The 45313-nt window shown below is 67.8% G+C and carries 47 protein-coding genes; 29 read left to right on the forward strand and 18 right to left on the reverse strand.

The features are described from left to right. From VDQ18_RS08615 to VDQ18_RS08635, 5 genes are all read right to left on the reverse strand, one after another. The coding region (locus VDQ18_RS08615) for a holin-associated N-acetylmuramidase (RefSeq protein WP_323020542.1) at positions 1-607 on the reverse strand (607 nt) is incomplete at its 3' end. 77 nt (positions 608-684) lie between these two features. Then, complete coding sequence (gene ccmE / locus VDQ18_RS08620) at positions 685-1176, reverse strand: cytochrome c maturation protein CcmE (protein WP_323020582.1); 492 nt, start codon at positions 1174-1176, stop codon at positions 685-687. An 81-nt stretch (positions 1177-1257) separates the two neighbouring features. Next, entirely contained in the window at positions 1258-2070 is an 813-nt protein-coding gene (locus tag VDQ18_RS08625; RefSeq protein ID WP_323020543.1) for a glutamate racemase, read from the reverse strand. 8 nt (positions 2071-2078) lie between these two features. Further along, entirely contained in the window at positions 2079-3002 is a 924-nt protein-coding gene (locus VDQ18_RS08630) for a lysophospholipid acyltransferase family protein (RefSeq protein ID WP_323020544.1), read from the reverse strand. Positions 3003-3064: 62 nt separating this feature from the next. Further along, positions 3065-6478 (reverse strand): indolepyruvate ferredoxin oxidoreductase family protein, encoded by a 3414-nt coding sequence (locus VDQ18_RS08635; RefSeq protein ID WP_323020545.1) that lies wholly within the window; start codon positions 6476-6478, stop codon positions 3065-3067. A gap of 168 nt (positions 6479-6646) precedes the next feature. Here VDQ18_RS08635 and VDQ18_RS08640 point away from each other — a divergent pair, with 168 nt between their 5' ends. Beyond that, positions 6647-7552 (forward strand): LysR family transcriptional regulator, encoded by a 906-nt coding sequence (locus VDQ18_RS08640; RefSeq protein ID WP_323020583.1) that lies wholly within the window; start codon positions 6647-6649, stop codon positions 7550-7552. A 104-nt stretch (positions 7553-7656) separates the two neighbouring features. Here the strand turns inward: VDQ18_RS08640 and VDQ18_RS08645 are convergent, their stop codons facing one another. The 3 genes from VDQ18_RS08645 to VDQ18_RS08655 are packed head-to-tail and all read right to left on the reverse strand — an operon-like array spanning position 7657 to position 9703. Next, positions 7657-8970 carry an RNA polymerase sigma factor gene (locus tag VDQ18_RS08645; RefSeq protein ID WP_323020546.1) on the reverse strand — a complete coding sequence of 438 codons (1314 nt, stop codon included), beginning with the start codon at positions 8968-8970 and terminating at the stop codon, positions 7657-7659. 1 nt (position 8971) lies between these two features. Continuing rightward, positions 8972-9340: a YciI family protein gene (locus VDQ18_RS08650; protein WP_323020547.1), complete on the reverse strand. Its 369-nt coding sequence runs from the start codon at positions 9338-9340 to the stop codon at positions 8972-8974. Positions 9341-9361: 21 nt separating this feature from the next. Continuing rightward, the gene (locus tag VDQ18_RS08655; RefSeq protein ID WP_323020548.1) at positions 9362-9703 is read right to left on the reverse strand and encodes a YciI family protein; all 342 of its coding nucleotides are present in this window, start codon (positions 9701-9703) and stop codon (positions 9362-9364) included. Between the two features lie 223 nt (positions 9704-9926). Here VDQ18_RS08655 and purL point away from each other — a divergent pair, with 223 nt between their 5' ends. From purL to VDQ18_RS08685, 6 genes are all read left to right on the forward strand, one after another. Then, on the forward strand, positions 9927-12086 hold the full coding sequence (gene purL / locus VDQ18_RS08660) for a phosphoribosylformylglycinamidine synthase subunit PurL (protein WP_323020549.1): 2160 nt from the start codon (positions 9927-9929) through the stop codon (positions 12084-12086). A gap of 259 nt (positions 12087-12345) precedes the next feature. Further along, positions 12346-12804: a hypothetical protein gene (locus VDQ18_RS08665; protein ID WP_323020550.1), complete on the forward strand. Its 459-nt coding sequence runs from the start codon at positions 12346-12348 to the stop codon at positions 12802-12804. Between the two features lie 55 nt (positions 12805-12859). Beyond that, positions 12860-13102, forward strand: a complete 243-nt coding sequence (locus VDQ18_RS08670; protein ID WP_323020551.1) for a BolA/IbaG family iron-sulfur metabolism protein — start codon at positions 12860-12862, stop codon at positions 13100-13102. 187 nt (positions 13103-13289) lie between these two features. Next, positions 13290-13652, forward strand: coding sequence for a Grx4 family monothiol glutaredoxin (grxD, locus tag VDQ18_RS08675; RefSeq protein ID WP_323020552.1), 363 nt, complete (start codon positions 13290-13292; stop codon positions 13650-13652). 182 nt (positions 13653-13834) lie between these two features. After that, positions 13835-14491 (forward strand): hypothetical protein, encoded by a 657-nt coding sequence (locus VDQ18_RS08680; RefSeq protein ID WP_323020553.1) that lies wholly within the window; start codon positions 13835-13837, stop codon positions 14489-14491. A gap of 27 nt (positions 14492-14518) precedes the next feature. After that, the gene (locus VDQ18_RS08685) at positions 14519-15223 is read left to right on the forward strand and encodes a hypothetical protein (protein ID WP_323020554.1); all 705 of its coding nucleotides are present in this window, start codon (positions 14519-14521) and stop codon (positions 15221-15223) included. 4 nt (positions 15224-15227) lie between these two features. Here the strand turns inward: VDQ18_RS08685 and VDQ18_RS08690 are convergent, their stop codons facing one another. Together VDQ18_RS08690 and VDQ18_RS08695 are read right to left on the reverse strand one after the other, a co-directional pair. Next, positions 15228-15599 (reverse strand): cell division protein ZapA, encoded by a 372-nt coding sequence (locus VDQ18_RS08690; RefSeq protein ID WP_323020555.1) that lies wholly within the window; start codon positions 15597-15599, stop codon positions 15228-15230. A 13-nt stretch (positions 15600-15612) separates the two neighbouring features. Then, positions 15613-16143, reverse strand: a complete 531-nt coding sequence (locus VDQ18_RS08695; RefSeq protein ID WP_107750429.1) for a hypothetical protein — start codon at positions 16141-16143, stop codon at positions 15613-15615. A gap of 196 nt (positions 16144-16339) precedes the next feature. Between VDQ18_RS08695 and tkt the strand changes: the two genes are divergently transcribed. Beyond that, positions 16340-18352 (forward strand): transketolase, encoded by a 2013-nt coding sequence (tkt, locus tag VDQ18_RS08700; protein WP_323020556.1) that lies wholly within the window; start codon positions 16340-16342, stop codon positions 18350-18352. A 169-nt stretch (positions 18353-18521) separates the two neighbouring features. Continuing rightward, positions 18522-18977, forward strand: a complete 456-nt coding sequence (locus VDQ18_RS08705; RefSeq protein WP_323020557.1) for a GNAT family N-acetyltransferase — start codon at positions 18522-18524, stop codon at positions 18975-18977. Between the two features lie 47 nt (positions 18978-19024). Here VDQ18_RS08705 and VDQ18_RS08710 read toward each other — a convergent pair whose 3' ends face one another. Continuing rightward, positions 19025-20260, reverse strand: coding sequence for an aminopeptidase (locus tag VDQ18_RS08710; protein WP_323020558.1), 1236 nt, complete (start codon positions 20258-20260; stop codon positions 19025-19027). 104 nt (positions 20261-20364) lie between these two features. On the opposite strand from VDQ18_RS08710, the gene VDQ18_RS08715 reads away from it, so the two are divergent. Together VDQ18_RS08715 and VDQ18_RS08720 are read left to right on the forward strand one after the other, a co-directional pair. Next, a complete protein-coding gene (locus tag VDQ18_RS08715) occupies positions 20365-21246 on the forward strand; it encodes a TIGR01459 family HAD-type hydrolase (RefSeq protein WP_323020559.1) in 882 nt (293 codons plus the stop codon). 67 nt (positions 21247-21313) lie between these two features. Further along, entirely contained in the window at positions 21314-21880 is a 567-nt protein-coding gene (locus tag VDQ18_RS08720) for an NADPH-dependent FMN reductase (RefSeq protein WP_323020560.1), read from the forward strand. On the opposite strand, the gene VDQ18_RS08725 is transcribed toward VDQ18_RS08720, so the two are convergent. Beyond that, positions 21877-23073: an MFS transporter gene (locus VDQ18_RS08725; protein ID WP_323020561.1), complete on the reverse strand. Its 1197-nt coding sequence runs from the start codon at positions 23071-23073 to the stop codon at positions 21877-21879. The genes VDQ18_RS08720 and VDQ18_RS08725 overlap by 4 nt on opposite strands. A gap of 236 nt (positions 23074-23309) precedes the next feature. Between VDQ18_RS08725 and VDQ18_RS08730 the strand changes: the two genes are divergently transcribed. From VDQ18_RS08730 to VDQ18_RS08750, 5 genes are read left to right on the forward strand one after another with little or no spacing between them, the layout of a single operon-like run. Then, positions 23310-23768, forward strand: coding sequence for a MaoC family dehydratase (locus tag VDQ18_RS08730; protein ID WP_107750436.1), 459 nt, complete (start codon positions 23310-23312; stop codon positions 23766-23768). 36 nt (positions 23769-23804) lie between these two features. After that, on the forward strand, positions 23805-24731 hold the full coding sequence (locus tag VDQ18_RS08735; protein ID WP_323020562.1) for a bifunctional riboflavin kinase/FAD synthetase: 927 nt from the start codon (positions 23805-23807) through the stop codon (positions 24729-24731). Between the two features lie 50 nt (positions 24732-24781). Next, complete coding sequence (locus tag VDQ18_RS08740; protein ID WP_323020563.1) at positions 24782-25363, forward strand: GNAT family N-acetyltransferase; 582 nt, start codon at positions 24782-24784, stop codon at positions 25361-25363. A gap of 38 nt (positions 25364-25401) precedes the next feature. Then, complete coding sequence (locus VDQ18_RS08745) at positions 25402-25863, forward strand: YcgN family cysteine cluster protein (RefSeq protein ID WP_323020564.1); 462 nt, start codon at positions 25402-25404, stop codon at positions 25861-25863. After that, complete coding sequence (locus tag VDQ18_RS08750) at positions 25863-26915, forward strand: threonine aldolase family protein (protein WP_323020565.1); 1053 nt, start codon at positions 25863-25865, stop codon at positions 26913-26915. Before VDQ18_RS08745 ends, VDQ18_RS08750 begins: the two co-directional genes overlap by 1 nt. On the opposite strand, the gene VDQ18_RS08755 is transcribed toward VDQ18_RS08750, so the two are convergent. Continuing rightward, positions 26912-27196 (reverse strand): DUF1294 domain-containing protein, encoded by a 285-nt coding sequence (locus tag VDQ18_RS08755; RefSeq protein WP_323020566.1) that lies wholly within the window; start codon positions 27194-27196, stop codon positions 26912-26914. The two genes, VDQ18_RS08750 and VDQ18_RS08755, sit on opposite strands and share 4 nt — an antisense overlap. A 275-nt stretch (positions 27197-27471) precedes the next feature. Between VDQ18_RS08755 and gap (VDQ18_RS08760) the strand changes: the two genes are divergently transcribed. The 3 genes from gap (VDQ18_RS08760) to VDQ18_RS08770 all read left to right on the forward strand — a co-directional run bounded on the left by gap (VDQ18_RS08760) (position 27472) and on the right by VDQ18_RS08770 (position 32269). Then, positions 27472-28473, forward strand: coding sequence for a type I glyceraldehyde-3-phosphate dehydrogenase (gap, locus tag VDQ18_RS08760; protein WP_107750442.1), 1002 nt, complete (start codon positions 27472-27474; stop codon positions 28471-28473). Between the two features lie 205 nt (positions 28474-28678). Further along, the gene (gap, locus tag VDQ18_RS08765) at positions 28679-29683 is read left to right on the forward strand and encodes a type I glyceraldehyde-3-phosphate dehydrogenase (protein WP_323020567.1); all 1005 of its coding nucleotides are present in this window, start codon (positions 28679-28681) and stop codon (positions 29681-29683) included. Positions 29684-29764: 81 nt separating this feature from the next. Then, positions 29765-32269 carry a cation:proton antiporter gene (locus tag VDQ18_RS08770; protein WP_323020568.1) on the forward strand — a complete coding sequence of 835 codons (2505 nt, stop codon included), beginning with the start codon at positions 29765-29767 and terminating at the stop codon, positions 32267-32269. Here VDQ18_RS08770 and coaD read toward each other — a convergent pair. Both coaD and VDQ18_RS08780 read right to left on the reverse strand, forming a co-directional pair. Continuing rightward, on the reverse strand, positions 32266-32772 hold the full coding sequence (gene coaD / locus VDQ18_RS08775) for a pantetheine-phosphate adenylyltransferase (RefSeq protein WP_107750447.1): 507 nt from the start codon (positions 32770-32772) through the stop codon (positions 32266-32268). The genes VDQ18_RS08770 and coaD overlap by 4 nt on opposite strands. A 205-nt stretch (positions 32773-32977) precedes the next feature. Next, entirely contained in the window at positions 32978-33409 is a 432-nt protein-coding gene (locus tag VDQ18_RS08780; protein ID WP_323020569.1) for a CBS domain-containing protein, read from the reverse strand. A gap of 204 nt (positions 33410-33613) precedes the next feature. Here VDQ18_RS08780 and VDQ18_RS08785 point away from each other — a divergent pair, with 204 nt between their 5' ends. Beyond that, positions 33614-34249, forward strand: coding sequence for a hypothetical protein (locus VDQ18_RS08785; RefSeq protein ID WP_323020570.1), 636 nt, complete (start codon positions 33614-33616; stop codon positions 34247-34249). On the opposite strand, the gene VDQ18_RS08790 is transcribed toward VDQ18_RS08785, so the two are convergent. After that, positions 34231-35136: a LysR family transcriptional regulator gene (locus tag VDQ18_RS08790; protein WP_323020584.1), complete on the reverse strand. Its 906-nt coding sequence runs from the start codon at positions 35134-35136 to the stop codon at positions 34231-34233. The two genes, VDQ18_RS08785 and VDQ18_RS08790, sit on opposite strands and share 19 nt — an antisense overlap. A 94-nt stretch (positions 35137-35230) precedes the next feature. On the opposite strand from VDQ18_RS08790, the gene VDQ18_RS08795 reads away from it, so the two are divergent. The 9 genes from VDQ18_RS08795 (at position 35231) to VDQ18_RS08835 (ending at position 42627) form a co-directional block, all read left to right on the forward strand. Continuing rightward, positions 35231-36730, forward strand: coding sequence for a CoA-acylating methylmalonate-semialdehyde dehydrogenase (locus VDQ18_RS08795; protein WP_323020571.1), 1500 nt, complete (start codon positions 35231-35233; stop codon positions 36728-36730). 169 nt (positions 36731-36899) lie between these two features. Continuing rightward, positions 36900-37232, forward strand: coding sequence for a cupredoxin family copper-binding protein (locus tag VDQ18_RS08800; RefSeq protein ID WP_323020572.1), 333 nt, complete (start codon positions 36900-36902; stop codon positions 37230-37232). Positions 37233-37312: 80 nt separating this feature from the next. Then, the gene (locus VDQ18_RS08805) at positions 37313-37735 is read left to right on the forward strand and encodes a hypothetical protein (protein ID WP_323020573.1); all 423 of its coding nucleotides are present in this window, start codon (positions 37313-37315) and stop codon (positions 37733-37735) included. Between the two features lie 238 nt (positions 37736-37973). Further along, positions 37974-39119, forward strand: a complete 1146-nt coding sequence (locus VDQ18_RS08810; protein ID WP_323020574.1) for an acyl-CoA dehydrogenase family protein — start codon at positions 37974-37976, stop codon at positions 39117-39119. Further along, positions 39119-40141, forward strand: a complete 1023-nt coding sequence (locus VDQ18_RS08815) for an enoyl-CoA hydratase/isomerase family protein (RefSeq protein ID WP_323020575.1) — start codon at positions 39119-39121, stop codon at positions 40139-40141. Before VDQ18_RS08810 ends, VDQ18_RS08815 begins: the two co-directional genes overlap by 1 nt. A 24-nt stretch (positions 40142-40165) precedes the next feature. Next, positions 40166-40813, forward strand: a complete 648-nt coding sequence (locus VDQ18_RS08820) for a glutathione S-transferase family protein (RefSeq protein ID WP_323020576.1) — start codon at positions 40166-40168, stop codon at positions 40811-40813. Then, on the forward strand, positions 40810-41679 hold the full coding sequence (mmsB, locus tag VDQ18_RS08825) for a 3-hydroxyisobutyrate dehydrogenase (RefSeq protein WP_323020577.1): 870 nt from the start codon (positions 40810-40812) through the stop codon (positions 41677-41679). The genes VDQ18_RS08820 and mmsB overlap by 4 nt, the downstream gene beginning before the upstream one ends. Continuing rightward, complete coding sequence (locus tag VDQ18_RS08830; RefSeq protein WP_323020578.1) at positions 41679-42323, forward strand: Crp/Fnr family transcriptional regulator; 645 nt, start codon at positions 41679-41681, stop codon at positions 42321-42323. Before mmsB ends, VDQ18_RS08830 begins: the two co-directional genes overlap by 1 nt. Before the next feature lie 97 nt (positions 42324-42420). After that, positions 42421-42627 carry a DUF2892 domain-containing protein gene (locus VDQ18_RS08835; RefSeq protein WP_323020579.1) on the forward strand — a complete coding sequence of 69 codons (207 nt, stop codon included), beginning with the start codon at positions 42421-42423 and terminating at the stop codon, positions 42625-42627. 101 nt (positions 42628-42728) lie between these two features. Here VDQ18_RS08835 and VDQ18_RS08840 read toward each other — a convergent pair whose 3' ends face one another. Together VDQ18_RS08840 and VDQ18_RS08845 are read right to left on the reverse strand one after the other, a co-directional pair. Continuing rightward, positions 42729-44573 carry an ABC transporter ATP-binding protein/permease gene (locus VDQ18_RS08840; RefSeq protein WP_323020580.1) on the reverse strand — a complete coding sequence of 615 codons (1845 nt, stop codon included), beginning with the start codon at positions 44571-44573 and terminating at the stop codon, positions 42729-42731. 118 nt (positions 44574-44691) lie between these two features. Continuing rightward, positions 44692-45313, reverse strand: a 622-nt coding sequence (locus VDQ18_RS08845) for a LysM peptidoglycan-binding domain-containing protein (protein ID WP_323020581.1), incomplete at its 5' end; no start/stop codon positions are given.

The following is a 45313-nucleotide window of genomic DNA, read 5'->3' on the forward strand; positions in this document are numbered from 1 at the left end:
CCCATGCGGCGGTCCTTTCGCGGTGGTCGGCCTCGCTCAGATGGTAGCGGGGCGCGATGAATTCCTCGGCCCGGAGGATCCAGCCCCCTTTCCCGCCGTCCCGGCGCCTTGCGTATTTGCGCGAGGCCGGGCGGCTGTCGGCCAGGGCGTAGTAATAACTCCGCCTTGCGATGCCGTAAGCATCGGCGAGATGACCGGGCGCGGCCTGATAGGCGGCCTGCGCGGCGCGGATCGTCTGCGGCCCGATCACGCCGTCGGCCGTCAGGTCATGGCCCATCTCGCCCAGCAGCCGCTGCAGGATCCGCACCGCATTGCCGCCCGAGTTCACATACATGTCGAAGACCGAGGGTTGCAGCGCCTCGGGCAGCGCGGCGATGCCGGGGCGGCGGTAGTAATGCTCAAGGAAAATCGCCACCGCCTGCGGCCGGGTCAGCGCACTGACATCGGCCTCGCTTACCTGCCCGTCGCCGGTCAGGTCCAGCCCCAGCCGCCGCATCGTGCCGATGGTCACGCCGAAGTTGGTGGCCCCGCCCGGATCGTCCGGGTCGTTGACGAAGCCGCCCTCGCGGGCGACGATCTCTTCGGCAAGGCTTTGCACGTCGCGCATCGCGCCCTCCCATGCTGGAAAGCGGGCAGGATCGCGGGCCGGGGTTCAGATCCGGTAGCGGCGGCGTGCGTTGCGGCTCAGGTGCCCTGGGTCGGGTAGGTTTCGCCGTGGTATTCGCATTCCGGGCGGTTCGCCGCGGCATTGGGCGAGCCCTGGGCGCCGACCGCATCGGCCACTTCGCGCGGCATATAGGTCTCGTCATGCTTCGCCAGGATCTCGGTCGCGACGAAGACCCCGTCGACCAGCCGGCCGGTGGCGACCGTGCCCTCGTTCTCGCCGAAGAGGTCGGGCAGGATGCCGCGGTAGCTGACCGGCACGCTGGCGCAGAAATCGGTGACGGAGAAGGTGATCGATTCGCCCTGCCCGCGGCTGAGGGTGCCGACCTCGACCATGCCGCCCAGGCGGAAGACCTCGTTCGGCGCCGGAGGCTCGGCCATCACCTGGCTGGGCGAGCGGAAGAAGTTGATCCCGTCGCGCATCGCATAACCGATCAGCGCCGTGCTGAGCGTGAGCGCCACGGCGGCCACGGCGATGATCTGCACGCGGCGGGTCTTTTTCAGGCTCTTCATGCCGGCCATGGGAATCCTCCGGGGGTTCGCTGCCTCAGATAGGAAGGCGGGGCACGGCTGGCAACGGGACCCGTTGCCGCATCAGGCGGCCTTGAACGGGATCCGGCGGCGCAGGAATTGCGTGGCCTTGTGGCCGACCGCCACCGGATCGCCGGTGGTCAGGAACAGCGTTTCCTTGCCGGTGCCGATCAGGTCGGGGTGGCGTTCGAGGTAATGCTCCAGGCTCGCCGCGACCAGCTCGGGCTGGGAATAGACCTGCACGCCGGGGCCGAGCGCGGCGCGGAAAGCCTCCTCCATCAGCGGATAATGCGTGCAGCCGAGCACGGCGGCCTCGGGCTTCGGCATCCGGCGGTGCAGCGCCTCGACGTGGCTATGCACCAGCGCCTCGGCCAGGATCATGTCGCCCTGTTCGATAGCATCGACCACGCCGCCGCAGGGCTGAGCCTCGACATCGACGCCGATGGCGCGGAAGGCAAGTTCGCGCTGGAAGGCACGGCTGGCGACGGTGGCGGGGGTGGCAAACAGCGCGACATGCTTGATCGCCACCTCACGCGGCGGGGAATTGTCGCCCCATTGCCGTTCGGTCAGGGCCTCGATCAGCGGCACGAAGACGCCGAGCACGCGCTTGCCCGGCGGAATCCAGCTTTCCTGCATCCGCTTCAGCGCCGCGGCCGAGGCGGTGTTGCAGGCCAGGATCACCAGATCGCAGCCCTCGTCAAACAGGCGCTGCACGCCTTGCGTGGTCAGGCGATAGATATCATCGGCGTCGCGCGTGCCGTAGGGCGTGTTGGCGTTGTCGCCGAAATAGACGAAGGGCACCTCGGGCAGCCGTCGGACCAGCGCGTCCAGAACCGTGAGCCCGCCCAGCCCGGAATCGAACACGCCTACTGCCATTGCTGCCTCTATCGCCGATATTGCGCCTCGAATTCAAAGCCCAGGCGGGCCCAGTCCGAGGGGTTCGGCGACAAGTCATACGTGCTGCGGCGGAGGAAATCCATCACCTGATTGGCCCCCTGTCCAACGCTCGCGAGCTTGTGCGGCGGGATCGGATCGCCGACCGCCAGCCGCACCGGCCCGTCGGTCCGGGCGGCGAATTCGCGGATCAGCAGTGCCATGCGCAGCGTCGGATGCACATGGCTGGCCAGCTGGAAGAGGCGCGAGTTCGCCCCCTCGAACCAGAGCGGCACCACGGTGGCGCCCGAGCGCGCGATCATCTTGGCGGTGAAACCGCGCCATTGCGGGTCACGGGGTTCGGCCGCAGGGGTGACGCCGGTCGCCACCGTGCCGCCCGGAAAGATGCCGATGGCGCCGCCCGCCTGCAGGTAGCCGATCGCCTCGGCCCGGGTGGCGATGTTGCGGGCCTGCGCCGTGCGACTGCCGGAAAAATCGATCGGCAGGATGGCGCGGCGCACATCCTCGGCCCCGAGGAAGGCGTTATGCGCGACGATGCGGAAATCCCCGCCCCGCACGGCACTGAGGATATGGCCCAGCACCAGCCCGTCCAAGATCCCGAACGGGTGGTTCGAGACCACGACCAGCGGCCCGCGGGTGGGGATCGTACCCAGCGAGCCGCGGATCACGTCAAGCCTGAGGCCGAAACGCTCCATCATCACCCGCCAGAAATCGCGGCCCTGCGCGACCTCGGCCTCATAGCCTTCGGCACGGCGCATCAGCGCCAGCCGCCCGGTGACATTCTCGACGCTGCGGATCAGGGCCTGCCCGGGTCTGGTCCCGGCCGACATCGCATAGGTGATATCGCGGGCCACGCCACGGGCAAGCGGGCGGCGGCGGTGGCGGACGGGGGTGTCGAGGATGGCGAGGGACATGGGGGACTCGGGCAAAGGATATGCCCGAGTCCTAGCGCCTGCTGGTGACAGAATGGCGACGGTTATTCCGCCGCCATCCGGGTGGGTGCGCCGCCCTGGGCGATGGCCGCCAGGATCTCCTCGCGCCGCTTCGCCGCCTTGGCCTCGTTCGCGTCCTTGACCGGGCCATAGCCGCGGATCGACAGCGGCAACATGGCCAGTTCCAGGATCAGATCGCGGGTCGCCGGGGTGAGCTTCGGCAGAACCGCTTTCATATCGCCTTCGAACTGCTTGATAAGGCTGCGTTCCATCTTCCGCTCCGCTGAATAGCCGAAGGGGTCGAAGGGCGTGCCGCGCAGGCCTTTCAGCCGGGCCAGCAGCTTGAAGCCGGACATCATCCAGGGCCCGAATTCCCGCTTCTTCGGCCGGCCCGAGGGATCCTTGCCCCCCATGACCGGCGGCGCGAGGTGGAATTTCATCACGAAATCCCCGTCGAAGGTCTCGCGCAGCTTGGCCTCGGTCGACAGATGCAGGCGCGCGACCTCGTATTCGTCCTTGTAGGCCAGCAGCTTGTGATAGCCCTTGGCCACGGCCTCGCGCAGGCCCTTGTCCTCTACGCCATCGACCAGCTTGCGGAAGCGCTTGGCCAGCCGCTTGCCCTGATACTCGACCAGCCGCGCCTCGCGGAAGGCGACAGGATCGACCGGCAAGCTGTTGATGTCGTTGGGTGCGATGACTTTGGCGGCATCCTGAGGATGCAGCACGGCCCAACGCCCGATCTCGAAGGCGCGCAGGTTGCCCTCGACGGCGGCCTTGTTCAGCACGATGGCCTCGCGGATCGACTCGAGGCTCAGGGGCACCAGCCCCTGCTGCCAGGCGCCGCCCAGCACCATCATGTTGGAATAGATCGAATCCCCCAGTGCCACGCGCGACAGCTCCGAGGCATCGAACAGCGACAGCCGGTCGCGAAGCCGTGCTTCAAGAGCGACCTCCAGATTGTTGATCGGCAAGCGGAATTCGGTGTCACGGGTGAAGGCGCCGGTGATGATTTCGTGGCTGTTGACCACCGCGCCGGTGCGGCCCGTGGTCATCAGGCCGATGGTCTTGGCGCCCGCCGTCACCACCAGATCGCCGCCGATCACCGCATCCGCCTCGCCCACGGCGACGCGGACGGCGCTGATATCCTCGGGCTTGTTGGCCAGCCGCAGGTGGATATGGACCGCGCCGCCCTTCTGGGCGAGGCCTGCCATCTCCATCATGCCCGCGCCCTTGCCGTCGATCTGCGCCGCCTGCGCCAGCACCGCGCCGACCGTCACCACACCGGTGCCGCCGACGCCGGTGATGATCAGGTTATGCGTGCCGTTGATCGCTGGCAGTTGCGGCAGCGGCAGGTCCGGCAGGTCCAGCGCCCGGGTCGCGGATTTCTTCACCCTGGCGCCCTCGACCGTGACAAAAGACGGGCAGAAGCCCTTGAGACAGCTGTAATCCTTGTTGCAGGAGGATTGGTCGATGGCCCGCTTGCGGCCCAGCTCCGTCTCGACCGGAACGATGGAGACGCAGTTCGACTGCACCCCGCAATCGCCGCAGCCCTCGCAGACCTCGGTGTTGATGAAGACGCGGCGGTCGGGATCGGGGAAGGTGCCGCGCTTGCGGCGGCGGCGCTTCTCGGCGGCGCAGGTCTGAACATAGATGATGGCGGAGACGCCCTTGGTCTCGGCCATCTTCTCCTGCACATTCATCAGGTTGGCGCGTTCGACCTTTTCGATCCCCGCCGGGAATTGCGAGAGATCCAGCTCTTCCTTCTCATCATAGACCACGACCACCGGCTTCACGCCCATAGCCGTGATCTCGCGCGCGATCTGATAGGCGGTGAGTCCGCCCTCGTTGCGCTGGCCGCCGGTCATGGCGACGGCATCGTTGAAGAGGATCTTGTAGGTGATCGTCGTCCCGGCGGCCAAAGCCGCGCGGATCGCCTGCACGCCCGAATGGTTGTAGGTCCCGTCGCCGAGGTTCTGGAACACATGGCCGCGGTGCGAGAACAGGCTCTCGCCGATCCAGTTCGCGCCCTCGCCGCCCATATGGGTGAAACCGAGCGTGTCGCGGTCCATCCACTGGACCATGTAGTGACAGCCGATCCCGGCATAGGCGCGGCTGCCGTCGGGCAACTTGGTCGAGGAATTATGCGGGCAGCCCGAGCAGAACCACGGCGTCCGCTGGGCGATATCGGTGGCGTTGTCGGCCCGGCGGGCTTCAGTCAGCCTCTCAAGACCGGCGCGTAACCCTTCGGTATCGCAGCCTTCTTCCAGGAAGATGCCGCCCAGTTTCTCGGCGATCATCACCGGGTCGAGGGCGTAGCGGGTCGGGAACAATTCCTCGGAATGCATCCCCCCGGCGCCACCCTTGTACCAGCCATAGACGCGGCGGCCGCGGCGGTCGTCGAAGATCGCTTCCTTGATCTGCACTTCGATCAGCTTGCGTTTTTCCTCAACGCAGATGATCAGGTCGAGGTCGTCGGCCCATTCATGGAAGCTGGTCATGTCCAGCGGCCAGGTTTGCCCGACCTTGTAGGTGGTGATGCCCAGCCGCTCGCACGCGGCCTCATCCAGGCCCAGCAGCCCCATGGCGTGCACGAGGTCGAGCCAGTTCTTGCCCGCGGCCACGAGCCCGATCTTCGCGCCCGGCTTGCCCCAGACGCGCTTGTCCATGCGGTTGGCGCGGCTGAACGCCTCGGCCGCGAAGCGCTTGTAGTCGATCATCCGCGCTTCCTGCGCGACCGGGGTGTCCTGCAGCCGGATGTTCAGCCCGCCGGCCGGCATCTGGAAATCGGGGCGTACGAAGGACATCCGGTGCGGATTGCCGTCGACCACGGCCGTGGCCTCGACGGTATCCTTCATCGTCTTGAGGCCCACCCAGAGCCCGGAAAACCGGCTCAGTTCAAAGGCATAATGACCGTAGTCGAGGATTTCCTGCACGCCCGCGGGCGAGACGATCGGCATATAGGCATCGACCATCGCCCAGTCAGACTGGTGCAGCACGGTCGAGCTTTCGCCGGTATGGTCGTCGCCCATCGCCATGATGACGCCGCCGTTCTTCGAGGTCCCGGCCATGTTGGCGTGTTTCATCGGGTCGCCCGAACGGTCGATCCCCGGCCCCTTGCCGTACCACAGGCAGAAGACGCCGTCGTATTTGCCCTCGCCCCGCAGTTCGGCCTGCTGGGTGCCCCAGACGGCGGTGGCGGCGAGGTCCTCGTTCAGCCCCTCCTGGAAGGTGACCTGCGCGGCATCGAGGAAGGGTCTGGCGCGGATCATCTGCTGGTCGACGGCCCCCAGAGGCGAGCCGCGATAGCCCGTCACATAGCCCGCCGTCTTCAGCCCCGCCGCCCGGTCCCGCGCCTGCTGCGCCAGCATCAGACGCACCAGCGCCTGAGTGCCGTTCAGCAGAACCGGGGATTTATCCAGGTCGAAACGGTCGTTCAGAGACACCGTCTGCTTACCCATCGTGCACCTCCCATGCCGATCGCCACTCGGGTGGCGTTAGCGCCAGTATAGGTCAAAAAGGCTGACCTTAAAACCCGTTTCCACGGATTCTTGTCTTTTCGGGTAGACAACGTTGCCATAGAAACGATTGGCAATGAAACAGCGGCGGGTAATGACCGATATTTTATGATGGACTGGGACAAGCTCCGAATCTTTCACGCGGTGGCCGATGCCGGCAGCCTGACCCATGCCGGTGACACGCTGGGCCTGAGCCAATCGGCTGTCAGCCGCCAGATCCGGGGGCTGGAGGAAAGCCTCAGCACGATTCTGTTCCACCGCCACGCGCGGGGGCTGATTCTGACCGAACAGGGGGAATTGCTGTTCGACGCGACGCGGGCCATGACCAAGCGGCTGGAAACCGCCGCCGCGCGGATCCGCGACAGCGAGGAAGAGGTCTATGGTGAACTCAGGGTCACCACCACCACGGCGTTCGGCACGCTGTGGCTGGCCCCGCGCCTGCCGACGCTCTACGCCAAATATCCGGAACTGAAGATCGACCTCATGCTGGAAGAGCGCGTGCTCGACCTGCCGATGCGCGAGGCCGATGTGGCGATAAGGATGAAGGAGCCCAGCCAGGCCGACCTGATCCGCAAGCGCCTGATGGGCGTCCGGATGCGGCTTTACGCCTCGACCGAATACCTGCGCCAGAACGGCACGCCGACCTCGCTGGTCGAGATGAAGGATCACCGCCTGGTCTGCCAGAGCGCCAATGCCCATCAAGTCGCCGCCGGTGGCGCGCTGGTGCGCGAGCTGATGACGCAGCAGATCCGCTCGACCTTTACGGTGAACAACTACTTCGGCGTGTTGCAGGCGGTGGTGAATCATCTGGGCGTCGGCGTGCTGCCCGATTACCTGACCGAGGATTTCTCGCAACTGGTGCGGGTGCTGCCCGATGTGGAAAGCGCCGAGGTTCCGGTGTTCCTGGCCTACCCGGAAGAATTGCGTCATTCCAAGCGGGTATCGGCATTCCGGGACTTCGTGCTGGAGGGTGTGATCGCCTATCGCCGCCAACGAACCATGCCCAGCAGCGAGTAGCTCACCCGCCGGTTGCGTTGACCTAGGGTGAGGCATGCATGCAACGCATCACGGCTATGATGCACATGCAGCGACGAAATTGTTGAACGCATGCAGCGATTCGATTATCTGGGTTCGTGAGATACAGGAGTTCCTTCTGTATCTTTACCTCCCTGTTGGACTTGGGCCGAGCTTTGCTCGGCCTTCTTTTTTGGGTCGGCGGCCGTCTGCACCGCTGCCAGCCGTGTCCTCAGGAAAGCCCGTTCCGCCGCATTCCCCGACCGGGCGATGGCCTCGCCATAGGCTTCCGCTGCGCCAGCGCCCTGCCCCGCCCGGGCCCTGAGTTCGGCCAGGGCGGCGTGGAACGGCTGATAGCTATGCAAATCCACGCGCAGTGCCTCGACCAGCGCCAGCGCCGCCGCCGCCTCGCCGGTTTCAGCCAGCGCCACCGCGCGGTTGAGGCGCACGACCGGCGTCGGCTCGAATCGCAGGAGGCTGTCGTAGAGCAGAAAGATCTGGCGGCGGTCGATCTCGGGCGCGGTATGAAGCGCGGCGATGGCGGCTTTGATCTGGAACGGCCCCGGCGCGCGCAGCGCCATGGCCCGGTCAACCAGCGCCTCGCCCTCGGCGATCCCGGCTTGATCCCAGAGCCGCCGGTCCTGCCGGTCCAGCGCCACCAGCGCGCCGTCCGGCCCCAGCCGCGCCGCGCGCCGCGCATCGGTGATCAGCATCAACGCCAACAGGCCCAGAACCTCGGGCTCGTCCGGGCGGAGCTGGTCGAGCATGCGGGCGAGGTAGATCGCCTCGGCCGAGAGGTCGACGCGCAGCGGCGCCGCGCCCGCGGTGACGGCATAGCCCTCGTTGAAGATGAGATAGAGCACCGCCAGCACCGAGCCCAGCCGCGCCGCCCAGTCGCCCGGCCCCGGCACGGCAAAGGGGATCCCGGCCTCGCGGATCTTGGCCTTGGCGCGGCTCAGGCGCTGGCCCATGGCGGGCTCGGTATCGAGGAAGGCGCGGGCGATCTCGGCCGTGGTCAGGCCGCCGAGGGTCCGCAGGGTCAGCGCGACGCGGGTCTTGGCCTCCAGCGCGGGGTGGCAGCAGGTGAAGATGAGGCGCAGCCGTTCGTCCGGGATCTCGGGCGCCGGTTCCTCGCGGGCGGCGGCGTCGGCTTCGGCCAGCAGCCGCAGGTCGGGGGCGCGCGCGGCCAGACGCGCGGCGCGGCGCCAGCGGTCGATCACCTTGCGCCGCGCGGCGGTCAGCAGCCAGGCACCGGGGCGGTCGGGCACGCCCGCCCTGCCCCAATGCACCAGCGCCGATTCCATCGCCTCGCTCAGCGCCTCTTCCGCCAGGTCGAGGTCGCGCAGCTCGGCCATCAGCGCCGCCAGGATGCGGCCCCTCTCGTGGCGGTGGATCGCCTCCAGGATCGGGGCCGCGCCCATCTCAGCCGCCGGGCAGCAAGGGGGCGGTGTCCATGATCGGCCGGATCTCGACCGTGCCATAGCGCGCGGCGGGGATTTCGGCCGCATAGCGCATCGCCGCGTCCAGATCGGGGACGTCGATCAGGTAGAAGCCGCCCAGCTGCTCCTTGGTTTCGGCGAAGGGTCCGTCCAACGTCTCGACCCTGCCGCCCCGTTTGCGCAGCGAGGTTGCGGTGCCCGCATCCTCGAGCGCCTCGCCGGACCAGTCGATGCCGTCGCGCTCGAGCAGGGCGTTGAAGCCGTCATAGTCCTGCATCATCTGGCCGAACTCGGGCGTGCCGGGCTGCGGTTCGGGCAGATCGCCCCCGTAGAGGAGAAGAAGATATTTCATCGGGTTATTCCTTCCGTTCGGTCAGGCGTTGAAGATCATCAGCGGCCGGACTTCAACCGCCCCGATCCGGGCGCCGGGGATCTGCGCCGCCCAATGCAGCGCCTCGTCGAGATCGGTGCAATCGAGGAGGTAATAGCCGCCCAGCTGTTCCTTGGTCTCGGCGAAGGGGCCGTCCATCGTCTGAGCCTCGCCGCCGCGCATCCGCACCACCGTCGCGGTCGCGGGCGCCTGCAGGGCGTCGCCCCCGGCCAGCACCCCGGCCGCCCCGGCCCGGCGGTTGAAATCGAAATAGGCCTCGTTCATCGAACCGCCCGATTGCGGGGCCTCGGCGGGATCGTAATAGATGAGGGCGATATACTTCATGGTCGTCTCCTGAACCGATGTGAGTGTCGCCGCCCCGGACCGAACCGGCAAGCCCCGGCCCCGCCCGCAGGCAGCTGACACCGGAACGACGCCCGGGCGCCGCCGTTTTCGACATTCCCGGCCGAACAGGCGCAGAATTTTTTCGCACCGCCCGCACGCGGCCTTTCCTCCGGCCCCCCGGCGTTCTAAAGACGCCGCAACCGCGAAAGCCCCGGGGGATAGGATGCAGGAACCTGAGATCACCGCCGACCTGATCGCCGCGCATGGTCTGAAGCCGGACGAATACCAGCGCATCCTGGAGATCATCGGCCGCGAACCGACGTTTACCGAGCTCGGGATCTTCTCGGCGATGTGGAACGAGCATTGCTCGTACAAATCCTCGAAGCGCTGGCTGCGCACGCTACCGACCAAGGGGCCGCAGGTCATCTGCGGGCCGGGCGAGAATGCGGGCGTGGTCGATATCGGCGACGGTCAGGCGCTGATCTTCAAGATGGAGAGCCACAACCACCCGTCCTATATCGAGCCCCATCAGGGCGCGGCGACGGGCGTGGGCGGGATCCTGCGCGACGTCTTCACCATGGGCGCGCGCCCCATCGCGGCGATGAACGCGCTCAGCTTCGGCCTGCCGTCGCATCCCAAGACTGCCCATATCGTCAAGGGCGTGGTCGAGGGGATCGGCAGCTACGGCAATTGCTTCGGCGTGCCGAACGTGGGCGGCGAAGTGCGCTTCCACGCCAGCTACAACGGCAATTGCCTTGTAAACGCCTTTGCGGCGGGTCTGGCTGACGCCGACAAGATCTTCTACTCGGCGGCCTCGGGCGTCGGCATGCCGGTGGTGTATCTGGGCGCCAAGACCGGCCGCGACGGTGTCGGCGGCGCGACCATGGCCTCGGCCGAATTCGACGACACCATCGAGGAAAAGCGCCCCACCGTTCAGGTCGGCGACCCCTTCACCGAGAAGCGCCTGCTGGAGGCCTGTCTGGAGCTGATGCAGACCGGCGCCGTGATCTCGATCCAGGACATGGGCGCCGCGGGTCTGACCTGCTCGGCGGTCGAGATGGGCGACAAGGGTGGCCTCGGGATCAAGCTGATCCTCGATCAGGTGCCGCAGCGGGAAACCGCGATGACGGCCTATGAGATGATGCTCTCGGAAAGCCAAGAGCGCATGCTCATGGTGCTGCACCCCGAGAAAGAGGCCGAGGCCCGCGCCGTCTTCGTCAAATGGGACCTCGATTTCGCCATCGTCGGCGAGACGATCCCCGAGGACCGCTTCCTGATCCTGCACGGCAACGAGGTGAAAGCCGACCTGCCGCTGTCGAAACTCTCGTCCGAGGCGCCGGAATACGACCGGCCCTGGGTGCCGACGCCTGCCGCCGAAGCCATGGCGCCGGTGGCACAGATCGACCCGATCGACGGGCTGAAGGCGCTGATCTCCAGCCCGAACTACGCCCACAAGGCCTGGGTCTGGGAACAATACGACCACATGGTCATGGCCGATACGGTCCGCGCGCCGGGTCTGGGCGCGGGCGTGGTGCGGGTGCATGGCACCGGCAAGGCGGTGGCCTTCACCTCGGACGTGACGCCGCGCTACGTCAAGGCGAACCCGGTCGAGGGCGGCAAGCAGGCGGTGGCGGAAGCCTACCGCAACCTGACTGCGGTCGGCGCGAAGCCCCTCGCCACCACCGACAACCTGAACTTCGGCAACCCCGAGAAGCCCGAGATCATGGGCCAGTTCGTCGGCGCCATCCAGGGCATCGGCGAGGCCTGCGCGGCCTTGGACATGCCCATCGTCTCGGGCAACGTGTCCCTCTACAACGAGACCGATGGCAAGGGCATCCTGCCGACGCCGACCATCGGCGCGGTGGGTCTGCTGGACAGCCTGGACGACCTGATCGCGGGCCAGCCCTCGGCCGGTGATTTCGCGCTGGTGATCGGCGAGACCGCCGGGCATCTCGGGCAATCGGCGATCCTGGCCGAGGTCTTCAACCGCGAGGACGGCGACGCGCCCGCGGTCGATCTGGCCGCCGAACGGGCGAATGGCGAGTTCCTGCGGGCGAACCGCGCGCTGATCAAGGCCGCGACCGACCTCTCGGACGGCGGGCTCGCGCTCGCCGCCTTCGAGATGGCCGAGGGCGCGGGGCTGGGCGTCACGCTGGAGACGGGTGAAACCGGGTTCCTGTTTGGTGAGGATCAGGCGCGCTATCTGGTGGCCTGTGGTTTCGATCAGGCCGAAGCGCTGATGGTCGCAGCCCGCGCTGCCGGGGTGACGGTCGCGACGGTCGGCAAGTTCGGCGGCGACAGCGTGAGCTTCGGCGGGGCCTCGGCGCCGCTGGCGGAGCTGTCGGCGCTCTATCGCGGGGCCTTCGCGGCGGCGATCGGGTAAAGGCGGGGGGCCAAGGTCCGGCCGCGCCACGGGCGCGGCGTTCGCGGCTGAAACGCGCCACTGGCGCGTTTCCGAGACGCCGCTCACCCCCGCACCCCCTGCCCAAAGGGGGGCACGCCCCCCTTTGGAAACCCCGTGCGTATTTCTGGCAGAATGAAGGGGCGGGGTTGCGCCCCGCCTGCTGGCTTGGCACATCGGGGCCATGCACCCCCTGCCCGCCCTCAAAGCTGATTGTGCCGCCTGTGCTGCGCTGTGCTGCATGGCGCTGCCCTTCGACAAGGGCGAGGCCTTTGCCCTGGACAAGCCCGCGCTGCACCCCTGCCCCAACCTCTCGGGCCACGGCTGCGCCATCCATGAGCGGCTGGAACCTTCGGGCTTCCGGGGTTGCGTGCTCTACGATTGCCTCGGCGCCGGGCAGCGCGTGGTGCAGGAGGTCTTCGCCGGTGCCGATTGGCAGCAGGACGCGACGCTGCGGGCGCCGATGGCCGAGGCTCTGGGGATCCTCCGGCGCATCCATGCCGGGCTGGAACTGCTGATCGCCGCCGAATCGCTGGCCCTGCCCGAGGCTCTGGCGGCGGAACAGCAGGCGCTGATCGCGCTCCATCATCCGCAGGCGCCCTGGTCGCCCGAAAGCCTGCGCGGCTTTGCCGTCTCGGGCGCCGAGGCGCGGCTCAGGGCGTTTCTTGCCGCGCTCAGACCGCATGTCGCAGCGCCCTGACCCTTGCGCCGGGGGGGCGCGGGTTTTACATCTTGAGCAACGCAAGGAGACCCGCATGGCCATTTCGGCAACCGAACTCGAAACCCTGCTGCGCGAGTCCTTCCCGGCCGCGAAGATCACCATCACCGACCTCGCCGGGGACGGGAACCATTACGCGGCCGAGGTGATCGACGCGAGCTTCAAGGGCAAGAACCGGGTGCAGCAGCAGCGCGACGTCTACGCGGCGCTGAAGGGCAAGATGGATGGCGCCCAGGGCGAGCTACACGCGCTGGCCCTGACCACGAAGGCCCCCGAATGAAGGGCCTGCTGGCTGCGCTGGGCGCCCTGATCGGCGCCGCTGTCGCCCCGACCCCGGCGCCGGTGCCGATCCCCGTGCGCGCAAGCGGGCTTGACCCGCGGCCCCGGCCACACCAGATCCCCCGCAACAGCGACTCCCATTGACCCATTCCCGGCCCGCCCAGGGCACGAGACAAGGACCCAGACCCATGAGCGACGTGAAGACCTCCATCGACCAGCTGGTCAAAGCCAATGACGTGGTGCTGTTCATGAAGGGCACCAAGACCATGCCGCAATGTGGCTTCTCCAGCCGCGTTGCCGGGGTCCTGAACTTCATGGGCGTCGAGTATCAGGACGTGAACGTGCTGGCCGATGCCGATATCCGTCAGGGCATCAAGGATTACTCGGACTGGCCGACCATCCCGCAGCTCTATGTGAAGGGCGAATTCGTCGGCGGTTGCGACATCGTGACCGAGATGACGCTCTCGGGCGAGCTGGACCAGCTGTTCGCGGCCAAGGGCGTGTCCTTCGACAAGGACGCCGCCGACAAGATCCGCGAAGCCAACGCCTGAGAGCTTTTTCGCCGCAAGATCGGGGGCCGGTGCCGGGTGCACCGGCCCTTTTTCATGGAAATGGCACCCGTTTCGTCAGGCCTCACGCTCTTGTTGCGCCGCATCGCGATTTTCTTGCCCTGACGGATGAACCCTTTGCCGCCCCGCGCGACCTATGCGCAAGAGAGCAACGGGTTTCCTCCATGTCGGTCGTCCTTTTCACCCAGATCCTCGCCCTCGCGCTAGGCGCGCTGCTGGCCGTCGCGCTGCTGCGTCGGCTGCGCGATACCCAGGCCCGCCGCGCCGCGGCCTTCGAGGATTTCGCCGAAGGACGCGGGCTGACGCTCTACCGGATCCCCGGCACCGACGCGCTTTATCGCCTGACCGACGCGGCCGGCACCCTGATGACGGTCGAGACCGCGCCCCGCACCACCCGCAACGGCACGAAGATGCCCGGCACCGTCAGCCTGACCCTGCCCGCGCCGCGCCTGTCGCGCGGCTTCGTGGCGCTGGTCGTCCCCGGTGCCGACCGGCCCGGCACGCGGCTGGATCAGGCGCTGCGCGGGGTGGCGAGAGGCAGCGAGACGCCCGAGATCCGGCATCTGGGCGATGCGCTGGCCTTCCTGTCCGAGGTTCCTGCGGGCGAAAGCCCCGATCTCGCTGTGCTGCTTGAGGCGCTGCGCGATCCCGCCCTGCGGCCCGATCCCGGAGGCCGGGCGATGATTGCCCTCAACGCGGAAGGATTGCACCTGCGGCTGGGCAGGACGATAAAAGACCCGGGCGCGCTGGCGCCGATCCTCGACACCCTGCGCAGGCTGCAGCACCGGCTCGACGCCGGACCGCGGCGGCAGGCGGCCTGATCCCCGCAACCCAGGACGGATGCTCCCATGGCCTCAGAGATTGTCGCACTCCTTGTCGTCGTCGTGCTGGTCGGCGGCATGCTGGCGCTGATCCTCGTCAGCCATCGCACCGAAAAGCGGCGCCGCGCCGAGTATGTCGCACTGGCCGAGCGGCGGGGCTGGGAGCATGTCTTCGAGCGTTCGCGCGGCAACCGCCCGGTTGAGCTGCATTTCCTTGATCCGGCCAGCGGCACCGAACTGGTCGTCACCCGCAAGCTGACCCGCAAATCGGGCTCGGGATCGACCACCAAGGGCGGCTCGACCGTCGCCTCGCTGCGCGAGCCGCGGCTGCAGGGCGGGCTGGCGGTCTATACGCCGCCCCTCGACCCCAAGCTGGCGCAGGCGGCCAGCAGCATGCTGGGGGTCTTCGACAATTCCGTCGCGCGCTTCTTCATCGGCCGGCTGCTGGGCGAGGAAATCGGCGATCATCTGGGGCAGCTGGTGGAGCAACCCGTGCCCCAGGGCCTGCCGCTGTCGATCCTGGCAACGGTCGATCCCGCGCCCTTCATCGAGGCCGCGCCGATTGCCCGGGCGCTCAAGGCCAGCGGCGACGAGAAGGCCATGGTGATGGTGAGCCCCCAGGGCACGCGGCTGCGGCTGGGGCGCCCCCTGAACGAGGCCGCGGATATCGAGCGCCTGTTCGATACGGCACAGGCGCTGGCGGCCGACCTTGGCGGCGCTCAGCGCTCCTGAACTCTCAGCGGCTTTCGAACTGATCGGCCAGGGTTTCGGCCCGCTCGGCCAGCGCGTTCATCCGTTCCAGCGTGCCGGGCGGCAGACCCGCCACCCCGGCGGGGGGCGCGGCGCGCAGGCGGTCGATCTCGGCCTGCATCTCGCCCAGCTGCTGTTCCAGCTGGCGCACGCGATCCTCGGCGCCCGCGGTCTTGTCGGCCAGCATCAGCCCCGCCATCAACAGCATGCGCGATTCCGGCAGGCGGCCGATCTGCCCGATGAGCGCGGTGGCCTCGACATCCAGCATGGCGGCGGCGGCGCGCAGGTATTGCTCCTCGCCCGGCTGATAGGCCACGTCGAAGGACTTGCCGCCAATGGTGATCGTCTCGTTGGGCATAAGCCCCTCCCTGTCAGCGCGACTCGGCCGCGATCAGCGGCTTCAACTCGGCGAGGATTTCTTCCATCTCGGCCATTTCGGCCCGGCGCTCGGCCTGAAGCGCCTCCAGCTCGGCCGAGATCGACTTGTTGATCAGCGTGGCATCGGGAAAACCCTCGATCTGCGCCTCGCGCAGCGCGCCATTCGACTCGATCAGCTTGGAATTGGCCTTCTTCAGCCGCAGCATTTCCAGCGATTGCAGGTCGAGCTGCTCGGTCAGCCGGGCCAGACGCCGTTCCAGCTGGCCAATCGTCGTCTCCTGCCGCTGCTTGACCTGATGCACCCGCTCCGAGAGCTGGGCATTGGCGGCGCGCTCCTTCTCCAGCGCGTCGCGCAGGCTGGCGATGGTGGCGGCCTGTTCGGGATCGGGCGCATGATCGCGCTGCCCGCCCAGCCCGAAGAGCGGTGCCTTGGCCGCGGCCCGTGCCGGTCCCTTGTCCAGTTGCCGCGCAATCCGTTCGAGAGCCGACGACAGCCGGCGTTCGACGGGGGCCAGATCGCTCATTCGCTTCTCCTCGATAGTGCCCGGGATCGGGGACGCGAATCACGCGCCCGGCCGCCGCGGGTCGTTTTGTCCCCAGAATAGGGGGAAAATCCCGCCATTCCAACCGATCCCCGCCGCAGGCCCCGGCCAGCGCGCTTGATCTCGGTCCCAAGCCTGCTATGAGGCGCGCTAACACCCCGTCGAAAGGACCGCTGCCTTGGATTACGCCTCGCTTCGTACCCAGCACCCCGACCATTGGCGCCTGGCCACCGCCATCCGCGTTCTTGCCATGGATGCGGTTGCCGCCGCCAAGTCCGGGCATTCCGGCATGCCGATGGGGATGGCCGATGTCGCGACCGTGCTCTTCAAGAACCATCTGAAATTCGACGCCTCGGCCCCCGACTGGGCTGACCGCGACCGCTTCATCCTGTCGGCCGGTCATGGCTCGATGCTGATCTATGCGCTGCTGCATCTGACCGGCTATGCCGACATGACGCTGGCGCAGATCAAGAACTTCCGCCAATGGGGCGCCATCACCGCCGGTCACCCGGAATACGGCCATGCCAAGGGCGTCGAGACGACCACCGGCCCGCTGGGTCAGGGCATCGCCAATTCGGTCGGCTTCGCCATGGCCGAGGAGCATCTGCGCGCCCGCTGGGGTGCGAAGATCCAGAACCACTACACCTATGTCATCGCCGGCGACGGCTGCCTGATGGAAGGTGTGAGCCAGGAGGCCATCGGCCTTGCCGGGCGTCACAAGCTGTCGAAGCTGATCGTCCTTTGGGACGACAACGGCATCACCATCGACGGCAAGGTCGCCCTTTCGGACGTCACCGACCAGAAGGCGCGCTTCGCGGCCTCCGGCTGGGATGTCTTCGAATGCGACGGCCATGACCCGGCCGACATCGACCGCGCCATCACCGCCGCCAAGGCCTCGGCCCGCCCGGCGCTGGTCGCCTGCAAGACGCATATCGCCGTGGGCTCGTCCGCGCAGGACACGTCCAAGGGCCACGGCGCCCTGACCGACGCCAAGCTGATCGCCGACACCCGCGCCGTCTATGGCTGGGAGCATGGCGCCTTCGAGATCCCGGCCGATATCAAGGCCGAATGGGAAGCCATCGGCAGCCGTGGCGCCGCTGAGCGCGCCGAATGGGAGGCCCGGATCGCCGCGCTGGCCCCGGCCAAGCGCGCCGAGTTCGAGCGGATCTTCGCCCGCGGCCTGCCCAAGCGCCTCGGCGCCGCCATCCGCGCCGTGAAGAAAGCCGCCATTGAGGCGCCGAAGGCCATGGCCTCGCGCTCGGCCTCGGAAATCGTGCTGAAGGCGGTCAACCCGATCGTCACCGACACGATGGGCGGCTCGGCCGATCTCACCGGCTCGAACAACACCAAGACCGAGGATCTGGGCATCTTCGACGTCGACAGCCGCAAGGGCCGCTACGTCTATTGGGGCATCCGCGAGCATGGCATGGCCGCGGCGATGAACGGCATGGCGCTGCATGGCGGCATCCGGCCCTATTCGGGCACCTTCATGGCCTTCACCGACTACGCCCGCCCCTCGATGCGCCTGTCGGCGCTCATGGGGATCCCGGTCGTCTATGTCATGACCCATGATTCCATCGGTCTGGGCGAAGACGGCCCGACCCACCAGCCGGTCGAGCATCTGGCCATCAGCCGCGCCACGCCCAACACGCTGGTCTTCCGCCCCGCCGATCTGGTGGAAACCGCCGAGGCCTGGGAAGTGGCGCTGGAACAGACCGCGACGCCGTCGGTCATCTCGCTCTCGCGCCAGAACCTCGCCCCGGCCCGCAGCCAGAACACGGCGAAGAACCTGGTGGCCCAGGGCGCCTATGTCCTGGCCGAGGCCGAGGGCAAGCGCCAGGCGATCCTGATCGCCACCGGCTCCGAGGTGGAGATCGCGCTGAAAGCCCGCGACCTGCTGCAGGCCGAAGGGATCGGCACGCGTGTGGTGTCGATGCCCTGCATGGAGCTTTTCGCGCAGCAGGACGAGGCCTATCGCAAGCGCGTCCTGCCCGCGGGTCCGGTGCGCGTCGGCATCGAGGCGGCGGTGCGCGCCGGTGGCTGGGACCGCTGGCTGCTGGGCGAGCGGGCGCGGAAATCCGATTTCGTCGGCATGACCTCGTTCGGCGCCTCGGCCCCGGCCGAACGGCTCTACCAGGAATTCGGCATCACCGCCGAGGCGACCGTGGCCAAGGTCAAGGCGCTGCTCTGAGGACAATGTTTCGCCCGGCCTTGCGGCCGGGCGTCCCCCCCGCGGGCCCGGCCCGCCCCCGGATAAGGAGAGTTATGCGCAGAGGTTGAAAGTCGAGCCGCCCGGCGGTTCCACCCACGGCATCCCCCACCGGGAGCGCCGTCTTTTTCCTTTTCTCTGTGGATGACTCATGACGACCCCATCCTTTCATATCCGGGCCCATGACCCGGCTTCCGATCCGACCTGCCTCTCGGCCCTCTGGTATGCCGCCTCGTTGCAGGCGCATGCCTTTCTCGGGCAGGAGAAGCTTCTCGAGCACAAGACGCTGATCGAGACGCGCTATCTGCCGATGGCCGAAACCTGGGTGGCCGAGGCACCCGACGGCACGCCCCTGGGCTTCATCAGCCTGCTGGAAGGCTACATCGGCGGGCTTTTCGTCGCGCCCGAGGCACAGGGCCAGGGCATCGGCCGGGCGCTGCTGGATCTGGCCCGCAGGCAACGGAGCGCGCTGGAACTCGAGGTCTATGTCGAGAACGAGCGCGCGCTGCAGGTCTATCTCGCCTATGGCTTCCGGGAAATCTCGCGCCGAGAAGTCGATGACGAGGGGCTGCCCCACGCCAATATCCACCTGCGGCTCGGCGCCTGACCCGCTTGTGGGGTAGGATGGGCAATATTGCCCATCCTACCGGATCCTCAGACCCAGGCGCCCTTGCGCATCACCGGGACCGTCTCGCCCGACTGGCTGACGCCGTCGATGTCGATCTTGTCCGAGCCGATCATCCAGTCGATGTGGATGGCGCTGGCGTTGCCGCCACGCCGCGCGACCTCGTCATTGTCCATCGTGTCGCCGCCCTGGAAGCAGGTCGAATAGCACTGCCCCAGCGCGATATGGCTCGCGGCATTCTCGTCAAAGAGCGTGTTGTAGAACAGCATCCCCGATTGCGAGATGGGCGAGGCATGGGGCACCAGCGCCACCTCGCCCAGCCGCCGCGCACCCTCGTCGGTGTCGAGCACCTTCTGCAAGACGCCCTCGCCCTTCGAGGCATGGGCCTCGACGATCCTTCCGTCCTCGAAGCGCACGCGGATCTCCTCGATCAGCGTGCCCTGATGCGACAGCGGCTTGGTGGCCGAGACATGGCCCGAGACCCGCAGCCGGTGCGGCGTGGTGAAGACCTCCTCGGTCGGGATGTTGGGGTTGCAGAGGATCCCGCTCAGCGTCTCGGTCGCGCCCGCCACCCATTTGTGGCCATCCGCCAGCCCCACCGACAGGTCGGTCCCCGGCCCGGTGAAATGCAGGGAGGCGAAATTCTGCCCGTCGAGCCAGGCGGCGCGGCGGCCGAGTTCTTCGTTATGCGCTTCCCACCTTGCCACGGCATCGTCGTCATCGACGCGCGAGGCGGCGAAGATCGCCTCGGCCAGCTTGCGCTGCGCGTCGTGTTCGGAGAGGTCGGGCGAGACCAGCCGCGCCCAGGCGGCATCCGGCCAGGCGACGATGGTCCAGTTCGTCGCAAACCGCGTGATCCGGTCGCGGGCGCTGGAATAGGCCATCGACATGGCGCGGTTGGCACGGCCCACCTTGTCCGGGTCCTCGTTCGACAGCAGCATCGGATCGCCCCCGGCGATCGCCAGCCGCGCCGCGCCCTTGTCATAGGCCGCCGCCATCCCGTCATAGAGCCAGCCCGCCGCCGCGTCGAAGGACTCGTCCCGCGCATGGCGGTAGCGGGCCAGCGTCACCGCGTCGTCCGACAGGATCGGCGTGACCAGCCCGGCGCCCGCCTTGTAGGCGTGCTCGGCGATCCGCCGCACCAGCGGCAGGGCCGAGACCGGCGCGGTCATCACCAGATCCTGCCCCGGTTGCAGGTTCAGCCCCACCTTGACGGCGACTTGCGCCAGCCGGTCCAGTTTGACGGGATCTATCGGGTCTTGCATCGCGTTTCCTTCGGATACGGGGCGTTGCCCCCTTGCGCCCGGAAGGATAAACCCCCTCTGCCTGCCGTCAACGCCCCCAGACTTCAACGCTCCCGGAGGAACACTTGACCCGGATCATCGCCTCGCTCGCCGAGATCTCCGCCCCCTATGACGTGCTCTATTGCGACCTCTGGGGTTGCCTGCACAACGGCAAGGCCCTGTTCCCGCAGGCAGTTTCCGCGCTGCAGGCGTTCCGCAAGAAGGGCGGCGCCGTGGTGTTGCTGACCAACGCGCCGCGCACCAAGCACGCGGTGAAGCGGCGCCTCGATCAGATGGGCCTGCCGGAAGACGCCTATGACGCCATCGCCGCCTCGGGCGACGCGACGCAGGTGGCGATGCTGCAGGGCGCGGCCGGGCGCAAGCTCTGGCACCTTGGCCCGGGCAAGGATGAGGATCTGTTCACCCTGATCCCCGAGTGGCTCAAGGACCAGCCGCCCATCGAGCGCGTCAGTCTTGAGGAGGCCGAGGGCATCATCTGCACCGGCCCCTTCGACGAGTTCAACGAAACGCCCGAGGATTATCGGGGCCGGTTCCTCAGCGCCAAGGTGCGCGGGCTGAAGATGCTCTGCGCCAACCCCGATCTGGTGGTGGATTTCGGCGATACAAGAATTTACTGCGCGGGCGCGCTGGCCGAGCTTTACGCCGAGATGGGCGGCGAGGTGCTCCAGTTCGGCAAGCCCTATCCGCCGGTCTATGACACCGCCCGCAGCGCGCTGGCCGAAAAGGGCATCAGCGTCGACAACGATGCGGTGCTGGCCATCGGCGACGGCTTCCGCACCGACATCAAGGGCGCCCAGGCCGAGGGGATCGACGCACTCTTCATCACCGGCGGGCTGGAAGCGGCGCGGTTCGGCGCCGATGTCGAGGCGCCGGAGGCAGCGCTCCTCGACGCCTGGCTGGCGGAAAACGGGCTTTCGCCCCGCTACAGCATGGGCCGGTTGCGCTGAACCCTTGCTGTGACCCGGCCCGGCATTACCTCGTGACCCAATCACCCGCCACAGAAACGGAACTCCCATGACCCTGACCCTCGCCATCATCACCGGCTCCACCCGCCCCGGCCGCAAGGGCCCCGCCATCGCCCGATGGGTGGCCGAGGTCGCCCGCGGTCAATCCGGCCTCTCGGTGACCGAGATCGACCTCGCCGATATGGAGCTGCCGCTCCTCGACGAGCCCAAGCATCCGGCGATGAAGGATTACCAGCACGAGCACACCAAGCGCTGGAGCCGGGCCATCGAGGCCGCGGATGCCTTCGTCTTCGTCACGCCGGAATACGATTTCTTCGCCCCGGCCGCGCTGGTCAACGCCATCCAGTGCCTGAGCCAGGAATGGAAATACAAGGCAGCGGGCGTGGTGTCCTATGGCGGGATCTCGGGCGGGCTGCGCTCGTCGCAGGTGCTGCGGGGCCTTCTGGGCAACATGGGCGTGATGGCCGTGCCGCAATCGGTGCCGCTGCCGATGTTCGCCAACCACATCGACGACAAGGGCGTCTTCAACGGCAACGAGAAGATGGTCGAAGGCCTGACCCTGATGCTGGACGAGACCGCCAAATGGGCCAAGGCCCTGAAGACGATCCGCGCCTAAAGGCCTGACGGGGCGGGCTGGCGGCCCAGCATCAGCCCCCCCAGCGCGGTCAGCGCGCAGAAGGCCAGCATCGGCACCAGCGCCCAGACCCAGTTGCCGCCGCCGATGGCGACGGCTGCCGCCACCAGCGGCGCGCCGATGAACTGCCCCAGCGCCGAGCCCTGCATCAGCATGCCGTTCCCGGCGCTGACATGGCGGATCGAGGGCGCGAACCGCGGCACGCTGGTGAAGAGCGCAGGCGGCACCAGCCCGCCCCAGAACGAGAACACCAGGCACAGCGCCAGCCGGGCGCCCACCGGGGGCCCCGGCAGGAAGATCCCCAGCGTGCACAGCGCCATGATCGCAGTGCCGGTCAGAATCATCGGCCCCGGCCGGAAGCCCCGCCGCACCAGCGCACCGCCGAACAGGCAGCCCGGCACGTTGATCAGCACCACCAGCGCCGTCATCAGCGCGGCGAAGGCGAGATCGGCGCCGACACTCTCGGTCAGGAAGGTCGGCAGCCAGGCCATCAGCGTCACCCATTGGAAGGCATAGGCGAAGAAGACCAGCGCCACCAATTGCAGCCCGCGCACGCCCATCGCCTCGCGCGCCAGCGTGAGGAATGGCGTCTGCGAGGGCGGCGGCAGTTCCAGCCGCCGCATCTGCCGCAACACGGCCCAGGCCACCAGCGGCACCAGCGCGCCGATGATCCACCACAGGCCCCGCCAGCCGACCGACTGCAACGCCACCGGCGCCAGCAGCATCGTCGCCGCCATCCCGGTCGGGTGGTAGATGCTCCAGATCCCCAGCACCATGCCTTGATCGCGCGGCGCCGACGCCGCGACCATCGCATAGGGCAAGGCCACGGTGATGGCGACGAAGCCCACGCCCTCGACCAGCCGGCTGGCCATCAGGACGGCGATATCGGGCGCCAGCGCGCCAAGCGCCGAGCCCGCCATGATCGAGGCAAAACCCAGACCCACCATCCGCGCCCGGCCGATCCGCTCGGCCAGACCGCCGACCAGCACGGCGATGCTCATCCCCAGCACGTTGAAGACCGAAAGCACGAAGCCCCCGGCGACCAGGCCGAAGCCCAGCTCCTCGCGGATCAGCGGCAGGGCGGGCGGCAGCTTGCCGACCTGGGCCGAGGCCATGGCACCGGCCAGCGTGATCAGGGCCACGGCGGCCCAGGCGGTTCGTTCTCGGCGCTGCATGGAAATCTCCTCGGCGCCTTGGCTAGCCGCTTGGCGCGGGGATTTCTACACGTGTTTAGCGTTGTCGGGGAAATTGCCGGGAGGCCAGCAAAACGGACAAGCAATTAAATTGCGACTTTTTGGCAATGATTGAACATTAATTACCCAAGTATCTTGCCGCACCCCGCCGGACCCGCTATGTTGCATTGCAGCGAAACCATGAGTCTCCCATGGGAAATCAGCCCGGAAAAAGCGCCATGCTCGACATCCGCCCGAACGACAACCTGCCCCGCGGCACGATCTGCATCGAGGATCTCGAGGTCGGTCTCATGCGCCACCTGCGCAAGGAAATCACCGACCGCGACATCGAGCTGTTCGCCGAGGTCTCGACCGACCGCAATCCGGTGCACCTGGACGACGAGTATGCCCGCGACACGATCTTCGAGGGGCGCATCGCCCATGGCATGCTGACCGCGGGCCTGATCTCGGCGGTCATCGGCGAGCAACTGCCCGGCCATGGCACGATCTATCTGGGCCAGAGCCTCAAGTTCCTGGCCCCGGTCCGTCCGGGCGATGTGGTCACTGCCGAGGTCTCGGTGCGCGAGATCGATTACGCCAAGCGCCGCGTCACCCTTGATTGTCGGTGCCTTGTGGGCAATACCACCGTCCTGAAGGGCGAAGCGCTGGTTCTGGCGCCCAGCCGCAAGTTCGACTGACGTGTCGCGCCCGGCGCGACCGGGCCGCGGGGCAGAATGCAGCTGATCACCACCTGGACCGACATCGACCCGGCGCTGAAGGGCGCTTCGGTGGCGATGGGCAATTTCGACGGCGTCCATCGCGGCCATCAGGCGGTGATCGACGCCGCCCGCCGCCCCGATGCGCCGCTGGGCGTCATCACCTTCGAGCCGCATCCCCGGCAGGTCTTCGCCCCCGACGCGCCGCCGTTCCGGCTGATGAATGCCGAGGCGCGGCAGAACCGCCTGGCGAAGCTCGGCGTCTCGCGGCTTTACGAACTGCCCTTCACCCGCGCTCTGGCCGGGCTCACCCCCGAGGATTTCGCGCGCGAGGTTCTGGTCGAGGGGCTGGGCATCACCCATGTCGTCGTCGGCGCCGATTTCCAGTTCGGCAAGGGCCGCGCCGGAACCGCCGCGGTGCTGCAGGATCTGGGCCGCCGCTTCGGTTTTGACGTGACGATCCAGCCGCTGGTCGGCGGCGAGGACGGCGCGATCTCGTCGACCGCGATCCGCACGGCGCTGGCCGAGGGCCGGGTGCAGGACGCGGCCGACATGCTGGGCCATTACCACCGCATCGACGGCGAGGTCTTGCACGGCGAAAAGCGCGGCCGGGCGCTGGGCTATCCCACGGCCAATATGGCGGTCGAAGGGCTGCACCTGCCCCGCCTCGGCGTCTATGCCGTGAAGGTCGAGGTTCTGGGCGGTCCGCACCGGGGCTTTTATGACGGGGTGGCCAGCCTGGGCGTGCGGCCGATGTTTGGCGAGAACAAGCCGAATTTCGAGGTGCATCTCTTTGATTTCGCAGGCGACCTTTACGGGCAGCACCTGTCGGTCGCGCTGGTCGAATATCTGCGGCCCGAGGCCAAGTTCGACGGGCTCCAGGCGCTGATCGACCAGATGGACGCCGACAGCGAGCGGGCGCGGGCGATCCTCGCCCGGGGTTGACAGCGCCGGCGGCAGGCGGAACACTTGCGGAACATTCGCGAGGAAGCCGCATGTCCGACGCCCTGACCATCCGCCCACTGACCCCCGAGTACCGGGACGATTTCCTGACCGTCATGGGGCCGAACGGCGCCTGCTATGGCTGCTGGTGCACCTATTTCCGCCTGCCGCCCAAGGCCCGCGCGGCGATGACCGGCGACGAAAAGCGCGACCTGATGCTGGGCAAGATCGAGGCCGGTCCGCCGCCGGGGCTGCTGCTCTATCTCGACGGCGACCCGCAGGGCTGGATGCAGATCGGCCCCCGTGCCGATGTGCCCGAGTGGAACAATCCCCGCCGCTCCTCCACCCCGCTGCCCGATGCGCCCGCCGACGACCCCGCCGTCTGGGCCATCACCTGCTTCTTCCTGCGCCCGAAGGCGCGGGGCCGGGGCCTCAGCCATGCGATGGTCGAGGCCGGGATCGACCACGCCCGCGCCCAGGGCGCAAGGGTGCTGGAGGCAAGCCCGATGGATCAGGCCAAGCAGTCGAAATCCGTCGGTCTCTTCGTCGGCTCGACCGCGGTCTTCGAAAGGGCCGGGTTCGCGACCGTCGCCCGCCAGAAACCCAACCGCCCGCTGATGCGCTTCACGCTCTGACCCCTTTTCTTTCGCGCGTGAAACGCTAGGGTCGCGCCATGGCCAAGACCCCCCCTCTCAGGCCGCGTTTCTGGGAACGCGTGCCGCTGAACAAGATGAACCCCGCCGAATGGGAAGCGCTCTGCGACGGCTGCGGCAAATGCTGTCTGAACAAGCTGGAGGATGCGGATACCGGCGAAGTCTGGTTCACCCGCATCGCCTGCCGGCTGTTCGATGACGCGACCTGCCAATGCTCGAACTACGCGATCCGCAAGAGCATCGTGCCCGAATGCGTGGTGCTCACCCCCGACACGCTGGCCGACATTTCCTATTGGATGCCGAAATCCTGCGCCTATCGGCGGCTGAACGAGGGGCGTGGGCTGGCCGACTGGCACCCGCTGATCTCGGGCAGCACGGCGACGGTGCATGAGGGCGGGCATTCGGTGCAGGGCCAGACCCTCGGCGAATTCGAGATCCCCGAGGAAGACTGGGAAGACTACATCATCGACGAGGAAATCTGATGTTTTTCGCCTCTGACAACACCTCGGGCATCCCTGCCCCGGTCCTCGCCGCGCTGACCCAGGCCAGCGAGGGCTATGCGCTGGGCTATGGCGCCGACACGCTGATGGACAGCGTCCGGGCCAAGATCCGCCGGATCTTCGAGGCGCCCGAGGCCGCGGTCTATCTGGTCGCCACTGGCACCGCCGCCAATTCGCTGGCCATCGCCACCTATGTCCAGCCCTGGAGCCAGATCTACTGCCACCGCCATGCCCATATCGAGGAAGATGAGTGCAACGCGCCCGAATTCTTCGCGGGTGGCGCCAAGCTCACACTGCTGGAAGGCGCCGACGCCAAGATCGACGCTGAGGCCTTCGCTCAGGTGCTGTCCGCGATGCCCAGCGGCGTGCACCACCCGCAGCCCGGCCTTCTGTCGCTGACCAACCTGACCGAACGCGGCGCACGTTACTCGGCGGCCGAGATCGCCCGACTGGCGGGCATGGCCAAGGCCAAGGGGCTGGCGGTGCATCTGGACGGCGCGCGTTTCACCAATGCGCTGGTGGCCGAGGGCTGCACCCCCGCCGAGATGACCTGGAAGGCCGGTGTCGATGTCGTGTCCTTCGGCGGCACCAAGAACGGGCTGATGGGGGTCGAGGCGGTGATCTTCTTCGATCCCGCCAAGGCCTGGGAATTCGAACTCAGGCGCAAGCGCGGCGGGCATCTGTTCTCGAAGCACCGCTATCTCAGCGCGCAGATGGACGCCTATCTGACCGATGACCTGTGGCTCGATCTGGCGGGCAAGGCCAATGCCTGGGCTGAACGCCTGCAGGCCGGGCTGATCGCGGCGGGCGTGCGGCTGGTGCATCCCCGGGGCGGCAATATCCTCTTTGCGGAATTCCCGCTGGCCGCGCATCAGGCGCTCAGGGCCGCGGGCGCGGTCTATTACGACTGGCCCGCCCCGCCGCCGGAAGGCGCCGGTCCCGCGCATCCGCAGCAATGCAGGCTCGTGACCTCGTGGTCGACGAGTGAGGCGCAGATCGACCAGTTCCTGTCGTTGCTGAAAGCCGCGCTCTAACGGGCCATGTAGGACAGGGCAAAGACCGCCGCCAGCGCCACGATCTGCACGGCGATGATGCCGTTGAGCTGCTGGCGGAAGGGTTCCTTGCGGATCTTGTGGCGCAGCGCCATCTGCGCCACTTTCGCGCCGATCGAGCCGCCCAGGAAGGCCAGCGCCAGAAGCCTGTCCTCGGAGATCCGGCGCCGCCCCTCGATCGCCGCCGCCTTGTCGCGGGCAAAGGCGACATAGGCCGCTCCGTTCAGGACGATCAGATAGAGAATGGCCAGTGTCAGAAACACCCTATGCCCCGGCGGTTGACTCGTGGCGCCCTCATAGGTTCTGGCGCGGGGCGATGCAATGCCAGTCAGGGGCCTGTCTGACATGAGGCCGAGGCCACGGCGTTAACGCAAACAGGGGCGGGAAACCCCCGGTTTGCGCTAACGCCTTGCGAAATATCGCTTTTCGCCCTTTCTCTGCCACCTTCGAACCGGTATACCCTGCGCATGCTTCGGCCCGGCCGGCGGCGCCCTCCCCTTCGCCCCGACGCCCATCCGACCCCTGACGGAGACACACCATGACCATCACCATCGGTATCAACGGTTTCGGTCGCATTGGCCGCTGCACGCTGGCCCATATCGCGGAAAGCGCCCGCAACGATGTCGAGGTCGTCGCCATCAACGCGACCGGCCCCATCGAGACCAACGCCCATCTTCTGAAATACGATTCGGTCCATGGCCGCTTCCCCGGCACCGTCCGGGTCGAAGGCAACCAGCTGGACCTGGGGCGTGGCCCGATCCGGGTGATGTCGACCTACAACCCCGAGGAACTGGACTGGCAGGGCGTGGACGTGGTGCTGGAATGCACCGGCAAGTTCAACGACCGCAACAAGGCCGCCGTGCACCTGGGCCGCGGCGCCAAGCGCGTGCTGGTCTCGGCCCCGGCCAAGAACGCCGACAAGACCATCGTCTACGGCGTGAACCACCGCGCCCTGACCGCCGAGCATCTGGTCGTCTCGAACGGGTCCTGCACCACCAACTGCCTGGCGCCGCTGGCCAAGGTCCTGAACGACGCCATCGGCATCGAATCGGGCATCATGACCACGATCCACAGCTACACCGGCGACCAGCCGACGCTGGACCGCCGCCACAAGGACCTCTACCGCGCCCGCGCCGCCGCCATGGCGATGATCCCAACCTCGACCGGCGCCGCCAAGGCGCTGGGCGAAGTGCTGCCGGAACTGGCCGGGCGCCTCGACGGCACCGCGATCCGCGTCCCCACCCCGAACGTCTCGGCCGTGGACCTGACCTTCGTCGCCGGCAAGGACGTGACCGTCGCCGACGTCAACGAGATCATGCGCGAGGCCGCCGCCGGTGCCATGGGCCATGTTCTGGCCTATGACCCCGAGCCCAAGGTCTCCATCGACTTCAACCACACCACGCATTCGTCGATCTTCGCCCCCGACCAGACCAAGGTCGTCGGCAAGCGCACGGTGCGGGTGCTGGCCTGGTATGACAATGAATGGGGCTTCTCGTGCCGCATGGCCGATGTGGCCGGCGCCATGGGTCGCCTGATCTGATCTGCCAGACATTCGGGTTCTTTCCGAGTGCCAGGGCCTGTCTTCGGACGGGCCCTTTTTTCATCTTCCTTCTGCGCGAGTGGGACGCTCCCGCCTGGGGCAGCGTCCCGCCCGGCCCCCCGCGGAGGTTGACTTTTCCGTCGATTTGTGGTGTTAGCGCAAACAATGCGCCCCGACCGCAGCCTCCCCGGGGCCCGGAGCTTTCATGACCACCACACTTGCCATCAATGGCTTCGGCCGCATCGGCCGCCTTGTCCTGCGCGCGCTGATGGACCAGAAGCGCTCGGACCTTCAGGTCGTCGCCATCAACGACCTCGGCCCGGTGGAGACCAACGCGCATCTGATGCGCTTCGATTCCGTCCATGGCCGCTATGACGGCGAGGTCACGACGGGCGACGATTGGATGGATGTCGGCGCCGGCCGCATCCAGGTCACCGCCATCCGCAACCCGGCCGAACTGCCCTGGCAGCACGTCGATGTGGTGCTGGAATGCACCGGCATCTTCACCGATGCCGAAAAGGCCCGCGTGCATCTGGAGAATGGCGCGACGCGGGTGCTGGTCTCGGCCCCCTCGAAAGGTGCCGATGCGACCGTGGTCTATGGCGTGAACCACAAGGTGCTGAAGCCCGAGCACAAGATCATCTCGAACGCCTCGTGCACCACCAATTGCCTGAGCCCGGTGGCCAAGGTGCTGAACGACACGATTGGCATCAACAAGGGTTTCATGACGACGATCCACAGCTACACCGGCGACCAGCCGACGCTGGACACGCTGCACAAGGATCTCTATCGCGCCCGTGCCGCGGCGCTCAGCATGATCCCCACCTCGACCGGCGCTGCCAAGGCGGTGGGGCTGGTGCTGCCCGAACTCGACGGCAAGCTCGACGGCGTGGCGATCCGGGTGCCCACGCCCAATGTCTCGGCCGTGGATCTGGTGATCGAGGCGAGCCGCGCCACCTCGAAGGACGAGGTGAACGCGGCCCTGTCCGCCGCTGCCGCCGAGGGGCCGCTCAAGGGCATCCTGGGGGTGACCGCGCTGCCCAATGTCTCGATCGACTTCAACCATGACCGCCGCTCGTCCATCGTCGCCCTCGACCAGACCAAGGTCATGGACGGGACGATGGTGCGGGTGCTGGCCTGGTATGACAACGAATGGGGCTTTTCCAACCGGATGCTCGATACCGCGGCAGAGATCGGCAAACTCGGCTAAACGACGAATTGTTTCAGTCCATTTCCGAAAGTTGAGCCCGCGGCCCTGTGCGACCGCGGGTTTTCCTTTTATCTTAACAACATGGACATTGTTGCAATCGTTGCCGTAACCGCCGGACTCTTCGCCGTCATCGGGCTTTCCGAGCCCCTTGCCGAGCGGTTGCGGCTGCCTGCCACCGTGATCCTCGCGCTGCTCGGCATCGCCATCGGCGCCGCCTCGGCCTGGCTCATCGCCTCGCGCGAGACCGAGATGCTGACGGCGGCGGCGACGCTGATCCAGAACCTGCCGATCCGGTCGAACTTCTTCCTTTATGTTTTCCTGCCGACGCTGATCTTCCAGGTCTCGCTGACCATCGACCTGCGCCGGATGCTGGACGATTGGGTGCCGATCCTCTTGCTGGCGGTGGTCGCGGTGGTGTTGTCGACGCTGGCCGTGGGCTGGGCTCTCTATCCCGTCGCCGATCTGCCGCTGATGGCCTGCCTGATGATCGGCGCCATCGTCTCGACCACCGACCCTTCGGCCGTGGTCGGGATCTTCCGCGCCACGCCCGCGCCGCTTAGGCTGGCCCGCATCGTCGAAGGCGAGAGCCTTTTGAACGACGCCGCCGCCATCGCGCTCTTCTCGCTGTTCTTCGCCTTCGTGGCCTTCGGCATCCCCAACCCGCAGCTGTCCGATGTGGTGGTGCAATTCCCCTGGCTGATGATCGGCGGCAGCCTGATCGGCTGGTTCGCCGGGCGTCTGGCGGTCGAGGCCCTGGCCCGGCTGGACCAGCACCCGCTGGGACAGGTGTCGATGTCGGTCGCCCTGCCCTATCTCACCTATATCCTGGCCGAGGTCGGGCTCGGCGCCTCGGGCGTGGTGGCGGTCGTGGCGGCGGGGCTTGCGCTGAACTTCCACGCGCCGGGCAAGATCTCGCCCGAGAACAAGGCCAAGCTCAACGATACCTGGGACCTGCTGGGCTATTGGGCCGGGGCGCTGATCTTCGTGCTGGCCGCCATCCTGATCCCGCGGCTTCTGGCCGATGTCCGCCCCTGGGACCTGTTCCTGGTCGGCGTCACCGTGGTGGCGGCGCTGGCGGCGCGGGCGCTGATCCTGTTCGGGCTGATGCCACTGCTGACCCGGATCAAGGTCTCACCCCGGGTCGAACGGCGGCAACGCGCGGCGATCCTCTGGGGCGGGCTCAGGGGCGCGGTGACGCTGGCGCTGGCGCTGGTCGTGACCGAGAGTTTCCGCATCCCCGTCGACATCAAGCGGCAGGTCGGCATCGTCGCCACTGGCTTTACGCTCTTCACGCTGATCGTGCAGGGTACGTCGCTGCGGTGGGTGATCCACCGGCTGGGCCTCGACCGGCTGTCGCCCCTCGATTCGGCGCTGGCTGCGCAGGTCGTCGCCGTGGCGCTGCAGACGGTGCGCGAGACGGTCTCGGACACCGCCCGCGACTTTGGCCTCGCGCGGGAAACCGTGCGCGACGAGGCCAAGCGCTTTGCCGAACGGGTGGACGAGGCCGTTGCCGCCGCCGACCAGGGCGCCGAGATCCCCGACCGCGACCGCATCACGCTGGGGCTGGTGGCCCTGGCCGGACGCGAACGCGATCTGATCCTCGAAGCCTTCCGCGATGGCATGCTGCCCGCGCGGCTTGCCACGCAGATGGTCGCCGACGCCGACCGCCTGATCGAAGGCACGCGGACCGGGGGCCGATTGGCCTATCTCAGCACCGCGCGCAAGGCGCACCGCTCGAACCTGCGGCACCGCACGGCGGTCTTCCTGCACAACCGGCTCAGGCTCTCGGGGGCGCTCGGCCGCCAGACCGCCGACCGCTTCGAATACCTCGTGGCGCTGGCACCAATCCTGCGCGACCTGCACAGTTTCATCGACACCCGAATCCGCCGCATCCATGGCAAACGGGTGGGCGACCTGCTGCACGATCTGCTGGAACGCCGGACCGAGGAAGCCGACCGCGCGCTCGACGGGCTGCGCCTGCAATTCCCCGGCTACGCCGAGGAGCTGGAACGCCGTCTGATCCGCCAGATCGCCCTCTCGCAGGAGGAACGCGAATACGCGGCGCTGGTCGATGACGGGCTGATCGGGCCGGAATTGCGCCACGCGCTGACCGTCGGAATCTCGCGCCGCCGGGGTGAACTGGCGCGGCGGCCGGAACTGGATCTTGCGATCCAGCGCATGGCGCTCGTCGCGGCCTTCCCGCTCTTCGCCGACATGCCGGTCGACCGCCGCAAGCTGCTGATGCGCGAAATGCGAACGGTCTATGTGACCCCCGGCACCGTGCTGCTGAAAAAGGACGAGGCGCCGCGGCAGGTCTGGTTCATCGCCTCGGGTGCCGTCGAACAGGTGCGGGGCCCGCAGATCCTGCGGCTGGGCCCGGGCGAGATGTTCGGCCATCTCGCCCTGCTCAAGCGCAATTTCCGCCGCGGCCAGACCACGGCCATCGCCCATTGCACGCTGCTCACCCTCGACGAGGCGCGCTTCCTGCAGATGCTGAAGACCGACGAGACGCTGCGGCAGGCGGTGCTGGCCAGCGCCGAGAAACGCGGCATGCCGCTGGATCCCGGGGCGCTGGCGGCGCTTTAGCGCTCCAGCGCCGGGCCGAAGCGGCCGCGCAGCGCGGTATTGACCGGTGCCGGCACGAATTTGGTGACGTCGCCGCCCAGCCGGGCGATTTCCTTCACCAGTTTCGAGGCGATCGCCTGCCGCCGCGCATCGGCCATCAGGAACACCGTCTCGATCTTGTCGTCGAGCGCGCGGTTCATGCCGACCATCTGGAATTCATACTCGAAATCCGCCACCGCCCGCAGGCCGCGAATGATAACGCCCGCGTTCACGTCGCGGGCGCAATCGATCAGCAGGTTTTCAAAGGGGTGGACGACGATCTCGACCCCGGTGCGCTCGCTCAGCGCTGCCGTCTCGCCCTCGACCATCGCCACGCGTTCATCCAGCGAGAAGAGCGGCCCCTTGTCACGGTTGATCGCCACGCCGATCACCAGCCGGTCGACCAGCGCGCAGGCGCGGTTGATGATGTCCATATGCCCCAGCGTCAGCGGATCGAAGGTGCCTGGATAAAGCCCGATGCGCATCGCGTCCCCCTTGCGGATGTCATTGCGCCGCAACGCAACAATATTGCGTGAAAAGATGCAAGGGCGCAGGGGAGGGAAAATGTTGCAGCGCGGCACCGGCGGGCCCGTTCCGCGTGTCTGCTGACCCAAGGCACCACGCCGCTGGCCGCCGGGACCCGGACCTGCCGCAGGCTGCGGCGGCGGGCCGAACCCGCCGCCTCTGGGCTCAATTGCCCATGATCATTCCGGTCAGCGCGTCCTTTTCCATCTGCAATTCCGCCAGCCGCGCCGCCACCACATCGCCGATCGAGATGAAACCGACCATGACGTTATCCTCCATCACCGGCATGTGGCGGAAGCGGCGGGTGGTCATCGTTTCCAGCACGGAATCGGTGGTGTCGCCCGGCGCGCAGCCATAGATCGCCCGGGTCATCACCGCCTCGACCTTCTGGTCGAGGCAAGCGGGACCGGCGCGGCCCAGTTCGCGCACGATGTCGCGTTCCGAGACGATGCCCTTGACCTTCTTGCCATCGTTCGAGATCACCACGGCCCCGATCCGGCGGGTCGACAGAAGCTCGACCACCTCGCGCAGCGTTGCACCGGGGGTGATGGTGATGACGCCGCTGTCCTTCGATTTCAGGATTTGACTGACGAGCATGGGGGCCTCTCCCGTTGCCTTCTATGTCCTTGAAATCGGACACTTGGGACCGGAGTCTGTCAAGGGTTGATTTCAATTGGAAAGGCTTTCACGGGCGACACCCCGCCCATTGCCCGCCAGGGGGGCGCGGCGCGGCCTATGGTCTTGATCTTCGCCCGGACGCATGAAACCGTGATCCCGACAGCCCCCGCCGCGAGGATCCCGATGCGCGCCCTGCCTGCCCTGCCCCTTGCCCTGGCGCTTCTCTCACCGCTGGCGGCCATGGGCCAAAGCCCGATCCAGGCGCGCCTGCCGGTCTATGGCCAGGTGGTGAGCTTTCCCCTGACCCTGGCTGCCGCGCCGGTGTTTCAGGTCGAAACGCCGGAGGGGTTTTTCCTGATGGAATGGGTGCCCGAGGGCGACAGTGCCGAGGAATGGACGCAGATGCAGACCCTGACCGGCCATCAGGGCGTGGGTCAGGGCCTCGATGCCGACGGCGCCGCCCGGGTGGGCGAGTCGATCGCCGTGCATTTCCTCAACGGCTATCGCGGCGCCTGCCAGGCCGAGGTCGCGGCCCTGCCCCTGCCCCTGACGCTGGATCAGGGCAGCCGGGCCAGTTTCGCGGCCTATCTGGGCTGCCCGCAGGTCACCGGCACCGACCATTCCGAGGAAATGGTCATCCTGGTCATGGTCGGGGCCGAGGACAGCTACACCCTGCAATGGGCCGAACGCGGCCCCGCCCGCGCCGCCTTCGATGCCGCCGCCTTCGACCGCTGGCGCCCCCGGATCGAGAGCCTGTCGCAGGCCCGCCTCTGCATCCCCGCCCCCGGCGAGGGCGAGCCCTACCCTTCCTGCGACTGAGCCTCGAGCCGCGCCACCTCGGCCCTGAGCCCGGCGACCAGCACATCGGCGAAGCGCTCGATCCGCGGCACGCGGCGGTCGTCGGCGTGGCGGATCAGGTGGAAGGCGCGGGTGAGGCCGAAGTCCCGCGTCAGCACCCGCCGCACCCCCGGCGCCGCGGGCAGCGCGAAATCATGGACCACGCCCACCCCCGCCCCCTGCCGGATCAGGTTCAGCTGGACCGAGACGGAATTGGACGCGACCGGCGGCTGTTCGACCCCCAGATCGGCCAGATAATCCAGCTCGCGGTCGAAAATCATGTCGGGGATATAGCCGATCACCCGATGCGCGGGCAGATCGGCCAGCGAGCCCAGCGGCGGCGCGCTGCCCAGATAGGCGTCGGACGCTGCCAGCGACAGACGGTAATCGGTGATCTTGGTGGCGATGACCCGGCCCTGCTCGGGTTTTGAGACCGCGATCACCATATCCGCCTCGCGCCGGGTCAGGCTGAAGACGCGGGGCAGCGCGACGATCTGCACCTCTAGTCCCGGATTGGCGGCGACGATCCGCGCCACGACCTGCGGCAGCAGGTAATTCGCCGCCCCGTCCGGCGCACCGATCCGCACCTGCCCGCTGATCCCCTCGGCCGCACCCGCCAGCGCCTCGGCCGCGCGGGCCATCTGCGCTTCGATCGCCTCGGCGGGCGCGATCAGCCGGGCGCCCTCGTCGGTCAGGACATAGCCCTGCGGTGAGCGGGTGAAGAGCCGCGCGCCGAATGCCGCCTCCAGCCGCGCCACGCGGCGACCCACCGTCGCTGCGTCGAGCTTCAGCACACGCCCGGCCCGCGACAGGCTCTCGCCCCGCGCCACGGCCAGAAACACCTTCAGATCATCCCAGTCGGCCATGATACCTTTGCAATCCTGCAAAACGCCTTTTGAGGAACTGCCCCTGTTCAGGTCATTTCTGCAAGAGTAATCTGCCCCGAACTGACAGGAGGATCCCATGAAGGAAATCGGCCACTGGATCGACGGCAAGCTCGTCGCCGGCAACTCGGGGCGTTTCGCCAATGTCTTCAACCCGGCGACGGGAGAGGTTCAGGCCAAGGTCGCGCTCGCCTCGACCGAAGAGCTGAACGCCGCCATCGCCTCGGCCGCCAAGGCGCAGGTCGCCTGGGGCGCCACCAATCCGCAGCGCCGCGCGCGGGTGATGATGGCACTGGTCGGCCTGATCAACCGCGACATGGACAAGCTGGCCGAGGCGCTGTCGTCCGAACACGGCAAGACCTTCCCCGACGCCAAGGGCGACGTCCAGCGCGGGCTGGAAGTGATCGAATTCTGCATCGGCGCGCCGCAGATGCTGAAGGGCGAGTTCACCGATTCGGCCGGTCCGGGCATCGACATGTATTCCATGCGCCAGCCGCTGGGCGTGGTCGCGGGCATCACCCCCTTCAACTTCCCCGCCATGATCCCGCTGTGGAAAATGGGCCCGGCGCTGTCCTCGGGCAACGCGATGATCCTCAAGCCCTCCGAGCGTGACCCCTCGGTGCCCCTGATGCTCGCCGCGCTCTGCAAGGAAGCGGGCCTGCCCGATGGCGTGCTGCAGGTGGTCAACGGCGACAAGGAAGCTGTGGACGGCATCCTCAACTCGCCGGTGATCCAGGCGGTGGGCTTCGTCGGCTCCACCCCGATCGCGCAATACATCTACGAACGCGCGGCGGCGACCGGCAAGCGGGCGCAATGCTTCGGCGGCGCCAAGAACCACATGATCATCATGCCCGACGCCGACATGGATCAGGCGGCGGATGCGCTGGTCGGTGCGGGCTTCGGCGCGGCGGGCGAACGCTGCATGGCGATCTCGGTCGCGGTGCCGGTGGGCGAAGGCACGGCGGAAGCCCTGCGCGAGCGGCTGATCCCGAAGATCGAGAAGCTGAAGATCGGCCCCTGGACCGCGGGCGACGACGTGGACTTCGGCCCGGTCGTCACCGCCGCCGCCAAGGCCAACATCCTGCGGCTGGTGGAAACCGGCGTCCAGCAGGGCGCGGAACTGGTGGTCGACGGGCGCGACTTCCGGCTGCAGGGCTACGAGGACGGCTTCTTCGTCGGCGCGCATCTCTTCGACCATGTCACCCCCGACATGGACATTTACAAGACCGAGATCTTCGGCCCGGTCCTGTCGATGGTCCGCGCCCAGGATTACGAGGAAGCGATCAACCTCGCCATCAGCCACGAATACGGCAACGGCACGGCGATCTTCACCCGCGACGGCGACACCGCCCGCGACTTCGCGAACCGCATCAACATCGGCATGGTCGGCATCAACGTGCCGATCCCGGTGCCGCTGGCCTATCACACCTTCGGCGGCTGGAAGAAATCGGGCTTCGGCGACCTGAACCAGCACGGCCCCGATGGCTTCCGCTTCTACACCCGGACCAAGACCATCACCGCGCGCTGGCCTTCGGGCATCAAGGAAGGCGCGGCCTTGAACTTCAAGGCGATGGACTGACCGGAAGGGGCCCTGCGGGGCCCCTTTCCTGTTCTGCCACCGATCAAAATTCTTGCCTGAACCAGTGCCGCGGCCTTAGCGTTTCATAGGCTCTGTTCCCGTGGGAACAGCGCCGCCGGCCCCTTTTCTGCATTCTGTTCATTCCGACACTGCAACCCGAGAGGCTTTCATGACCGATATTTCCCGCCGCAGCTTCCTGATTACCGCCGCCGCCGTCCCGGCGGCCCTCGCCGCCCTGCCCGCCGCCGCCGCGACGCAGGACGTCACCATCCAGGGCATGGCCTTTGCCCCCCAGACCATCACCATTGCCGCCGGCGACACGGTGCGCTGGACCAATCAGGACGGCGCGCCGCATACCGCGACCTTTCAGGCTGCCGGGATGGATACCGGGCGGCTCAGCCGCGGCGGCACGGGCGAGTTGACCTTCGCGCAACCGGGCACCTACGATTACGTCTGCGCCATCCATCCCTCGATGCGCGGCCGCGTCGTCGTCACCGGCTGACCCGGGAACTCGCGGGCCACAAGGCTCTGGAACGGCCCGGAAATCCGATTAGGATACCCTTCTGCCACGCCGGAGGCCCCTTGCCCGCGAGTTTCACCATCCTGCCCGAACGAGGCCTGGTCTACGTGCATTATTCGGGCTTCGTCACCATCGGCGACACCCATGATGCCATCGCCGATTACATGCGCCACCCCGCCAGTCGCCCGGGCCAGATGCAACTGGTCGACCTGTCGGACGTCACCGGGTTCGAGGACGATATCGTCGAGCTGATCAAGCTGCAGGCCGGAAAGGCCGACCTGTTCCGCCCGGCGGACGGCATCCAGACGCTGCTGGTCTATTACGCGCCCCATGACGAGGGCTTCGCCATGGCCAAGCTGATCCTGCGGTCCTGGCAGGGCGTGACTTCGGTCATGGCGACGATCCAGCGGCACGAGGCCGAGGCGCTCGATATCCTCGGCCAGCCCGAGCGGCGCATGCTCGACCTGCTGTCAGCGGCGGGTTGAGGAAACCCCGCCCGCCACGCGCTCGCCGGTCCGCTCGAAAACCGCCGCCCCGGCGGGGAGTGCGGCGGCAGGGACAAGGCGGAAAATCGGCACCTCCGGGCAGAGCGTTCCGACCGGTCGCGCGACGCCGCGTCACGGTTCGACCGCCCTTGCGGCCCTGGGGCACGGCTGAAACATTGCTGCAACAACCGGGAGCTAAAAACCCGTTCAATTCCAATGCGCCACGGGGGGAGCAGACATGGATTTCGCCTTGAGCGAGGAACAGGGCGCCATTTTCGACATGGCCTATGAATTCGGGCAGGAGCATATCGCCCCCTTCGCCCGGCAATGGGAAGCCGAGGGCACGATCCCGCGCGACCTTTGGCACAAGGTGGGCGAGCTGGGCTTCGGCGGGCTCTATGTCGGCGAGGCCTCGGGCGGCACCGGGCTGGGGCGTCTGGATGCCACGCTGGTGTTCGAGGCGCTCAGCATGGCCTGCCCGGCGGTGGCCAGTTTCCTGTCGATCCACAACATGTGCGCGGCGATGCTGGACAAGTTCGGGTCCGAGGATCTGAAGGCCCGGATCCTCGCCCCCGCCGTGACCATGGAGACGCTGCTCAGCTATTGCCTGACCGAACCCGGCGCGGGCTCGGACGCGGCCTCGCTCAAGACCCGGGCCGAGAAATCGAACGCGGGCTACCGACTGAACGGGACCAAGGCCTTCATCTCGGGCGGCGGCTATTCCGACGCCTATGTCGTGATGTGCCGCACCGGCGGCGAGGGGCCGAAGGGGATTTCCACCCTGGTGGTGGAAACGGGCAGTGACGGGCTCAGCTTCGGCGGGCTCGAGGACAAGATGGGCTGGCGCGCGCAACCCACGCGGCAGGTGCAGTTCGACGATTGCCTGGTCCCGCACGAAAACCTTGTCGGCACCGAGGGCGACGGCTTCAAATACGCGATGATCGGGCTCGATGGCGGGCGGCTCAATATCTCGGCCTGTTCGCTGGGCGGCGCGCAGGCGGCGCTCGACCAGACGCTGGCCTACATGGGCGAACGGCGGGCCTTCGGCAAGACCATCGACCAGTTCCAGGCCCTGCAATTCCGCCTCGCCGATCTGGAGATCGAGCTGCAGGCGGCGCGGACCTTCCTGCGCCAGGCAGCATGGAAACTGGACCAGAAGGCCCCCGACGCCACCAAATTCTGCGCCATGGCCAAGAAGTTCGTGACCGAAGCCGGAAGCCATGTCGCCGACCAATGCCTGCAATTGCACGGCGGCTACGGATATCTGGCCGATTACGGGATCGAGAAGATCGTGCGCGATCTGCGGGTCCACCAGATCCTTGAGGGCACCAACGAGATCATGCGCCTGATCACCGCCCGCGCGCTGCTGGCCGAGAGGGGCTGATGGAACCCGAGCTTCTGATCCGCACCGAGGGCCGCGCCGGCCGCCTGACGCTGAACCGGCCCAAGGCCTTGAACGCGCTGACGCATGGCATCTGCCTGCAAACGACCGAAGCGCTGGAACGCTGGCGCGACGATCCCACGGTATCGCTGGTCATTCTGGACGGCGCGGGGGAACGGGCCTTCTGCTCGGGCGGCGACATCGCGCAGGTGACGGCGGCCGGCAAGGCGGGCGATTACGCCATGGGCCGGGATTTCTGGCGCGACGAATACCGCATGAACCTGCTGCTCGCGACCTATCCCAAGCCGATCGTCAGCTTCCTGCACGGCTTCGTCATGGGCGGCGGGGTGGGCTATGGCTGCCACATCCCGCACCGGGTGGTGGGCGAGTCGACGCAGATGGCCATGCCCGAATGCGGCATCGGCATGATCCCCGACGTGGGCGGCACCTACCTTCTGGGCCGGGCGCCCGGGCAGCTGGGCCTCTACCTCGCGCTGACCGCGGCGCGGATGGGACCGGGCGACGCGATCCACGCCGGTTTCGCCAACCGCTTCCTGCCCGAGGCGGAGTGGGACGCCACCAAGGCCGCGCTCTGCGCGACAGGCGATCTGGACGCCCTGCCGGTCCGCTACACGCCCGAAAGCCTGATGGCGGCGGAACAATCGCGCATCGACCGGCTGTTCGGCCACCCGACAATGCCCGCAATCATCGCCGCGCTTGAGGGCGACGACAGCCCCCTCGCCCAAGCGGCGCTGAAAGCCATCCGCCGCAATTCGCCGCTGTCGATGGCCTGCACGCTGGCCATGCTGCGGCCCGCGCCGCTGACGCTGGAAGAGGCGCTGAAGCAGGAATACCGCTGGACCTGGCGCTCGATGCAGCACGGCGATTTCATCGAAGGGGTGCGCGCCCAGATCCTCGACAAGGACCGCAACCCAAGGTGGAAGCACCCCGCGCCCGAGGCCGTGACAGAGGCCGAGGTCGCTGCCATGCTGGCGCCGCTCGGGTCGGACGAGCTGACGTTCTGAACCAACAGCGGACGGGATGGCGCGATGATACTCTGGGGCCTGATGGATTCGCCCTTCGTGCGCCGGGTGGCGGTGGCGCTGCATCATCACGGCTGCGCCTATCAGCGCCGCCCGCTCTCGGTCTTTCGCGATTTCGAGACGATGCGCGCGACCAATCCGCTGGGCCAGGCGCCGGTCCTGACCTTGCCCTCGGGCGCGGTGCTGACCGACAGCCGCGCCATCCTCGAATGGCTGGACGCCACGCATCCGGCGACCTCGCTCACCCCCGCGGGCGACGCCATGCTGCCGGTCCTCCAGGTCGAGGCCGTGGCGCTGTCGCTGGCCGACAAGGCGGTGCTCCTGATGGGCGAGCTGATCCGCCGCCCCGTCGCGTTGCGGGACCCCGAAGCCATCGCCCGCCTGCAGACCCAGATCACCGGCGCCCTCGACTGGCTGGAGGACCGCGCCGCCACCGCGCCCGTTTTCGAGCGCCTGACCCGCGCCGATCTGGCGCTGGGCTGCGCGACCAAATACCTCGCCGAGAAACAGCCGCGGCGGCTGGGCGAGCGCCCGGCGCTGATGCGTCATTCGCGCTGGTGCGAGGCGCAGCCGCCCTTCGCCGCCGCTCCCTATTCCGCCGCCGAGGCCATGGCCACCGGCTGGCGTCCCGAACCTGAGGAGGAAAAATCATGAACATCGCCTTTATCGGCCTCGGCAACATGGGCGCGCCGATGGCCGCCAATCTGATCAAGGCGGGTCACGCCGTCACCGGCTTCGACACGATGGCCAAGCCCGAGGGCCTGACCATGGCCGCAAGCGCCGCCGAGGCCGCTTCGGGCGCCGATGTGGTCATCACCATGCTCCCGAACGGCGCCATCCTGCGCACGGTGGCCGAGCAGGTGATCCCGGCCATGAAGCCGGGCGCGGTGCTCTGCGATTGCTCGACGGTCGATGTCGACAGCGCCAAGGCGGTGGCCCAGCAGGCCGAGGCCGCGGGACTGGGCGCGCTGGATGCGCCGGTCTCGGGCGGCATCGGCGGGGCGGCCGCGGGGACGCTCACCTTCATGGTCGGCGGATCGGACGCGGCCTTCGCCACGGTCAAGCCGCTCTTCGACATCATGGGCCAGAAGGCCGTGCATTGCGGCGATGCGGGCGCCGGGCAGGCCGCCAAGATCTGCAACAACATGATCCTCGGCGTCACCATGATCGCCACCTGCGAAGCCTTCGCGCTGGCCGACAAGCTGGGCCTCGACCGGCAGAAGATGTTCGATGTGGTGAGCACCTCCTCGGGCTACAGCTGGACGATGAACGCCTATACCCCCGCGCCCGGCGTCGGCGCCAAATCCCCCGCCGACAACGGCTACAAGCCCGGGTTCGCGGCGGAGCTGATGCTGAAGGACCTGCGCCTCAGCCAGCAGGCCGCCGACAGCGCGGATGCCGACACGCCGATGGGCCAGCTCGCCGCCCAGCTCTACGAGCAATTCGTGGAACGCGAGGACGGCCGCGGCATGGACTTCTCGGCCATGCTGCCCCGCTTCGAAAAACGCGGACGCGGCTGATGGGCTGGGCCGCGGCCAGCCTCCCCGGCCTCGCCCCCGAGGAGGCGGCGCGGCTCGATGCCCTGCCAGTGACGACCTTGCCGCGCGGCGCCCGGGTCTTCGGCCCGGGCGAGACGCCGCAAGGCTTCGCCATGGTCCTGTCCGGGCGGATCGAGGTCTCGCTCACCGGTCCTTCGGGGCGCGAGATCCTGCTCTACGCCGTCGAACCCGGGCAAAGCTGCATCCAGACCACGCTGGGCCTTTTGGGCGACGAGCCCTATTCGGGCGAGGCGCTCTGCGTCAGCGACACGCGGATCGTGGTGATCCCCGCCGCCCTGTTCCACGGGCTGATGGCACGGTCCGAGGCCTTCCGCGGCTTCGTCTTCCGGGCGCTCGCCAGCCGGATGAACGACATGACGGCGCTGCTGGAGCGGGTCGCCTTCACCCGGGTCGAGGCCCGGCTCGCCGCGGCGCTTCTGGACCTCGGCGGCAGCGGCGCCGTCGAGGCCACGCATGCCGAACTCGCCGCCCGCATCGGATCCGCCCGCGAGGTCGTCTCGCGCCGGCTGGAAGCGATGGCGAAACGCGGCCTCGTCGCCACCGACCGCGGCAGGGTCGATCTGCGTGACCGCCCGGCGCTGAAACGCCTGGCCGAGGCGCAATGACGCAGCCCCGCCCCTCCGCGCGCGTGACCACGTCACAGACCGACTCGGGGCGCCCGCGCTAGACATCTCCTGTCCGCGAACAGCAAAGGAGACCGCCATGTTCACGCGCAACGAAGGGTCCATCGACCGCATCCTCCGCGTCATCGTCGGGCTCGCCCTTCTCGCAGGCTTTTTCGTCTTCCCCGAGGCCGCCTATCGCTGGGCCTTCCTCCTTGGCTTCATCCCGCTGGTGACCGGCCTTGTGGGCACCTGCCCGCTCTATTCGATCTTCGGCCTGTCGACCTGCCCGGTGAAGCGCCCGTAACGCAACGCCCGTAACCGGGCGCCCGGAGGGACCCCCAGGGGGCCCGACACGCCGCGCGAAGGCTCCCCTTGCGGGGGCCTGAGCGCGGCGTTTCCCTGTCGTTATTGCGCGGCTTCCGGTTGCCCCTCGGAGGCCTGCTGATGCGCCCACATCTCGGCATAGCGCCCGCCCCGCGCCATCAGCACGGCATGCGGGCCCTCCTCGACCACCACGCCCTCTTCCAGCACCACGATCCGGTCCGCATCGACCACGGTGGACAGCCGGTGCGCAATGGTGATCACCGTCCGCCCGCTGCCCGCCGCAGCCAGCGCCTCCTGAATGCCGCGCTCGGTATGGGTGTCCAGCGCCGAGGTCGCCTCATCCAGCAGCAGGATCGCCGGGTCCTTCAGCAGCGTCCGGGCGATGCCGACCCGCTGCTTCTCGCCACCCGAAAGCTTCAGCCCGCGCTCGCCGACCTGGGTCTGATAGCCCTCGGGCAGCATGCTGATGAAATCGTGGATCCGGGCGGCGCGGGCGGCGGCCTCGACCTCCTCCCGCGTGGCGTCGTCCTTGCCGTAGGCGATATTGTAATAGATCGTGTCGTTGAAGAGCACGGTATCCTGCGGCACCACGCCGATTGCCGCGTGCAGGCTGTCCAGCGTCACGTCCCGGATATCCTGACCGTCGATGGTCAGCCGTCCACCGCTCACGTCATAGAAACGGAAGAGCAGCCGCCCGATGGTCGATTTCCCGCTGCCCGAGCGCCCGACCAGCGCGATCTTCTGCCCTGCCGGCACGTCGACAGTGATCCCCTTCAGGATCTCGCGTTCCGGGTCATAGGCGAAATGCACCGCTTCCAGCCGCACATGCCCGCCCGACAGCCGCAGCGGCACCGCCCCGGGCTTCTCGGTCACGTCCGGCGCCTGACCCAGCAGGCCGAACATCTCGCCCATATCGACCAGCGCCTGCCGGATCTCGCGATAGACCGTGCCGAGGAAGTTGAGCGGCATGGTGATCTGGATCATGTAGGCGTTGACCATGACGAAGTCGCCGACCGTCAGCTGGCCGTTCTGCACGCCGACCGCCGCCATGACCATGACCACCACCAGCCCCGTGGTGATCAGCGCCGTCTGGCCGAAATTCAGCACCGCCAGCGAATATTGCGTCTTCAGCGCCGCCGCCTCATAGCCCGCCATCGCCCCGTCATAGCGACGCGCCTCACGCTCTTCGGCGTTGAAATACTTGACGGTTTCGAAGTTCAGCAGGCTGTCGATGGCCTTCTGGTTGGCATCCGTATCCTGCTGGTTCATCACCCGGCGTATCTTCACCCGCCATTCGGTCACGGCAAAGGTGAACCAGACGTAAAGCGCGATGGTGACGACGATCACCGCCAGATACCAGACGTCGAAGAGGACCAGCATGACCACAGCGATCATCAGCAGTTCCAGCACCAGCGGCCCGATGGAGAACAGCAGGAACCGCAGCAGGAAATCAACGCCCTTGACGCCGCGCTCGATGATCCGGCTGAGGCCGCCGGTCTTGCGCGTCAGGTGATAGCGCAGGCTCAGCGCGTGGATATGGGTGAAGGTCTCCAGCGCCAGCTGCCGGAGCGCCCGCTGCCCGACGGCGGCAAAGAAGGCGTCGCGCAATTGCTGGAAGCCGTTGTTCATCAGCCGCGCCAGGCCATAGGCGATGGTCAGGCCCACGGCGCCCACCCCCACCAGCCAGCCCGCGTCCAAGGGCGTCGGCGCCAGCGCATCGACGGCGGCCTTGTAGAGCATGGGCGAGCCCACGGCGATCAGCTTCGAGATCAGCAGCGCCACCATGGCCAGCACGACACGGGTCCGCAGCCCCTTCTGCCCCGGAGGCCAGAGATAGGGCGCCACCTTGGCGATGGTCGCCCATCCCGAGGCGCGGGGCTGGTCGGGATCGGCGGGCAGGGCAGACTTCGAGGGGCGATAGCGCATGGGGCTCCAGGCAGGCAGAGGGCTGGCGTGCGGACAGAGGTAATGCCCCCGCCCGGACAAGACCAGTCAGCGCAACGGCTTTCCTGCCGCGCCACGCCCGGTATCAATTCCGGGCGGTCTAGTTCTCGGGCAGGGTGAAGACCTGGCCGGGATAGATCAGGTCGGGATTGCGGATCTGGCTGCGGTTGGCGCGGTAGATGATGACATAGCGCTCTCCCGCCCCGTAGCGCTCGCGCGAGATATGCCAGAGCGTATGGCCCGGCTGCACGGTGATCAGCGAGACCCGGGGCGCGCTGGTGGCGGGCGCCGCCTCGAAGGTACTGCCCGAGACTGGCGCCGATGCCGCCACTTCGGCGGTCTGGGCGCCGGTGTTTGCCCCGGCGGCCGCGCTCTGTCCCGTTGCCGTGCTGGCAGTTGCGCCGCCCGTGTTCCCCGCCGCCGGGACGCTGCCGGACTCGGTCACCAGCGCGGTCACACTGGCCGCCCCCTCACCCGGGACCGGGGCGCTGGCCGAGCCGCTTTCGGCATTCCCCGTCGCCTCGGCAGTGCCGGAGGCCTCGGCGAGTGCCGCCTCACCACCAGTCACAGAGGCCCCGCTGTCGCCATTGCCGGTTCCCTCGGCAGCGCCGGAGGCGCTCGCCAGCGTTCCCTGGTCCGAGCCCTCGCTCGCCGCTGACATGGCCGCATCGGCACCATTGCCGGTTCCCGCGACCGCCGCGGAACCGCTTGCCAGCGTCCCG

The organism is Pararhodobacter sp. (assembly GCF_034676075.1).
GTDB lineage: Bacteria > Pseudomonadota > Alphaproteobacteria > Rhodobacterales > Rhodobacteraceae > Pararhodobacter.

Excerpts from the sequence above, each read along its gene's own strand:
- VDQ18_RS08625 (WP_323020543.1), bottom strand. The coding sequence starts at position 2,070 with ATGGCAGTAGGCGTGTTCGATTCCGGGCTGGGCGGGCTCACGGTTCTG.
- VDQ18_RS08680 (WP_323020553.1), top strand. The coding sequence starts at position 13,835 with ATGTCGGTCGTCCTTTTCACCCAGATCCTCGCCCTCGCGCTAGGCGCG.
- VDQ18_RS08800 (WP_323020572.1), top strand. The coding sequence starts at position 36,900 with ATGACCGATATTTCCCGCCGCAGCTTCCTGATTACCGCCGCCGCCGTC.
- VDQ18_RS08725 (WP_323020561.1), bottom strand. The coding sequence starts at position 23,073 with ATGCAGCGCCGAGAACGAACCGCCTGGGCCGCCGTGGCCCTGATCACG.
- VDQ18_RS08795 (WP_323020571.1), top strand. The coding sequence starts at position 35,231 with ATGAAGGAAATCGGCCACTGGATCGACGGCAAGCTCGTCGCCGGCAAC.
- VDQ18_RS08685 (WP_323020554.1), top strand. The coding sequence starts at position 14,519 with ATGGCCTCAGAGATTGTCGCACTCCTTGTCGTCGTCGTGCTGGTCGGC.
- VDQ18_RS08810 (WP_323020574.1), top strand. The coding sequence starts at position 37,974 with ATGGATTTCGCCTTGAGCGAGGAACAGGGCGCCATTTTCGACATGGCC.
- ccmE (WP_323020582.1), bottom strand. The coding sequence starts at position 1,176 with ATGAAGAGCCTGAAAAAGACCCGCCGCGTGCAGATCATCGCCGTGGCC.
- VDQ18_RS08840 (WP_323020580.1), bottom strand. The coding sequence starts at position 44,573 with ATGCGCTATCGCCCCTCGAAGTCTGCCCTGCCCGCCGATCCCGACCAG.
- VDQ18_RS08695 (WP_107750429.1), bottom strand. The coding sequence starts at position 16,143 with ATGAGCGATCTGGCCCCCGTCGAACGCCGGCTGTCGTCGGCTCTCGAA.
- VDQ18_RS08815 (WP_323020575.1), top strand. The coding sequence starts at position 39,119 with ATGGAACCCGAGCTTCTGATCCGCACCGAGGGCCGCGCCGGCCGCCTG.
- VDQ18_RS08635 (WP_323020545.1), bottom strand. The coding sequence starts at position 6,478 with ATGGGTAAGCAGACGGTGTCTCTGAACGACCGTTTCGACCTGGATAAA.
- VDQ18_RS08640 (WP_323020583.1), top strand. The coding sequence starts at position 6,647 with ATGGACTGGGACAAGCTCCGAATCTTTCACGCGGTGGCCGATGCCGGC.
- VDQ18_RS08820 (WP_323020576.1), top strand. The coding sequence starts at position 40,166 with ATGATACTCTGGGGCCTGATGGATTCGCCCTTCGTGCGCCGGGTGGCG.
- VDQ18_RS08780 (WP_323020569.1), bottom strand. The coding sequence starts at position 33,409 with ATGCTCGTCAGTCAAATCCTGAAATCGAAGGACAGCGGCGTCATCACC.
- VDQ18_RS08705 (WP_323020557.1), top strand. The coding sequence starts at position 18,522 with ATGACGACCCCATCCTTTCATATCCGGGCCCATGACCCGGCTTCCGAT.
- gap (WP_107750442.1), top strand. The coding sequence starts at position 27,472 with ATGACCATCACCATCGGTATCAACGGTTTCGGTCGCATTGGCCGCTGC.
- gap (WP_323020567.1), top strand. The coding sequence starts at position 28,679 with ATGACCACCACACTTGCCATCAATGGCTTCGGCCGCATCGGCCGCCTT.
- VDQ18_RS08730 (WP_107750436.1), top strand. The coding sequence starts at position 23,310 with ATGCTCGACATCCGCCCGAACGACAACCTGCCCCGCGGCACGATCTGC.
- VDQ18_RS08720 (WP_323020560.1), top strand. The coding sequence starts at position 21,314 with ATGACCCTGACCCTCGCCATCATCACCGGCTCCACCCGCCCCGGCCGC.
- purL (WP_323020549.1), top strand. The coding sequence starts at position 9,927 with ATGCAGGAACCTGAGATCACCGCCGACCTGATCGCCGCGCATGGTCTG.
- VDQ18_RS08665 (WP_323020550.1), top strand. The coding sequence starts at position 12,346 with ATGGCGCTGCCCTTCGACAAGGGCGAGGCCTTTGCCCTGGACAAGCCC.
- coaD (WP_107750447.1), bottom strand. The coding sequence starts at position 32,772 with ATGCGCATCGGGCTTTATCCAGGCACCTTCGATCCGCTGACGCTGGGG.
- VDQ18_RS08770 (WP_323020568.1), top strand. The coding sequence starts at position 29,765 with ATGGACATTGTTGCAATCGTTGCCGTAACCGCCGGACTCTTCGCCGTC.
- grxD (WP_323020552.1), top strand. The coding sequence starts at position 13,290 with ATGAGCGACGTGAAGACCTCCATCGACCAGCTGGTCAAAGCCAATGAC.
- VDQ18_RS08750 (WP_323020565.1), top strand. The coding sequence starts at position 25,863 with ATGTTTTTCGCCTCTGACAACACCTCGGGCATCCCTGCCCCGGTCCTC.
- VDQ18_RS08655 (WP_323020548.1), bottom strand. The coding sequence starts at position 9,703 with ATGAAGTATATCGCCCTCATCTATTACGATCCCGCCGAGGCCCCGCAA.
- VDQ18_RS08670 (WP_323020551.1), top strand. The coding sequence starts at position 12,860 with ATGGCCATTTCGGCAACCGAACTCGAAACCCTGCTGCGCGAGTCCTTC.
- VDQ18_RS08745 (WP_323020564.1), top strand. The coding sequence starts at position 25,402 with ATGGCCAAGACCCCCCCTCTCAGGCCGCGTTTCTGGGAACGCGTGCCG.
- VDQ18_RS08735 (WP_323020562.1), top strand. The coding sequence starts at position 23,805 with ATGCAGCTGATCACCACCTGGACCGACATCGACCCGGCGCTGAAGGGC.
- VDQ18_RS08785 (WP_323020570.1), top strand. The coding sequence starts at position 33,614 with ATGCGCGCCCTGCCTGCCCTGCCCCTTGCCCTGGCGCTTCTCTCACCG.
- VDQ18_RS08740 (WP_323020563.1), top strand. The coding sequence starts at position 24,782 with ATGTCCGACGCCCTGACCATCCGCCCACTGACCCCCGAGTACCGGGAC.
- VDQ18_RS08690 (WP_323020555.1), bottom strand. The coding sequence starts at position 15,599 with ATGCCCAACGAGACGATCACCATTGGCGGCAAGTCCTTCGACGTGGCC.
- VDQ18_RS08830 (WP_323020578.1), top strand. The coding sequence starts at position 41,679 with ATGGGCTGGGCCGCGGCCAGCCTCCCCGGCCTCGCCCCCGAGGAGGCG.
- VDQ18_RS08650 (WP_323020547.1), bottom strand. The coding sequence starts at position 9,340 with ATGAAATATCTTCTTCTCCTCTACGGGGGCGATCTGCCCGAACCGCAG.
- VDQ18_RS08645 (WP_323020546.1), bottom strand. The coding sequence starts at position 8,970 with ATGGGCGCGGCCCCGATCCTGGAGGCGATCCACCGCCACGAGAGGGGC.
- mmsB (WP_323020577.1), top strand. The coding sequence starts at position 40,810 with ATGAACATCGCCTTTATCGGCCTCGGCAACATGGGCGCGCCGATGGCC.
- VDQ18_RS08835 (WP_323020579.1), top strand. The coding sequence starts at position 42,421 with ATGTTCACGCGCAACGAAGGGTCCATCGACCGCATCCTCCGCGTCATC.
- VDQ18_RS08630 (WP_323020544.1), bottom strand. The coding sequence starts at position 3,002 with ATGTCCCTCGCCATCCTCGACACCCCCGTCCGCCACCGCCGCCGCCCG.
- VDQ18_RS08710 (WP_323020558.1), bottom strand. The coding sequence starts at position 20,260 with ATGCAAGACCCGATAGATCCCGTCAAACTGGACCGGCTGGCGCAAGTC.